Raw genomic sequence first — 56,584 nt, 5'->3', positions numbered from 1 at the left:
CACCGGCTTTTGTTGTATCCGGGCCGACCTGATTCATCCGCACTGGATCGAACAGCCTAAATATCGAACAGCCTAGATACGGACAAGCAGGGTACCGACAGCGCGGTCATGCAAGCCGCGCTGATCCTCGTCGAAGACCACCGCGGGGATGACCAGGCAAATGAGCAGGGCGCGCAAAATGGCGGCGCCGAGCCCGGCTGCCCTGCCCTCAACATGCTGGACCTGCATACCGAAAGCCCTGTGACCGGCGCTGTATCCCAGCGTTCCCACCAAAAGCATCTGCTCGAGGGCGAAGATGCCGAGAGTGGCCAGACCGTCATAGTTGAAGAACGCGGCAGAGATCAGGCTGCAGAGCGCCCAATCGATAACCAGAGCTCCTAGTCTGCGCCCCGGACGCGCCACCGAACCGACGCCGTCCCTTGGCCTGCCCAGCCGCTGACCGGGCCAATGACCGTCTCCGCGGGAAGGCGGCCCTTCCAGCCATGAACTGATGTCTCTGCGGTCTACCACGGTTCAACTCTAACGTGCAGCCGAGACCCTCCCCACAGGAAACCCAGCCGGTGCGCCTCGGGGAATGACCGCCTCCGAGAAGCGGAAGCATTCGAGAGACCGATAGGGTGGGGTGTGAGCACGTGTGCGTGGCAACCGGCTTAAGTTACACGCCGGAAACATTTGCGACACCAGTGGGTAACTGCGCATTCATAGTGTGGAGGCTGTTGCGACCGCAGCAGGTAAAGCCTTGCGGCGTTTCCCCCGCGCTACCGGCCCCGGTCGCTCTCCCCGAAATATGCGTTAGGAGCATAACCCGATGTTCAAAAATGCGGACGAAGTCCTCAAGTACATCGCCGACGAAGATGTGAAGTTTGTCGACATCCGTTTCACCGATCTTCCGGGCGTGCAGCAGCACTTCAACGTCCCCGCGAAGTCCGTTGACGCTGACTTCTTTGTTCACGGCCAGCTGTTCGACGGTTCATCGATCCGCGGCTTCCAGGGTATTGCGGAATCCGACATGCAGCTGATTCCGGACGTCACCACCGCATTCATCGACCCCTTCCGGATCGAGAAGACTCTCGCACTGAACTTCTCCATCGTGAACCCCCGCACCGGCGATCCCTACCACCGGGACCCGCGCGGAGTTGCAGAACGCGCCGAAGCCTACCTGGCATCAACCGGTATCGCGGACACCGCCTTCTTTGCTCCGGAAGCCGAGTTCTACATCTTCGAGAACATCCAGTATGAATCCAGCCCCCAGGGCTCCTTCTACAAGGTTGATTCCATCGAGGCCCCGTGGAACACCGGCCGCGAGGAAGTTGGTGGAAACCTCGGCAACAAGACCCCGTTCAAGGGCGGCTACTTCCCCGTTGCACCGGTAGACAAGCAGGCCGACCTTCGTGACGCAATGTGTGTCGAGCTGGACGCGGTCGGCCTTGAGGTTGAGCGTTCGCACCACGAGGTCGGCGGTGCCGGACAGGCAGAGATCAACTACAAGTTCACCACCATGGTGCACGCGGCTGACGATCTGCAGAAGTTCAAGTACATCATCAAGAACGTTGCCAACGCCTGGGGGAAGTCTGCGACTTTCATGCCCAAGCCCATCTTCGGCGACAACGGTTCCGGCATGCACTGCCACCAGTCGCTATGGAGCAACGGCGAGCCGCTGTTCTACGACGAGCGCGGCTACGCAGGGCTCTCGGATCTTGCCCGCTGGTACATTGGCGGACTTCTCAAGCACGCTTCGGCGGTGCTCGCGTTCACCAACCCCACGGTCAACTCCTACCGTCGCCTGGTGAAGGGTTTCGAGGCACCGGTGAACATGGTGTACTCACAGGGCAACCGCTCCGCAGGTATCCGCATCCCGATCACGGGCTCCAACCCCAAAGCCAAGCGCATCGAATTCCGCGCTCCGGACCCGTCGTCGAACCCCTACCTGGCATTCGCTGCCCAGCTGATGGCCGGCCTTGACGGAATCAAGAACCGGATCGAGCCCGCTGACCCGATCGACAAGGACCTTTACGAGCTTCCCGCTGAGGAAGCAAAGGACATCCAGAAGGCTCCGGGGTCCCTCGAAGAAGCACTCCTCGCCCTGGAAGCCGACAATGAGTTCCTTCAGGCCGGCGGTGTCTTCACGCAGGACCTGATCGATACCTGGATCGCTTTCAAGCGTGAGGTGGAGATCGCGCCCCTCGCCGCACGTCCGAACCCTTACGAGTTCGAGCTGTACTACGGCGTCTAGCTAGATCACGCGGAAAAAGCGGGTTTAGTCCGCGCATAGTCCGCAGAATCACCGGGACATCAGAACCAAGGGACCTCTCATATCACGAGAGGTCCCTTGGTTTTTCTCGGCAGGGGCGAGTTCCTCCTACGGTCGACAAAAAGGCAAAGTATGCTCGTTCCGTGACTTCCCGGGGACCCGTCCATCAACAACCTTCTGTCCAACCCATGCGAAAACTACGCTCCCTCTGGTGGGACTTTGCACGAACCTGCTCCCTCAACGGGCCCTGGGCGGCGGCGGCGCCTTGGGTGGGCACGCTCGCAGGGAGTCTTGTTATTTCGGGAGCCGCTGGCAACGTACTGCTAGTTCTCATCGGAGCAGCCGCAGCCGCCGCAGGGGTGCTGCCAGTGATCGCCGGCGGTGCGTGGACGACGCGAGACCAATCCCGTGAGGATTTGTACGAGGCTAGGGAACGCAAGGTGGTGCAATACGCTGCTTCACGCCTCCAGGACTTAGCCTCGCTGTCGCGCCAGCCCCGTGCAGAACGAGTCATAGGGATGGAAACCGCAATCTCAGAATCGGTGGGTCATCTTCTGGATGAGATATATGGTGCCGACGCGGAGTTGCGGGTTGTTGTGTACGGCCTCTCGGAGGACGGCAGTAGCCTCACGGTATTACATGAGGAAGGAAGGTCGGATCCAGCAAACGTGGTAGTTCGCAATTCCACTAGGGGTGAGAGCGTTTTCGCGCTAATTGAGGGCGCCGAAGAGTTCGAGTTGCAGCAGGAGATCCTTGATGACCGCGGCTATAGGTCCTTTGTCGCTGTACCGATTCGCTCAACAGACGAGGCATACGGCATGCTTTCGCTGGATCACACGTCACCCAGTGGGGTGGAACGACGCGACGGTGATCTCCTGACGGTACTGGCATCGATGTTGTCCGTATACTTCGCTGAGGCAAAACGGGGAAAGCACGGCAAATCCGATACAGTTAACGAAGACAAGGGAGGGATCTAAATGGGATCAATCAAGCTTGCTCCTCACGTTGTGAAGGCTCGCGAAGAGGCTCGGAAAGTTCGTGAGCGAAAGTCTATGGACGAAGTTGTCAAAGAGATCCGGCTAGAACGAAAGACGCGTGACAAGTCACTCATCGAGATGATGTCCCGCAAGAAGTGACTCAGATGCGAACCGCCCCGAACTGGGCGGTGCGCCATTTGGTACAGACATCACTTCGCATGAGTTACACCGGGGACCAGTTGACCTCGCAGGACAGCCGCGATCGCAGATCTCGACGACTCATCTTTGTCCGGCCAGAGGTGACCATAGGTATCAAGCGTCGTCTTCGCTGATGAATGCCGGAGCCGAGCTTGGACGACCTTCACGTCTAGGCCGGAGGCGATCAACAGCGAGGCAAAGTAGTGCCGCAGGTCGTGGAATCGGAACCCCTCCGGCAAGTCTTCAATCTCCAACCGTGCCCTACGGAAGTTGGTCTCGATCGTGTAGGGCGCTACGGGCCGGCCGTACTCTCCGGTCACGATGGTCGTCGATCCCCATTTCGTCGGGTTGTAGTTCAACTGCAGCGCCAACTCCCTTGGGATAGGGATGGGCGTCTTAGACATCTCCGTCTTCAACGGCTCGTTCGGGTACTGAATCTCGGGGCTGATGAAACCTCGCATGAAGTCGACGTCCTGGACCCGGAGCGCGGCGACCTCGGCCACCCGTAGACCCGCGAATGCGGCAAGCAAGACCGCCGGCCGCATACTCGCCGGCATCGCATCATGCAGAGCCCACACCTGATCAGTCGTCGCCACATACGGACGCGCCTTGCCAGCACCCGGGGAGGTTCGACGTCCCGCAGGCGACTTTGGGATCAGCCCGTCGTGCACCGCGTCGGAGAAGAGGTGCGACAGCCGAGCATGCAGCGCGTATACCGTAGAGTCCGCGTACCCTTCAGCTTTCAGCGCCGCGGTCCATGAACGGATCTCCGATGGACGGACAGCCGACAGGGCCTTCGTCCCGAAAGCGGCCTCAATGTGCTTCAGATGAGACTTCGCCTGGCGCACAGTCGCGGGTCGCTTGTTCTCGTAACCCTTCATCCAGACAGCACACCATTCCCCCACAGTTGTCTTCGCCGTCTTCGGATCCACGTACGTCCCGGTGACGACCGACGCCGTCACTTCATCGAGCCACCTCTGAGCATCCACTTTCCGCCCGAAGTGCCGCGCATGCTCCTTGCCCGCATGGTCCCGGTAGCGTGCCCGCCACCGGCCGTCAGGCCTCTTCTGGATGCTCGCCATCGCGCTCCCTGAGTCCCCTCTCATAGGTCGACCGAGGGTCGAGGTCGAATTCCTTCACATACTCGATTTCTGATTCAGTCATATCGCGGACATATTCGTCCCAATGGTCGTGAAGGTCGCTCAGTCGAATGAAGATGTCAGTGAGTTGGTTCTGGATGTCTTCTATCTGACCATCCAAGCTGTGTCGGGAAGTCTCCAGCCACGATAGGTGGGACAAAGTAGCCGAAAGTCGATCCAGGGGTAAAAAGGATTGGACCGGAGTGCCGAAATACGCAGCTATGACGGCCGCTTCAGCAATCGACGTCGGTCGGTCCCCCCGTTCAATCTTGGCAACCATCGTCTGAGTCGCACTGAAACCCCGATCACTGAGTCGTCTAGCCAACTCTTCCTGCGTCAGCCCACTGGCGAGCCTGAACTTACGCAACGCCTCACCAAAGCTTGCTTTCGCAATGTCTCCCACGCTCAAACTATTCTCCACGAGACTTAGCCTACATTCCCCAGAAGTTTGACACCAGCCCCATTCACCCCAACAATAGTTCATAGGGGACTGAGAGTTCATTCCCCACAACACTAGGAGGATGGAGTGGCGGTTTCGATGGTTATGAAACTACTAACGCTGGACGAGGTGGCAGAGATGCTGCGCAAGACACCTGCGCAACTTCGCTGGATGCGGCACAACGGGACGGGCCCGCGCTGCGCCAAGCTCGGTGGACGGGTGATGTACCGCGAACAGGACGTCATCGACTGGGTGAACGCCGCCTTTGGCACTGACGAGCCGGCATGACCGAGCAGAAGGTGTACGAGAACTGCAAGCATCTCTCGAACCAAGGCGGCTCCGCGTTCCGCTCTCAGTTGGCCGATCAAGCCCCTGATCACTATGGGAAGGGTCAATCAGTATGAGCAACACGTTCGGCATTGAGCACATCAATCAGATAGTCGAAATCACCTACACCGAATCACAGTCAGAACAACCACTGCGCATAGTTGGACGGCTGCAGGGGTTCTACGACAACGGCAAGGGCGTCCAATGGTGGATGGCTGGGCGGTCCACCAAGCGCTACGCAACTCACTACAGCCTCCGCGCCTTGCCCCACAAGGATCCCTCCACGCACAGCGAGCGAGAAGCAGGAGGACAAGATGTCGTAACGCCGACGGGACGACTCTGCATCAAACACCTGCGACGCCTCATCGAGATCAGCTACACCGTCCCTGGCTGTGACACCCTCTACCGCATCGCGGGACGACTACAAGGTTTCGATGAAAGCCCCGACGGGTTGGAGCTATGGATGGACGGCCGCTCTCTGAAGCGCAAAACTTCCTCATGCTCAATCGTCGTGCTTACGGAAGCCAATCAGTCCATTAGAAGCGAAAGACCGACACCTATCGAACTAGTGGGAGCGAAATGATCAGCGCCGAGCGACTACTTGTCGACCACATCCACCAACTCACCCGCGAACACAAGGCAAGCCACACCGACACCGATACTGGCATCGTGTCCTACCCCTCCGAGATGTCGCTCTTTGACCAATTGCGTCTCGAACAGGCTTCCGGGAGGCGAAACACGGGTGGCACAGGTTCTGGGTCGAGATCCCCAATCGCGGTCCAAGCAGTCATACTCTGGTCCGAGATTCGAGAAACCTTGAATACCAGGCACATTCAGATCACCGGCACTGACGTTCCCGGACTTCCTCCCGAGACCAAGTTGCAGAAATGGGGAATGCATGCGCTTGCGGATCCCGCGGGGAAGGAGCAGACGGACTGCCTTCGCTCGGTCGCGGGTTGGGTACAAGCCATCAGAAATCTCATCAACCCTGTTCACCGCATCGAAGTTGTTGGGACCTGCCCAGTTCCAGAATGCCTATCCACCCACGCCTGGACATGGGACGAGGACGAATGGGTTCGCAACACCGCCATAACCGCCGCCGGCCTTGAAGCACAATGCGGCGCATGCGGATCTGTGTGGGCCGGCCCCGACCTCCGAGAATTGCCAGCGCTAATGGAGGCTGCCGCACGCCACGTGGTGAAGATGTCGGAGGCACAAGGCATGGTCGACGCATGACCGTGCGCAAGCGACAAGGGATCTGCTTTCACAAGCCGCATGTGGCGCCCACGGCCCGCAAAACGCGATCAAGTGGCGGCCTGAGTCCGAATAAACGTCAGCGACACCAGCGCGACTATGCGTCTGTGGCGAATATCTCGAATGCGGCGGGAAATACATTAGCTGCCGCCAATAGAGCCATTCTCACACCATAAAACTGATTCATAATGCTCTATTGAAATTAACTTTCATGTCTGCAACGCCGCATTTTCAAGTAGGCGTAAGTAAGTTGACACCTATTGAAGGGTGTATCTAATCTCAAGGCGATAGTTATTCCATACGGCAAACAAAAAAATTCGAATCAACGTCAATCAAGAAGGGCCACATGGGGAAATCATCCGATGCCACTCAGACCGAGTGGCTAACGACAAATGAACTGGTCGAAGAGCTAGGGATCGCACTCCAGACGTATTACAACTGGCGACAGGAGGGCCGAGCACCTAAAGCGATCCAGTTGGGCAAGACGCTGAAGACGTCCAGGGCCGACCTGAATGAATGGCTCGAAGAACACAAGACAACCGGACGCACACCCCGCGTCGTACGCAAATGACACACGGACGGCCGGACCGAAATTCCGGCAGAAGAAAGCAGAAGGCCACGGATGCAGTCGCCAAACACGTCACCCGTAGCCTTCCAAACGGTCTCGTAGCAAGGAAACCATCCATGACGCATCATACCAATCAGGCACCGCCCGAATCTTTCAGCCAGGATCCGGAGAACCCAAACCTCTGGTGGGGAACCAGACGCGAGAGCGAAGCGCATTCGCTTTGTCCCATCTGGACCTCCGAAGAAGGACTTCGCATCGCTGTCGAACCGACATATGAGGTGACGGTGGCGGAGGCACTCACATTCGCGTCGGACCTCGCTGGTGCAGCTGTGGAGCAGGGTGCCATAGAACCAGTCGAAGCAAAGAACGTCGATCGCGAGAAGATGCTCGATTGGCTACGCGGAGTCCTCCTCATCAAAGGTCACCTGACACCTCAGGAGTGGAACGAAGCAGTTGAAGGCATGAACCTGCCCGCCCCTAGCACAGATTCACACTGAGGATGACCCGGTGGCACGAATTAGAAGTATCAAACCTGAGTTTTGGTCCTCGCCAAGCACTGCAACAGCTTCGGCAGTGGCCCGTCTCGCATTCATCGCTATGTGGAACTGGGCCGATGACCACGGCCGCGGCACCGCGAACCTCAAAGAGCTTGAAGGGTTCATTTTCCCGAATGACGACCTCGCGGAATTGAGCAGCGGAAATACCGTGCATTTCCGTGAAGTAGTAGCGGAAGTTTCAGAATGCTTCAACGTGACGTTCTACACCGTCTCAGGGAGGCCGTTCTACCAAATCCCCTCGTGGGATAGCCACCAGCGCAATGAGCGTCGCGCCGCCCAATCGAAGTACCCCGGACCTGACCAAGCAGATAGCACCGGATCCCCTCTGACTACCGGAAACGCTGGGGTTAGCGCGAATGCTGACAGTGAATCACGGAAACTCCGTGACGCTGTAGCGGAAATACCGCACACTTCCGACGCTGGAACAGGGGAACAGGGGAACAGGGGAACAGGGGAACAAAATACTTCCTCACCGGCTACGCCGTCGAGGGTGCGCGTCCCGTCCGGAGCTTTCGAAGTCTTCTGGCAGGAGTACCCGCGCAAGGTCGGCAAGGCCGCAGCGGAGAAGGTCTTCAAGCGGGAAGCACTGAAGCATGGTGCTGACTCCATCATTGAAGGCGCTCGCCGACTCGCACAGGATCCGAACCTCCCCGAAGCGCAGTTCATCCCCCACGCATCTACCTGGCTGGGCAGGGGCGGCTGGGAAGACGAACCGCTACCGAGTCGCAAGCCCACCGGGAAGCCCTCCACGAGGGAACGTCTCGAAGGGATTCAAGCACTGAAACGCAGCCCATCCCCCCTCAACATTCAGCGCGAACTACAGAGCTATGGAGAAATGCCATGACTAATAGCTATGACCCCGGCCGGAGCGTCAGAGCTCGGGCAACTGTAGAATCCAATGCTCCCCCGTCCTGCGTCCGAAGCAACGCCTCCACAGCACACCCGAAGGATTCCACCAGGTCAAGAGACCACAACTACCATGGAGAAAAGCATGAATGACTACCCTCTGTACCGCGAGATCCCCGATCCCTTCCAGGCTGTGCAGGTTACACGCGAGAACGGCGAAGAGCTTGCGGCATGGTGTGGAGGGGCATGGATCCAGGAAGACGAAGCAGTGGGCGCCCACATTTGGATCCCAACACTCGACACATCGATGCATGACTCACGAGCACTCGTCTGCGACTACATACTGAAGAACGAATTCAATGGGCGCTTCTCGCGGATGGACGAGAACGAATTCAACAACAACTTCGAGCTGTGGCCCAGCGAGGGACTCCCGCCCGGGCACTACAACCCCGAGACGGGTCTCTACAACCCGAACGAGTGACTGATCGGTCAGCGCCCTCAACGCCGAATGACAGGCTTGTAAGTAACGCGCATCTAGGTTAATCTGGAGGTACAGCGCACACGTGTACCTAGCGAAGGCCGCCGTCGATCCCCATACGATGGCGGCCTTCCGCTCGGATCATCCGATTAGGATCGCTCTGTGGTTTTTTTCGCCTTCATGGTCCACCCAGGTGAATGTAAGTATGCCGCGCTTGCCTCCCTTTGCGCGCACATTCAGGGAGGCCCGCTGACCGGTCTCAATGGCACTCAATCCGACAACCTCGGGAAACTGTACCTCGGCACTTGCATCGCGGTAGACGAACTCCTCAAGCACTAGGGTCACTGCGCGAGAACGATTGTAGACCTCCAGGGCAAAATGCAGCTCGTCCCCGAGCAGGCCGCCCTTGAAGGTTATTTGCAAGGCCTCCTCGCTGGGAGGAGTAACCTCGGATTGCAGCATCATTGACGCAACAGGAATGCCGCTGAGTGTGAAGTCTTCCAATCGATTCTCTTCATCGAAAATCAGGTTCCTCGCCTCGCTGCAGGGTCCGGTGGCTTCGCAGACTTCGAAGCCACCATTGATGTTCGCTACTGATCCTTCTTCGACATCCAGTGAGACCGACTGATTCGCCATGTGAATGTTCTGCCTGATGGTGGCGTATTGAGCGGCCGGCGATTCTGGAGAAGCGTACGCGAGAGCCATGGTGATACGCGGTGCAAACTTTGCGTCCGGCGCTTCGGAGCTGTTGGTAACTGCTTCAAAATATTGACGAGCAGAATTGCTTTTAGCTGATGCTTCGCCTGGTGTCGGTAGTCCAAAGAATGGCCAAGCCCATCCGATGATCGAGATCACCAATGCGAGCACCGCGATAATGGTGGCAGACCGGCCTGATGGCGCTGGCTCTGTCGCCGGTACGTCACTTCGTGCATCTCTCGGAGCAGGCGCCGATTCTACGTCGGAGGCTGGGGGAGACTTCTTCTTTCCCATGCCTCAGCATAAGGGCCTCATCTCGGTCTCCGCGAGAAACCCATTGTGTTTCCCGTCCTCGCCGGGGGATCTTTGCTTTGCGTAGAAGGATCACCCATGGACCAGGCAACGCCGCCGGTTGAAGCTCCGACCTACCCTTGCGGGCACCTTCGGGACTTCTGGAACACACGCATCATCAGGGGCATCTTCCACTGCCACGAGTGCACTAAGCGCAAGCGATGAACCCGCGCGGAGGAACACTAACGCTGGGACCATCTGCGATGAGCTTCCATACTGGAGCAGACGGCAGACTCGCTGTGTCCTACAGGGCGGCAACGCTCACGTATCAGGCGGAAGAAATCGAACATACTTCCGAACCAAACCCATAGGACGGACAGACCATGCTTGCACTTGGCATCATCCTCGCCCACCTTGTAGGCGATTACCTGATCCAGTCGCACTGGATGGCTACGGAGAAGACCAAGCGCTGGTGGCCCGCCATCGTGCACGGCGTCACCTACACGCTCCCGTACCTGTTCGTCACACAGTCGGTGCTGGCACTGCTGGTCATCGCGGGTACGCACATCGTCATCGACAGGCTGCGCCTCGCCAAGCACATCATCTGGCTGAAGAACCAGGTAGGACCAAAGGCTCACCGCCCCGTATGGGAAGACGCCAAGGCGACAGGCTACCCATCGAGCACACCGGCATGGATGTCCGTGTGGCTGATGATCGTTGCGGACAACACCCTGCACCTGCTCATCAACACGGCCGCCGTGGTCTGGCTGTAGCGGGTAGCACCGATGGCATGGGGTACCAGTACCCGCTCCCGCCGGCTCCCTGCTGACTGGCCTGCTATCAAGGCAGCGGTGAAGCGCAGGGCTGGTGGTAGATGCGAAGCGGGCAGGCATCACCCTGACTGCGACGGCATAGGGGCTGAAGCCGATCACATCCGGGCCGGCGACAACCATGCCCTGTCGAACCTGCAATGGCTCAGCACTCCCTGCCATTGGGAGAAGACCAAGCAGGAGAACGCGGCACGCAACCGGCAGGCCGCGAAGCTGAGACGCAAACCCACCGAACAACATCCAGGGAGACTGACATGAAACTCAAGATCATCAACACTGTTGGCGGCCACAAGGTAGGCGACGAGATCACTACCACTGAAGGCGCAGGCTCGTACCTCATCAACGCGGGATACGCGGAGCAGGTAGAGACCAAGGCCAAGGCGAAGGAAGACTCTGACGGCAAGCCAGCAGGCAACGCCAGCCTCGAAGAGTGGACCGCCTACGCGCTCGCCAACGGCAAAACCGAAGAGGACCTCAAGGATCTCAAGCGCGATGACGTCCGCGCACTCTTCACCGAGTAGACTCAAACCACTGGTCAGGGTCGAGTCGCTCCCCGCCAAACGGGTGGGGGGTGACTCCCCGACACAAAACCCCTCTACCGCCGGATAGCAATTCTCATCCTGCGTGCGCTTCTTCTGGCTTTTTCCCACCCTCTGGCACCGCTTGAGCGCTTCTCTGGCGGCCTTTTGCGGGGTTGGTGGATGGATTTGATCCCCTGATGCGGCGTATCGGCGCTGACGGTTTGCCCTTCTCTCCTCTCCTGCAAATTCCGCTAGATCATGCGGATTATCCGTAACAGGTGCGGTAGACTGTAGCTATGGCTGAGAGACGGTGCGGGTACTGCAACGCTGGGATTGGGTTGCTGCGTGAGGGTGCGAAGTTTTGCTCTCCGAAGTGCCGCGTTTATGCGTCCCGCAAGGCCACTATCCCCGCTGAAATGACAGCTAAGGCCCGCTGGGTTCGCCGGAATCGCCGCAAGATGCCGCTGACCGTTGTCGGCCGGAACGCTTCCTCCACGGACTCTTCAACGTGGTCCGAATACTCCGTGGCTCGCCGCTCCAACGTCGGGGCTGGCCTCGGTTTCGTCCTGGGTGATGGCATCGGCTGCATCGACTTGGACCACTGCATCAGTGACGGCGTGGTCGCTGACTGGGCGCGCGAGGTTCTCGACTCCTGCCCAGCTACTTACATTGAGGTTTCCCAGTCCGGTGAAGGCCTCCACATCTTCGGCCTGCTCCCTGAAGGCGGTGGCCGGAACATCCGTACCGGTGAGAAGGCCATCGAGTTCTACTCCGCCGGCCGGTACATCGCCGTCACTGGCAACAGGTTCGAGGGTTCGCCGTCGAGTCTCGCAGATTTGTCCGGGGTTGTTGCCTCGGTCGTTTAGTGCCCCTGGTGGGCGCGCATAGCGTCCCGGGAGGACATCATCATGGCTGTTTCAGCACCACGAGGACTCGAAGCTAAGGGCAAGCGTCTCTGGAAAGACATCACGTCGAACTACGAGCTCCGCGCTGATGAGTTGGACACTCTGGAGGACATCTGCCGGGAAGCGGATCTCATCGTCCTGCTTGAGAAGGAGCTTGACGGCGCTGACCTGATCGTCACCGGCTCGCAGGGGCAGGATGTCGCCAATCCGATGATCTCTGAGCTTCGCCAGCACCGTGCCACGAAGAAGGCACTCTGGGCGAGCCTGAAACTCCCGGATGAGGGTGGGGCTACCGCAGGCAACCAGCAGCGAGAGGCTGCGCAGTCCCGTTGGGCTCAGTCGCGTGGCAAGGTCTCGTAACACTGCCGCCCTCATCACTTCTGCCGAATCCGACTTCGCGGAGATCATCCGCTGGTACGAGAACCTCCTAGAGCAAGCGCGTCCGCCCTCTGGGCTGTTGTGGACTCCGGTGAAGATCGGCCCGACGTGGCAGTACGACAACGGCTGGCATCTCCCCCGCTACACGCTGGGCTGGAGGATCCTCGCCTGGTGCGGGTACTGGCTGAAGGACAAGCACGGGAAGCCGTGGGCGTTCACCGCGGAGCAGACCAGATTCATCCTCTGGTACTTCGCCGTCGAAGAGTCCGGTGACTTCCTCTACCACTCCGGTGTCCTGCAGCGGTTGAAGGGCTGGGGTAAGGATCCCATCGCGGCTTGTCTGTCGATGGCGGCCATGTTCGCGGAGGTCACTTTCGACCATTGGGACGGTGACCGGCCTGTCGGCCGGGATCAGTCGAACGCGTGGATCCAGATCGTCGCTGTGTCGCTCATTCAGACGCAGAACACCATGAAGCTGTTCCCGTCTCTGATTACTTCGGAGGCGCGGAAGCACTACGGCATTCAGGTGGGTAAGCGGAATGTGTGGGGCGCTGGCGATGAGCGGCAGATCGAAGCGGTCACATCTTCGGTGATGTCCATTGAGGGCGGCCGCCCAACGCTGGTAATCCGCAACGAGACGCAGAACTGGAACTCCTCGAACGCTGGGCACGAGATGGCCGGCGCGATTGAGGGTAACGCGGCGAAGTCTGACAAGGAATCGCCTGCCAGGATGCTCGACATCTGCAACGCGTACCGGCCGGGTGAAGATTCGGTGGGTCAGCGGATGCGCGAGGCGTATGAGTCGACGTTGGGCGATGATGCGGAGTTCGGTGAGTTCGGTGTCATGTACGACTCGCTGGAAGCTCCGCCTGAAGCGCCGTTGACGCTTGACGCTGCACCTGAAGTTGTCCGGTCCGTGCGTGGTGACGCGCAATGGCTTGACGCTGAGGGGCGCATCAAGAACTCCATCGCGAACCCTGCGAACTCCCCTAGTGAGTCTCGGCGCAAGTGGTACAACCAGATCACTGCGGCTGAGGATTCTTGGACGGAGCCGCTGGAGTTCGACCCGCTGAAGGATTCCGAGAAGGTGTTGGAGCAGGGCGAAGAGATCACACTGTTCCTTGACTGTTCGAAGTCCGACGACGCTACCGGCCTTGTGGCTTGCCGTATGTCCGATGGGCATGTGGTGACTCTGGGCATGTGGCAGCGGCCGCCGGGTAAGCGCGGTGATGGTTGGCTCGCTCCCCGCGAGAAGGTCGATGAGACTGTCACTCAGGCATTCGACAAGTACACGGTGGTCGGGTTCTTCGGTGACCCGTCGCATGTGCGCGACGACGAGACCATGGACCGCTACTGGGATCCGCTCTTTGACGAGTGGCACATGCGGTACCGGCACAAACTGCGGGTCTGGGCGTCGGGGTCGAAGAGCACCAAGAGTTCGAACGGTCACGCGGTCATGTTCGACATGTCCGCACGGGATAACACCCGCGCGTTCGCCTCATCGGTGGGATTCACCCTCGAAGAGATCAAGTCCAAGTCGTTCACATGGGATGGAGATGCTCGTTTGCGCCGTCATGTGTTGAATGCCCGCCGGTATCCGGTGGATGGGTATGTGTCCATCTCGAAAGACAAGCGCGAGTCGAAGAACAAGATCGATCTCGCGATCTGCATGGTCGGTGCCCGGATGGTGCGCCGTTTGATCCTGAATAGCGGCAAGAAGAAGGGCGGTGGGCAAGTATGGTGATGCGCCCTGCGGATGTACTCTCCCTCGCCAACGATGTCCTGATTCCGGGCTGGCAGCTTGAGCGCCAGAAGCTGGACAAGATCGACAACTGGTTGCGGTGGTCTCCGGAGAAGGTCCGGGTGCCGCAGTCCGCCGATCAGGAGGAGAAGTACCTTCGGGACCTCGCGGAAACTCCGTGGCTTGGCCTTGTGGTAACTACGGTTGCTCAGCAGCTTGTTGCCGAACTGGTCCGCTCGCAGAAGTCGAAGGACATCGAGAAGCTGTGGGCGCCGTGGATCCGCAACCGGATGCCTTCCCGGCAGCGCGCTATTCACCGTGCCGCTCTCGGTTACGGGTACGCCTACACGACGGTCCTGCCCGGTGATTCGGGAGCGGTCATCCGTGGGTACTCTCCGCGGGACATGTTCGCGGTCTACGCGGATGAGGTTGAGGACGAGTACCCAATGTACTACCTGCGGGTGCGCGGCGATCACCGTTACATCGTGGACGAAGACGCTGTGCACGTGCTCGGCATGGAGAACGGCAAGCTGGTGTTCATCGAACACCGCATCCACGGCGTTGGAGTCGCTCCCGCCATCCGGTACTCGAACCAGATCGACCTTGAAGGCCGCACGCCTGGTGAGGTTGAGCCGTTCATCCCTGCTGCGCAGCGCATCAACAAGACGACGTTCGACCGCCTGCTGGTGCAGCATCACTCATCGTGGAAGGTCCGCACGGCCACTGGCCTTGAGGACCCGAAGAGCGATGAGGAGAACGAGCGCCGGAAGATGCTCCTCCGTCAGAACGACATCCTGACCGGCGGTGAGGGTGTCACGTTCGGCACGCTGGATGAGACGAGCCCTGAAGGTCTCATCAAGGCGGAAGAGACGGACATCGAAACGTTAGCCGCTGTCTCCCAGACGCCGGCGCACGCGCTCACGGGCAAGATGATAAATCTGTCCGCCGACGCGATCACCGAAGCGCGCGCAATGCTCGACCTGAAGGCCGGGGAACGCAAGGTCGGCTTCGGGGACTCGCACTGCCAGACGCTCCGCCTCGCCTCCCACGTTGAAGGACGCAAGGAAGACGCGGAGGACTTCAGTCTGGTCATGGACTGGGCTGACCTTGAGTCCCGTTCCATGTCGCAGGCAGCAGACGCGTTGGGCAAGATGGCGACGATGCTCGGCATCCCTCCGGAGAAGCTGTGGGATCGCGTCCCCGGCATCACACCCGATGTGGCGAAGAACTGGCTGGACTACAAGAAGGCCAACCCGACCCCAGAACAGCAGTTGGCTGCGTCTCTGGACCGTCAGTCCAATGGCACAGACGGCTGAGGGTAAGGAACTCACTGAGGCCAACCGTGTCGCGCAACTCGCTATCTCCAGCCGTGCCATGGCGGCGTCGAAGATCCTTTGGGATGGTATCGACGTCGCCCGCATTGATCGGTCTGTAGAGCGCTGGTTGCCGGCGCAGTTGGCGCTTCTGCGGAAGTTCCACAACGACTCGAACCGCACGGCGGCCACGTACCTGAACGAGTACCGGCTTGCTGAAATCGGTCAACCTGCTGAGGTTGTTCCGGCCACGTTCGCCGCGGCGAAGATGCGTGATGCGATGCTCCTCGCGGGTCCGGTCCGGACGAAGCTCCTCATCGGGAAGGGCATGAACCCGGACGAGGCGAAGCTGAAGACGTTTCCGAAGCTGAGCGGCATTGTGCGTCGGCAGGTGTTGGATGGCGGGCGCGGGTCGGTGGTCAACACCGAGTCCGGGGACAGCAGGGCTATCGGTTGGCGCCGTGTGACTGACGGCAACCCTTGCACTTTCTGCGCGATGCTCGCAGCCCGCGGCCCCAAGTATTTCTCGGCCGAACGGACGCAGGGCAACGTCCTCCGCCCGTCAAGGCAGGGAGACATGCGCCTGCTCTACCACGGGCACTGCGGATGCACATCGGAAATCGTCTACGGCGAATGGACACCGACGAAGACCGAGCAGTCCTACATCAACGCGTACGACGCTGCAGCGAAGGAAGCCGACAAAGCCGGCGAATCACGGACTGCAGACACCATCCTGCACCGGATGAGAGCTAACGGAGCGTTCAACGACTCCCCCAAGATCCGCACCGCCGAATAGCGGTGTGCAAAGAGCCGCCCTGGTGGCGGCGCCGAACGAGAAGCCCCGGGAGGGCACATGTCAGAGCAAGCAGCCGAATCGACTGAGGAAGTCACTGAGGAGACCGAAGCCCAGGAGGCGGAGGGAACCGAAGAGGACGACACCGAGGAAGAGACCGTCGACGTTGAGAAGGTGCGCGACAAGCTCCGGAAGCTGAACAGCGAGGCTCGCAAGCTTCGCGAACGCACCAAGAGCGCCGAGGAGAAGGCGAAGGACGCCGAAGGCAAAGACACGAGGATCACGTCCCTGGAGGCCGAGAACCTGCGTCTACGCGTCGGAGTCAAGCACGGTCTGCCGGAGGCGCTCATCAAGCGCCTGTCTGGGACGACCGAGGAGGAAATTCTGAAAGACGCTGAGGATCTCATGGAGCTTTTCGGCTCGAAGAAGCCTCCGACGAACCGCCCGAAGGAGAAACTCCGTGGTGGCGGTGACCCAACTGGTGAGCCTGATGAGCAGGATCTCGACAAGTTGGCGCAAGGAATCTTCCGCTAGACAGCGCGTCTCCGACCACGGAGGTCGTGCCAGCAACTACCCAATAGGAGGCCCCCGTGGTCCACACCCTTTACACCCCGGAACAGGCGGCACGGGCAACGCTCGCGTCCCTGCGCTGGCTCAGCAACCTTCCCCGCACCGTCCGTCAGGACTTCTCCAACGAGTTCGTTGCTGGCCGCGGCCAGACCGTCAACGTACTCGGCCCGGTCAGCGCCGGCAAGGCCAAGGTTTACACCAAGGCCAACCGCACCGCGCGGGATGCCATCCAGTTCAATGAACTGGATCAGGCATGGTTCCCGGTAACCCTGGAAAACCAGGTCTACAACGCCCTGCGTCTCCCGGACGACTGGGCAACGTTCACCCTGACGAACCTCGCTCAGCAGGTCCTCAAGCCACAGGCTGAGTCCGTCGTTGACGAACTCGCTGCACCGCTGATCGCGCAGATGGTCGCTATCCCCACGGATGCGTCTATCCCGACCGTCGATCCGGACGGCTCGAACTTCCTGCAGACGCTCATCAAGTCCCGTCAGGTTCTCAATGAGCGCCACATCCCCACGGAGGGGCGGACGTTCGCTGTCGGCGCGGACCTCGAAGCTGCGGCGCTCTCCCTGCCCCAGCTACAGAAGGTCAACGAGGCTGGCACGTCGGAGACTCTCCGCAATGCCACCATCGGCCGCCTGTTCGGCTGGAACATCGTTGCTGATCCCACGCTCCCCGCGGACTTCGGCATCGGTTACCACCGGGACGCGTTCGCGCACGTCACCCGCCCGTCGCGCTCGCCTGAAGGTGCAGCGAAGTCGGCCACGGTGGCGCAGGACGGATTCGCGCTCCGCTGGATCCAGCACTACAACCCGCTGCAGCTTGAGGATCAGTCCATCGTGGATACGTTCTACGGTGCGTCTACCCTTGACGCTGACCGGGCTGTGTCGGTTTCCCTGACTCCGGCTACTCCGTAGTGGCGGCCCCGGCACCACTGGCCGGGGTCCAAGAGCTCGCTGACTGGATTGGCGAGCCGATCCCGGCCGATTCTGCTGAGGCGAAGCGTGCCGCTCTTGCTCTGAGGGCTGCGTCTGCCCTGGTTCGCGATGAATCAGGGCAGACGTGGCTGGGCGAGGACGGCGCACTGGTCGCGAACGTCCCGGATAACGCGGTCATGGTCACTCTGTACTGCGCTGGCCGGGTGTTTGACAACCGCGAAGCGCAGATCCGCGGAGGCATCGATGACGCTTCCGATGGCTGGCTTGTGCAGGAGTCCGGAGCGTACCTGACCGTATCCGAACGGCAGCAGTTGTCCGGGCTGAAGGGCTCAAGCAACCGTGGCATCGGCACGGTCGCAACAACCCGCTCCGCTTCTCCCGTTGTCGGCGCCGGTTGGGTGCCCACTGAGGGCGGTCCGCTGTTCCCCTGGTACTAGGAGGCACCGTGCGTAAAGAGGTGTATCTGAAGCGCCGGCGGAAAGCTGCGGAGCGTCTAATGGTCGACAAATGCACTATTTCCCGGGAGACCGGGGAGTCAGTGTTCAACCCGCAGACGGGCGGCTACGACACTGTGTCTGCGCCGGTCTACTCCGGGAAGTGCAAGGTTCAGTCCCAGCGCTCGACCGCGGCAACGCCGGAAGCTGGGGAAGCCCAGTTCACGGTTGTCCGCAGGGAAGTGCACGTCCCCGCCGGTACTGACGTTCAGGACGGTGACCTCATCGAGATCACCGAATCGGAACTGACGCCGGTTCTCGTGGACCGGGTGTTCCGTGTGGAGGGATTCGTTCCCGATTCCTTCGACACCGCATTCCGACTCCCAGTGGAGGTCTACACATGAGCACTGATGCGAGCGAGCTCCGCAAGCTGGGCATGGATCTTGGCGCTGTTGCGAGTAAGGCTGCACCGCAGATCGGTAAGTCTGTCTCGAAGGGCGCTCTGAACATCAAGAATCAGCTGCGCCGGGAGGCGAGCGGGTCTCAGCACTTCGGGCACCTTGAGCGCGTGATCGATTACGAGATGGTGTCCGTTCCCGGAGCGTCGGCGGCGGACATCGGACCGAACAAGGCTCTAGGCGGGTCGGCTTCGCTGGCCGGTATCGCCTACTTCGGGTCTTCGAGGCCCGGTGGAGGCACCCTTCCCGACCCGGTGAAGGCGCTTGATGCTGAGGCTCCCCGGTTGGAGTCTGCCATCGCGGACATTCTCGGAAAGTCGTTCTCGTGATCCGGGAGCACTATCTGGGCGTGAACGCGCTGATTCCGGCATCCCCTCTCTTCGCCAAGCACTTCGGGTCCGTGCAACCCAAGGTTCTGAATGGCGTAGAGCAACCACTGCAGTACCCGTACGTAGTCCTTTGGGGCGATCCGGGAACTGAGGGCACTGAAGCGCTGTCCGGAACCCCTGACACCTTGGATCTCCGCCTACGGGTGACATACGTTGCGGCGGGCTTCGAGCAACTGATGTGGCTGATCGATCAGGTGCGGCCAGCGCTGAGCCAAGCCATCCCATCGGTTCCCGGCTGGGTGCCAGGTCGGTTGTTCCAGCAGTCGTTGACGGATGCCCAGACCGACTTCGATGTGACCATTCCCGCAACCAAACGCAACCCCATGTTTGCCGTGGACGAGTTCCTGTTGTCCTCGCAGCGCCAATGACAAGGAGGCCCACTGTGGCAACCGGCAATGAAACAGCCAAAACCGAAACAGCGGCCGCTGCGCAGACATCGCAGCCGGATCCGCGGAAGCGCGTCTACGTGTACGACACCAACACGAAGCAGAAGCTCCCCAACCCCGTTCCTACCTCTTGGCTGGACGGGCGATTCCCCCACCTGAAAGAACAGCCCTCCAAGAAAGAAGGTAAGTAGCCATGGCCCGTCCCGGTCCCAAGATGCTGAATACCGCCAACCGCAAGCTGGCATTCGTTACGACCATCGCGAACATTTCCGCGCCGACCGTCACTGAGGCGAATGCCGGTGTCGAACTCACCTGCCTGGTGACGGCCGCCGACTTCGCTCTCGGCGTGACTGGCAATGAGTCGATCACCGACCCGGCGCTGTGCGACGACGTGGAGACCTCCGTGCCTGGTCGCGCCACGGTGGAGGCGGGGATGAACCTCTTCCGTTTCAAGGACGCCGCCGATGATCTCGGTTGGACCACGTTCGACGGTCGCGGGCTGAACGGATATCTGGTCCAGCGCATTGGTCAGATTGACGACAACCAGCGGCAGGAGGACGTCCCCTTCGCGGCTGCGGACAAGGTTCAGGTCTATGAGGTCACATCCCATGACCCGCAGATCCTCTCCCCTGCGACGGCTGGTTACGAGAAGTTCCGTCAGGTCTTCTCCGCTGGCCGCTTCGATGAGCGCGCAGTGATTGCTGCGGCCGCCGGAGCGTAACCCGCAAGACCAGCGGGCGCGTGTGATTCAGGCTCCACGCGCCCGCTGCACCACCCTTACTGAGCCTGTACCCACTTTCTTGGAGCCTGAAACACCATGACTGAAAACACCCACGAAGAGACCATTGAACTCGACTTTGACGAGTGGCTGGCCGGCGGAGAGCGCAAGGCCCACTTTGTCACCCTGTATGCCCGTGCTGACTTGTACGCGGACATTGAGGAGCTTCAGCGCCAACGCGTCGTCGTGCAGGAGATTCCTGAAGAGGATCGGAGCCTCAGCGACTCCGCAGACAATCCCAACGCCGAGATTGACGACAAGATCAACGCTCTGTGGGAGCAGTTGGGAGCTTCGAAGAAGGAGTTCCGGGTTAGCTCCCGCACGAGCGATGAGGTCAAGGAAATCCGGAGCGCGGTCGAGGCCGAACTGAAGACGGAAGCTGACGAGGCCGCAGCGAAGGCCCGAACGCGTGCGAAGGAGAATGCCAAGCGTCTCGGGATCACGGCGGTCAACGACATCAACGCGATGGTTCGGACGCAGGCCGCTGAAGCCTTCGCTGGTGTCATCGAGCCGGAAGTTACTATCCGTGTCCTGGCTGAGTCTGTCACGACTCGCAAGGGTGACCAGTGGGTCCCGGTCACGGTCGGGCAGATCCGCATGCTTCAGAAGAAGCTCGGCGGTTCGCAGATGGATGCCATCAATCAGGCGTACTCGCGCGCGGCTGGCGAGGCACCGGCGGTGACCGTCCCAAAATCGTAGAGGCTCTGTCCCGGCCGCGCTGGTCGAATCTCCTGCTGGAGGCTAAGACGGCGCGGTCGTGGAAGATCCCGCACACCGTGCTCAGGGGAAGACCTGACGACGGCCGGTGGAACGACAGGGATCGCATGATGGCGCTCGCCCTGACGGCTTACGAAGAGTCGCTCTGCCCTGGCTGCGGTATGCCCGCTCACACGGTGCGCGGCGATGAGAACGTTGGCCGGCATGAGGTTGCGGAGACCATCTGTCACGGCTGCGCGGATCTCGAATCGGCACGGGAAGACAAGAGCCGTCAAACGTACCCGGGCCAGAAGTTGTATCTGGTGGAGGCTTAGCGCTCTCGGCGTATCCCTGCACCGACAAGCAGTGTGACGAGCCCGCCGACTGCTACGAGGACACCGAACCCGGTGGTTCCTCCGCCGTTGCCTGCCATCGCTAGGACAAGCCCAAGTACCAGTACGGCGAGCCCTACAACCAATGCGTTGTGCCCGCGGCGCTGGGCAACCTTTTCCCCCTGTGTGTTCATCCGCACAGTCTATCCCGCACAACAATCCCTGCAAGGAGTGTGTCCCGTTGGCTTCTAACCGCAGTGTTGTTGTCCGGATCAAGGCTGAGTATGCGGCTTTCAAGCGCGACATGGACCAGGTGTCGAAGGCTGCAGAGGATGCCGCTAAGAAGACTGAGCAGTCTGGGGAGCGGGCATCTTCGGCGCTGGGGCGGCTGACGCAGGACGCTTCGAAGAACCGTGAGGCTTGGGACACTGCCGGTAACGCTGCGACTGGCTTCGGGTTGGCCGCGATTGGTGCGGTCACTCTGGCTATCTCGAAGTACGCGTCCTTCGAGAAGGCCATGTCGAATGTGCAGGCGGCGACTCACGAGTCTGCCGCGAACATGGAACTCCTCCGCGGGGCTGCCCTGACGGCCGGCGCCGATACTGCCTACTCGGCGGAGGAAGCCGCAGGGGCGATTGAGGAACTCGCCAAAGCTGGTGTCTCGACCTCAGACATCCTGAACGGCGGCCTGAACGGTGCTCTCGCGCTGGCGGCCGCCGGCGAAATGGATGTCGCTCAGGCTGCGGAGACTGCTGCTTCGGCAATGACCCAGTTCAAGCTCGCCGGTTCAGACATCCCCCACATCGCTGACCTCCTCGCAGCTGGCGCCGGCAAGGCGCAGGGTTCCGTTGAGGACATGGGTGCAGCGCTCAACCAGGCTGGTCTCGTCGCCGCTGGTACTGGTCTGAACATTGAGGAGACCACGGGCACCCTCGCGGCCTTCGCTTCCGCAGGTCTGATCGGGTCGGACGCTGGTACCGCGTTCAAGACGATGCTCCAGCGGCTCAACCCGCAGTCTGAAGCTGCTGCCTCGAAGATGGCTGAGCTCGGCATCTCGGCTTACGACGCGCAGGGCAACTTCATCGGCATGGAGGCCCTGGCTGGCAAGCTGCAGAAGGGCATGTCCGGCCTGTCTGAAGAGGCTCGCGCCACGGCGATGAATGTCATCTTCGGGTCTGATGCTGTGCGTGCCGCGAACGTCCTGTTTGAGCAGGGCGCTGACGGCATCGCCAAGTGGACTGACGCTGTTGACTCCTCTGGCTTCGCCGCTATGACCGCATCTATCAAGCAGGACAACCTGCTGGGCGATCTGGAGAAGCTTGGCGGTGCCTTCGATACCGTCTTCTTGAAGTCCGGCGGGTCAGCGAACGAGTCCCTGCGCGGCCTTGTGCAGACCGTCGAAGGATTCGTGGACGGTATCGGCAAACTGCCGGTCCCAGTCCTTGAGACAGGGCTGGCCCTTACCGGCATTGCTGGGTCGACGGCGCTCGCCATCGGCGGTGTCCTGAAGCTTACACCGGCCGTACTTGACGGGGTGTCAGCGTTCCGCAATCTGGGCACTGAGGGCGGCAAGGTACCGGGCACGCTCGGCAAGATTGCCAAGGGTGCCGGCATCGCCGCTATCGCCATCGGTGCCATCGCTACTGCTGGGCAGATATTCACGACGAAGAACACCAAGTCGGCGGAGGAGTTCGGCAACGCGATCCTCAAGGTTGCGGAGGCTGGAGCGCAAGCCAAGTCTGCGGATCTCGACTCCATTTTCTCCGGTGACTGGGACAGCTCGTTCGGGCAGAAGTCCGTTCAGGTCGACAACATGGCTGATGCCATTGCACGCCTCTCCAATACGGAGTTCGGTGACGGCATCAACCAGTGGGCTGACCAATTCTTCAGTTGGACGGGGCTGGCGCAGAGCGAGACCACACAGGTGAAGAACCGTCTGGCCGATCTTGGTGACGAGATGGGCAATCTGGTATCGAACGGTGGGGCTGAGGCTGCAGCGGACGCGTTCAACCTGCTCGCCAAGGAATTTGAGGCGAACGGCAAGTCAGCGCAGGACGCTCTCAACACCATGCCCGGGTACAAAGATGCTCTTGACGCTCTAGGGCAGTCGGCAGGCGTGGCACTCACCGATACGGAGCTTCTTCAGCTTGCCACGGGGAAGATCCCCGACGTGATGGTGGAAGCTCAGGAGAAGACCGCTCTCGCTGAAGCGCAGTTCGGCACCTATAAGGACGCTGTTGGTGACTCGGTTCCTGTAACTGAGGAGCAGGCCAAGGCTCTTGAGGACGTCGGGCTGGCGGCCGATGGCACCGTTGTGGCCCTGGACAAGTACGTCGAAGCACTCTTCGCCGCGGGCTTATCTGAGATGTCAGCACGTGAGGCAACGGCCGCGCATCAGGAAGCACTCCGCGAGAACGCTGGCGCGATCGATGCAGCACGTGAAGCTCTCGCCAAGCAGTATGAGATGGAGGGCATGAGCGCGGAGTCTGCGAAGGCTCTCGCTGATGCTCAGGACGTGCTCGGTATCGCTCTCAACGAGAACAAGACCGACTTCGACCTAACGAGTGCAGCTGGCGCGGCACTGAACGCTCAGTTCCAAAACGTCGCGACCACCGGCATGGCTGAGGTTGAGGCCAAAGCGAAAGCAGGCGTAGGCCAGCCGGAACTGCAAGCCAACCTCGCGACCACGTTCCAGTCCCTTTTGACAACGCTTGACGGCATGGGCATCACGGGCACGGCTGCGGATGATCTGGCCCGCAAGGTCATGGGCATCCCGCCGGAAGCGAACGTCGACACGTGGATGTCCGACCAAGCGAAGATCATGGCTGAAGCGACCATCGGCACGGTCAACGCGCTCGATGGTCGGGTTGCGAACGTCTACACCAACTACCACGAGACGACGTACCGGCAGATCGTTGACATGCGGGCACGGTCCATAGACACGTCAGCGTCGGATCGCGGGTACTCGCAGGGCGGCGGTGTCGGTGGTCTCGCTTCCGGTGGGCGCCTGCCCACTACGGGACCGGGCACTGACAGGACGGACGGCATCCTTGGTGTCGATCAGACGTCCGGTGCTCCGATCTCGTGGCTGGACGGCGGCGAGTGGGTCATCAATGAGCGGTCCTCCGATAAGTACGACCGCCTGCTGTACGCGATTAACCAGGACAATCTCAGCCTCGCTGGGCTTCCCGGTTTCGCTGGCGGCGGCAGGATGTCCGGGCGGATCGACGGGCTGGGCGCTCGGCCGGGTGAAGCTAACTCGGTGTGGCAGGCGCGTCAGCTTGAGGTCATCAAGGGCATGGAAAGCATCGTCGGGGAACTCGCTGATTGGGAGATCCACGAGGACGGCTCCGGCTGGGTGCGGACCATGGACAACACGATGGTCCATATCAGTGATGGTGTTTGGACTGCGACGAAGGGCATCAATCAGGCGGGTGTCTCGGCCAACGCTACGGCGGGTACCTTCCGCCTCGCAGGTCAGGTGACGAAGCAGGCGGCACGGGCGATCCTCGAAGCCACTGCAGCGGTCAACTCGGCAGGCAAACGGCAGGCTCCTGCGAAGGGTGGAGGCCTTACGGCTCAGGCCGGTGAGGCTAACGCTGTGTGGCGCGGACGGCAGGACCAGTTCGAGCAGGCCTTGTCCAAGCAGTTCGGTGGCATCAAGTACAGCGACATCCACGAGGACGGCTCCGGGCAGATTGTCCTGGACGACGGCCGGCTGGTCGAGCTCAACCAAGGCCGCTGGCGGTTTGTCTCGAAGTTCACCTACGGGGCACCTGCACGGGGTCGAACGCTCTCGAAGTATGCCGGCGGCGGGCGACTGCCGTCTTTCGGTCCGGGAACGGAACGCGAAGACGGCTTCCTTGGTTTGAGCAGTTCGACTGGGGCGCCGTCGTTCTACGCGGACGGCGGCGAGTGGATCGTCAATTCGAAGTCCTCCGAGAAGCATCACAGCCTCATCAGCATGGTCAACGATGATGACCCGCGCCTCGGTCACCTGTACGGGATGTCCAACCGGGGTATCGGTTCCCGCGGGCACGCTTCCACGGTCCGTGTTGATGCCTCCGGTATTGAAGCTGCTGTCGCGCGGGCGATGTCCGGCTGGCGGCCGGTTGTGGACATCAACGGGCAGAAGTTCCACGGCCTGATGAACCGCACCATTGCCGAGAACGGGCCGCTCCCCGCGGCACGGTAACAACCCATGAGAGGGAGACAGTTGAAAGCATATCTAGGCCCGGTCGGGAACCTGATCGGGTTCCGGTGCCCCTCTTCGGAGGAAATCACTCTGGCTGACAACTCCTCCCTCTCGTGGACTCTCGGCGGTAAGCAGAAAGCGCAGTACGGGCTGAACGCTCCCCGCGCTTGGCAGGTCGGTATTGGTTCGGCAACTGCGGATCAGATCGCCGGTCTGGCTGCCCTGATGCGCGGGCTGTACGGTCCCCCACCGTGGGTGTACGTCGGACCGTGGGCGAAGGTCACCAACCTGCTCACACCGGCCGCCTCTGTCCTGCAGGCAGGATCGTGGACGGGATCCGCGGTCCCCGGTGGTTCCGTCACACTCAATGACGGCACACGACCAGCACTCAGCCTTCTTTCAGATACCGGGGCAACCACCAACCTGCCGGAGGTTCCGGCAATCCCTGGCGAGACTGTCACGGGATCCGCATGGGGCGCAGGAGACAGCGGATTCACCGTGAGCCTGGTATTCAGGAGCGCGTCCGGGGCGGAACTCGCCATCACTTCCAGGACCACCGCAGCGTCCTTGGCTGCACCGTTGGTGCGCGGGTCAGTCACCGCCGTTGCTCCCGATGGGGCAACAGGGGTCATTCTTCGCCTCTCTGGGGCGAAACGAGCCGCCCAGCCAGCCGTCTCTTGGACTCCCGCAGTCGCCGCGTGGACGGTGGGTGAGGGTGCACCCAAGGTGATAGCCCAAGGTCTTTCCCATGCGGTCCGGATGGCCGTTCGAGACACACCGTCGCTACGGCGAACTGGTGCATCATTCACCTTGCAGGAGGTCGGTAATGCGTAGCGTCCCCAACTGGCCTGCTGAGAACGATGTAGTTGAGCCAGTTGCACGGGTGGTCCACGGCGGGAAGGATCGGGAGTTCAACTCTCTGTCTCTGTCGCGCGAGCTTCCTTCTTCGATGCACGCTCAGGTCGCACGGGTCGGCGGGCTGACTCAGGCTACCGGTTCTGTCGAATGGGCTGCCCTTGAGGACGTAGCGACGTCTCAGCCCACCGCATTCAACCGTAAGGGTGACTGGCCTCCACGCGTCCGCGACTCGGTTCAGGTCTACACCGGATGCCGGACCGCTACCGGCGAGGCTACTGCTCGGCAACTGAACGGGCACATCGCATCGTCTTCTGGTGACCCGATGCAGGACAGCCGGTCCGGCCTGATCGATCCTATTGCTCGGCTTTCCCAGAAGATCACGCTTCCTCCCCTGCAATCGGAGATGCCGCCCCTCTCAGTCGGTGGACTGTGGCGCGGGCTCGGCTTGTACCCGACGTTCTACACTGACTTGTTCGCTCGTGCTGGCCGCTTCTACTCGACTCCTGGCATGGCCGGCGGGTGTGTTTTCTCCGCGCCGCTCATGGGGTCTACGTGGCCCGAACGGGGAACCCTTGAAAGGAGCCTCCGCTACACGGACGCGAACTTAGCATCACAGGGGTGGAGGGAAACCCCGTGGGGCATGGGTGGTTCCGATCTCACCGCGAACTACTCTCTGTCCGGGGACAGCCGCCTGAACCGCGCCATGGAGATCACAGCACTATTCTCCGTCACCGGTACCGGCAACACGCGTGTCGGGATCGTGTGGGGCACGACTTCCCTGTACCTGGTGCGGTATGCCGACCGTGCAGAGGTTCAACGGTATGACGAGGCCGGCGGTGTAGCGACAGTCGTCTGCACCATGGCTGCTCCAGCGTCGGATGTCCTGACAGCGCGGTTCGTCCCATCTGGGTCGAATGCGGCCGTGACTCTCCGGGACGCTACCGGCCAGCAGGTCACCGGAACGGTTGCAGTCCCCGCGGGCTCGGCGACCACGAACGCGACCGCAGCGTATGTCCGGTCGACAGCAGTTGGGGCGATGGTCGGTGGAGTGCAGGTGTCCTTCCCCGGCGCAACATGGACGTCGGTTAACTACGTGCGCTCAGCGTTCATCACCCCGTCGGCCTACAACGCCACACTCGTCGCCAGCCCGCCTATCAAGCAGCGTCCTGCACGGGATCTGCTTGAGGAGCAGGCCACGGCTGAGCTAGCCGCGCTGTGGATCGACGGTGACGGTTACCTGCACTGGATGAACCGTGACCGCCTCATGGCTCAAGCTCCGGTCACGACTCTGACGACTCTCGACCATCTGAAGAACCTCCGCTGGAAAGAGGACTTCTCCGGAGTGGCATCGAAAGTTGAGGTGACCGGACGTAAGGTCGGTGCACGCCTGATGAGCAAGGACTACAGGCACGAAGTCTGGCGCAGCAACTACAGCCAGGTCGAGGCGGACGGCACCGAAGTGTTCGAGGAGCTCATCCACCCGGACGCCGACGAGGACTGGATCCAAGTCGACACCCTTTTCAACAACACCACGAACCAGGTGCGGGGCAGCGACGTTGCCCTCTATTTCGTCCTCGAACAGGGGACGGAGGGTCAGGCCGGCTACCTCGCTTCGGAGGGCTTCAACCGGGACTGGGTGGGAGCCTCCGTTACCCGGATCGATGACACCACCTACAAGGTCATAACAAACGTTTGGGGCGTATCAACGGCAGGCTGGGACAACCACGAGTTCAGCTTGAGGGTGCCCACCGAGCGGCAAACCGGAGTGGGTAAAACTCCGATGCACCTAGCGGGAATGAACTTCCCGGTTCTCCGCGCCATGGCTAAAACCATGTGGGAGGACGTCACCTACACAGCCAACGCTGGGGCTTGGGACGCACCCGTCCTAACCCACGACGTCGGCTGGTGGGTACAGAACCCGACAGCGGCACAAGCGATAGCGAACCTTATCGCGTCCAGCACCACACTTCCCCGCCCAATCCTGGAGGGTGTGGAAATCGTTCCGGATGCCCGCCTCGAACGCGGCGACGTCGTGACCATCAGTGACCCTGGCATCACGGGGGTTCACTTCACCGCGTTGGTGGTTGGCATCACCGATGAGTACAGCAGCAACCCAATCAGGTGGTCTCAGTCCTGTGACTTCCGGATCATCGACTACACCGTGATAAACCCGACCCTCGCTGAGCTCGACGCAGCGTGGGCCGGACAGTTGCTTTCCGCGCTGGACGCGGCACGTGCTGGGGAGACACTCACCCAGTTCGACACCACACCTCTGAAAGGGGCACCCGCATGAGCGAGCCGCTACCCGACATAACAGTCCCTGACGGCAACTCGCGTTTCAATACCCCAGCCGGTAACGGGTTCGGCCTCTGGTTCGCGCAGCTCCGCCAAAGCATCAACATTGCAATGGCGGAACTCCTCAACCGGGCGCTTGCTGCCATCCCCACGAAGAAGAACGGCAACCCCGATGTCACCTTCAGCGTCGTTGACGCTTCAGGAAAAAGGTCATGGCTAGAGATTGGGCCGGATGGCGGTCCGACCCCGCATGCTGCCGGTTCCATGGCAGAGGCACTAACCGCGAATATCGGTGTCGTCGTAGACGAGAAGGTCGCCGACCTGCCTGTGCCTTCAACCATCAGCGAAGGTCCGGGCCTCGCATTCGTGGCCGTCGATCAGGCTGGCCGCATGTCGGAACTTCAGTTGGATTTGTCAGGCAGGTTCACCGGCCCATTCCCGGATCGAGTTGTTGCCGCTGCAAGCAGTGCAGCGGTCGCCGCGGCGAATCCTGTTGCCGCAACCCCGATCGCGCTCTGGGGTGATTCCATGACCGCACCGGGTTCGGGCTATGGGGAACGACTGACCGCAGAAACTGGAGGTGTCCCGACCCGCAACTATGGCATCGGTGGTCAGTTCACTGAGGCCGTCAGTGCCCGACAAGGCGGGTACCCCGCCACAGTCACCTTCCCGGACAACACCCTGCCGGCGTCTGGAGCGGTGACGGTAACAACGTCGGTGATCATTTACTCCTCGCCCAGCGGCGCCGGCTTGTCCTCGGGTGGAGTGACGATAGCTGGGGTACACGGCACGCTGACCCGTGACAACGCGACGGGCACAGTCACTTTCACACGTGATACGCCTGGTTCCGCTGTATGGGTTCCACCTACCACGCCAATCATCACTGACGAAGCGACCTTGAACCGTGGACAGATGGCAGTCATCTGGTCCGGCCGAAACGGCTTCAAGATAACGCCACCCGAGGACATCGTTCTCCGCCTACAGAAGATGGTGGAGTACATGACCGCTGGGCGGAAGCGCTTCCTGATTCTGGAAGTAGCCCCGGACGCTTCCGAAGTGTCGGTTCCTTCCCCCACCGCTGACCGGGTCAAGCTCGATGCCCTCAACGCGCTGCTACTGAGGACCTTCCCGCATCAGTTTGTGCCCGTCGCCCAGTACTTGCGAGGTCCTGCGCTATCGGACCTCGGGCTTTCCCCCACGGCACAGGACAATACCGATATAGCGAACGGAGTCACGCCGACGTCGCTCCGCTCGGACGGACTGCACCTGAATGCGAACGGAAACACCGCAGCCGCTCGTCTAATCGCCAACACGCTCCGAGCAAAAGGATGGATCACCACATGAGCGGACTGAAACTCGTTCTGCCCACTACCTTCACTGACGTGAGCCTGCCAGTGCTCAGGGACGACCCCGTGCTTTCCAACGGCTCATTGCTTCTGCTAGACCCAAGCCACCCCGCAGCACCCTGGGCGGCAGGGGTGCCGGCTTCCGGATCACTTCTCAACAACGTCGCCTCGGCAGAAGCTGAAAGTCTGTTAAGTGGGGATTTGCGGCCGACCCTTTCCTACACCCCATCAATGAACGACGGCGTGAAGGGAAAGATGGAACGTACGGGCAAGGGTGGACTCCACACCATCATCTCCCGATCTACCCCTTTGGCCTCTGGCGACGGTGCGTCGATTCTTATGGCTCCTGCGGTGGAAAACTACCTAGCCGCCAACAAATCGCACGCTTTCTACCTTTCCTTCTGGGACAGGATGACGCGGGTGAATGGTGGGACGGTGGGCTCGAACGGCGTCATTCAGTACGGCGTAGTAGCGAACGACACTAACAACCTTCTGGCCGCTTTCCGGGCAGACGTGTGGTTCATCTTCGGTTCTACTGGCGGGAATCGCATGGCACCGAACGCTGTCGGCCCGCGGCTCGGCAACGCGCAGGTGGACGCTGGGAAAGCAACCATCAACGCAGCGAACATCAACTCCGCGGGACCGATTTGGGGGGCACCAGCTGCGAGCTATAACAACGCGGTGCTGTCGAGCCGTAACGGTCACTGGCCGTCCTTCGCGTTCTACCGGTTCTATCTGGAGGATCTCACCGTCTCGGGCCGCACCTACGGGGAGGTGGATGCCATCGACAACGCGGAGCACACCAAGCAGGTACTCACACCCGGTGGACGCTACTACGCGGACACCTTCACCGACCCCACGACGATCCCGTAAGGAGGGCCTAGCGCTCAGCCAAATCTTGATCGCGGTTGGTATGCCGGACGCGACTTCAACTGCTGACGCCTCGTGGTATTACCCGGCACATGATTCGCGGCTCAGTGCAGTACCCAGACAACTCAACAGAGGAGCACCATGCAACCCAACTGGAGGCTCAGATGACGCGGGCCGACCTCATCCGGGAACAACAGATGACGAAACGGGCGAAAGTCTATCTGCTGATAGCTACCGCCCGACACCTAGCCGTTGGACTGGCGTGCGTTCTAGCACCATCGTCCTTCAAGTCCGGTTCTTACCAAGGAATCATTGACGCTCTGGCTGGCATCCCGTTCCTGACCTCCATTGAGTTGTGGGGTTGGGCGTTCCTCGGAACTTCCCTCGCCTGCTTTATAGGAGCAGTGATTGGGAGGGAAACACCCGCCCGTGTAGGCCTAGTGTTCTCGGTCGTGACGACGGCTAGTTGGGCAGTAGGTTTCGCAGCATCAATGTTCATGGGCAGTAGCGCGGGATCCACCGGGTTCTTCATCTGGGCGGCCGTCGCCGCGAAGGATGCGACCATGCTCCGCCAACCACTCCGCAACCCATTCGAACCACTCGTACAGAAGCTGGTGGCTGATAAGGCTAGGCGCGACAAGCAGTAGGGGGACCAGTGCCACAGATAGAACTCGATCTACCGGCTCTCATGGTTGGCGTTGCCGCAATCGGAACCCTTGTCTGGAGTGTCCTCTGGGCGCTTCGCGGGCGGAAAGACACCAAGCAACAGCAGGAAGCAGCCAACGAGCTCGCCAACCGGGAGCAGCACTGGGAAGAACTGCAGGAGGACAACGCCACACTCCGCTCGGAGCTACGGCAGGAACGCGCTGACAACAACACACTCCGCACAGAGATCCGCGCCCGCGACGTGCTGGCCCGCCGGCATAGCTTCTGGGACTTCGAAGCGCTCCGCCGTCTGGGAGATAGCGACATCGGGGATCCGCCCGACCTTTACCCGAACTGACACCGCCGACAACGGCGGTTTTTTTATGCCCTGGGAAGGGGTAATCATGGAACCAACCGGCGGTACCGTCTCTCAGGAGTACGGCGTCAACAAGCATTTCTCGTGGCAGCCGTGGGGCCATCTCGGCCGCGACTATGCCGTGGTCATCGGCACCAGCTGCGTAGCCATCGCACCGGGCATCGTGATGTGGGCGGACTGGGGATACAAGATGCCCAAGGCCCTCGCGGACTGGTTCTCCCAGGTGTACGGGAGCACGGCCAGCGGCATCCCCGTCATCCTCGCCCACGCGGGCGCTGAGCGTGGCGCACCGGGCGGATGGTTCTCCATCTACGCGCATCTGTCCTCCACTCACCTGTACCACAAGAGCGCGTTCCACAAGGCTTCCGTGGTCAAGGACGGCGAAGTCATCGGCAAGTCCGGCAATACCGGCAACAGCACCGGACCGCACCTGCACTTCGAGGTCTTCACCACGGATGGACGGAACCCCGGGACGTTCGGCAGGTACGATCCGCGGAACCAGATCGCAGCGGAGAACGCACGTCGAATCGCTGAGCGCGCTCTGGCAGCCGCGAAGCCGAAGACCGGACCGATGCAGCGGTTAGTCTCCGCCGGCGGTGTGAATGAGCTCGACCGGCCGACGACTCACGGCGCGAAGGTACTGCGCACGTTCAAGGCTGGTTCGGTCCTGAACTTCAAGGGTTATGCCATCGGGCAGCGCCTCAAGGGCATGAACGGCTGGTTCGTCGGGATCTCCGGCGGATACTTCCACGTCTCGCACTTCACCCAGCGCGACGTAAAGGGACTGCCGAACCTCATCCGCACCACGGGCGGGGCGAAGGTCGCACGGCGTTCCTCCCCAAAGATCCTGCGCGGGAACGTGAAGAACTACCTCAAGGCGCATACGTCCTACGTCATCGAGGCGTACACCACGGGTGACACCTTCGCCGGCTCGAACATCTGGTTCAAGGTGCAGGGCAGCGACGGCTGGGCGCACTCCCGGCTATTCACCAGCCAATCCATCGTTGGCCTGAAGAAACTCTGAGAAGGAGAAGAAACAATGGCAGCAACAGCAGATCCCCGTCAGCTTTCCCCCAAGGTGAAGGCAATCCCCATCGTGGGCGCGCTCCTCTTCGCCCTTTGCTCCGGCCTCGCGGCCATCACCCCGGACATGCTCTCCGCACTCGGTCCGTGGGCTGTCCCGGTCGGCGTGGTCGCGACCACCTTCGCTGCGTGGGGTCTGGCCTATTGGCGGGCCGATCCCCTGCGTGTGGACTACTTCCAGCAGAAGGCCGCGCATGACGCAGCGGAAGCCGAACAGGCAGCCGTGGCCGCGAATGAATCCGCTGAGACCACGCTGACGGATGAGGATGATTACAAGGGCAAGCACGTGGCGGATCCGATCGAGTACGACGAACGAGGCTAACCACCTCGCAACGAGTAAAACCCACCGTCCCAAAGGGCGGTGGGTCTTACTTTCAGTTCGTGGTCACTATGTCGCCGAATCGGTTGCTACCTCGCCAGGCGCCGTCGGGTCGTCCACCTCGTCTGCGGAAAATACGAGATCACCTTGGCGGATTATCGGCATGAGCAGCCCTTCGCCAAAGACTTTTACGGTGTGAGTATGAATCGCTTCTCGGACATATGGGAGCAAAGCCATCAGAGCAACTCGGTTAGCGAAGTCGAGGCCAATCTCCTCTGAGACCTTCAACTCCTCACTCAGCTCGTACATCACTCCGGCGTCAACGACGACGTCACCCTGAGGTACGGACAGCGCCGTCCGGAGGCGGACCTGAAATGAACCAGCTCTTGCCTGAAGCTTTAGATCGAATTCGGGCGGCTCTGGCTCGTCCGTCCCTATGCTTTCACCGAAACCTGCACGCGACCTCGCACTAATTTCGAAGAATTCGATACCGCCAAGCGTTACGGCGGCGAGTAGCTCTTCGGTGGAACTGACCTCCGTCGTACTCATGGCAGTTTCCTTTGCCATCAAACCATTGCTGCTTTCTTCACAGGCCGCGTGTAGCCCTGCACATGGTTGACCCGAACAGCGGGAGTCGCCGTACGAGGAGTGAACTGGATAACGTTCGACTCACTACGGGCCGTGACTGTCCAAGCGGAGTCACCGTCCCTCGACCATTGCCGGCGTCGTGCTTGGAAACCGTTGCAAGCTTCGATGTATTCGATGCTCAAGGGCTCAGCAGAATACAGATCCTGAACGGGGACATTCTGTTGAATCAGCCATCGGAACACCTCGGACCATGCCCACAGTTTCATCGAGCCAGTAGTTGTGAACGAGGTGGGGAAAGCTGAGCGGCGCTTTCCCGTCGACCACAAACGAACCGTCTCACGCGATATGTCGCAGCGATCGGCTATCTCGGAAAGCGAAACTAGGTCAAGGTTTATTCGAAGGATGTGAACCTCGGGCAGGCGGTCTGCCAGGAAACGGTTGAATATGTGCCAGGCATGGCGCTCTGTGCTGGCGAGGATAGTGGCGTCTAGCTCTGTCTCTCCGTCGATCTCGGCTGCAACTATCGAGAACGGCGCGGAGTAGAGACGGTCGAGCTGGACGTCGTCGTCAGCATCGAACCCGTGCACGCGCACAGTGAAGTTAAATTCACGCAAGGCGGTTTCTCTCTGTCGGGGTAGGTATATGTAGTACAACACCTATGTTGGCACTTGGCAACGTGTGTTCGCTCACCACTGAACTCGGTCCGGAGCGCTACCATGCGGGCACTTGCGAGCGAGCCGCCAGAGTGCCCTTGCGGTGTTACTCGCCGTTCCGTTCACGTGCACCTTGCATCCGGAACCGCACCTTAATTCTCCTGCTCGGTGAGCGCTCTTCCCAACGTCGGTGTCATACTCCCATCCGAAATCTTTCTGAAGCGCACGGATACACTTTTTCGCGTCCGAGTCTTTGGGCCAACCGCCCACCTATCGATACCCCATCAATTTCAACAGTCTCCCAATCTCGTTATCAGACGAGTATATGGGCGCACAATCTCGAGACGCCCAGCCCGTGGATAACTATGCATCCAAAAAGTCCGGCGTGACCGCGTTGGTCCACACCCAGCCTTCGCGCTCGTTCTTGATGATTGGTTCGAGGAAGCGAACTTTGACGGCCCGTGTGTTCCAGGCGACTGCGTGGGCTTTGAGGCGGACAGCTTTGGTGGGGTATCGAATCCAGACGTGGACCCTGCGCGGTTCAGGGAACACCCGTTCGGGGTCGTTGGCGAGGTCGACTTCGATGGCGGTGAGGAGCATGGGTTCTTCGCGCATCGCCCAGTTGTCGAGCCACTTTGTCGACGTTGGCGGCACCGTACCGCTTGTTCTGACCCACACGATTAACGATAGAACACGTGTTCGACATTCGAACCGCTGGTACTGGTCGAATAAAGTGGGAGCCGTGCCCGAACCCCGCTTCCTCAAACTGACCGACGTCGCCGAAGAACTCAGCATCAGCATGTCGCAGACGTACGCACTGGTGAAAAGTGGTGACCTTCCCGCGATACAGGTCGGCGGACGTGGGCAATGGCGGGTAGAGCGGGTCAAGCTTGAGGAGTACATCGAGCGGAAGTATGCCCTGGCGGCAGGCAACCTGAAGGACCTTCCCGCCGACGATTGTCCGACCACCTAGGCGTCCATGGCGCCCTCAGCGACCCAACCGACGGCCATCTCGTCGAGGAAATACTTCGCCGCATCGACCGGGGTAAACCGGCCCCGGAACTCACAGGGGCCGATTGGAGATGGCCCGATGAACGATCGCTTGATTTCGCCTTTACCACCAGCCAGCTTGTTGGCCGAAAGCGACTACGACCGGTACTGCTGCGATGATGCCGCCTATCGCTGCAAGAAATGCGAGCGTGGCGGCCAACCAAAAGTGCCGGTTCTCCGTCTTGGAGCTCTCGTCCATCGCTAGCAGCATCTTCTTTAGGGTTAGCGCAGTCTCAACAGCGGCTTGCGCGGACTCCTCCTCCCGGGCTTGACGCTGTTTGGCCGCACTCCTCACCTTGGCGATAACGTCCTCGCCTGGGATGGGTGCCGAGTAGTGCTGGCGCGCCAGGTCGTTACCGGTGGGTGGTGGAACAACCTGTGTAGGAGTTGTGCTGCTGCCCGGGCCGTCAATTTTCACTGGAGATTGCAGTTTAGGCATTCGAATCGCTTCGCGGATCAAACCGTTGACCCGCTTGTTCAGGTCCTGGAAGGGTTTACTCACCGATGCGCGCAGTAGCGCCATGGTTTCGGCCATCTTCACCTTTGCTGCCTCGTACTCCACGCGCTCCTCGGCGCTGAGTTCGAAGTCGATGCCCCGGTCTTCGGCCTCAGCGATCTCTTCGAATCGCTCAAGCGTCATGCCGCCTTCTCCATCATCCTGAAAGTCTTCGATCCGGGCATGAAATTCTGATGAGTCAATACCGTCTGAATCGTCAGGGCTACTGTTCGTCGCTTCGGTCATGTACTAATCCTATGGAGCAAGCTGCGAGGCACTCCCTTAGATTGGCCTCTTGGGATGACATCGGCAGTTCGGACCGTTGAGGCACCCGCCCGAAGATCGGCCGGCAACACGACCAACGAATAATGAATCAGCGGGCGAAGCGGTCCAACACGCCTGTAGCGTCCGGCGCAAGCCCGTTTCACTGAATTCAGGATGCCAGCTTCCGCCAGCACAGCCTCACCACCACCCCGGCGAGTGGCTAGTCGTCGCGCATTACGATCATCTCGTACCAACGATCTAACATCATCTGAGTGAGCACGCTCTCGGATCTTCTCAACGACTCGAACGTCGAGCAGCTATCTGCCCGCCGCATCACGGCGATCACTGCGGCGAAAGGAACGGTCGTCTCGAACACATCTGTTTCGAAGTACCTGCGAGCTGAACCGGAAGAACCGAGCGAAAAAGTGCTGCGGGCTTTCTCCCTAGCCCTGGCCATCCCAATGACTAAGTTACGGGATGCCGCCGGTCTGCCCACTGGGGAAATTGAACCGTTCGTGCTGCCTGAGTCAGCCAACCGGCTGACTCAGCCGCCAGCGAGAACTCGTGCTTCACACCATCAGGGTGCTCCTCAACGAGGATTAGCGAACATACTTTGTGATCCAGTAGCAGGAACGTCGCTAACAGGGGCAGTCGCCCTTGCAGTCCAGACCATTCGCTGCACAGCCGGCTGCACACACGTGAGCACCGATCGGGCCCAACGCGCTACACGCTGCGATGCAGCCGGCGGCTATGGCGGAGCACTTCGCTATGCACGGCCAACAGCCCTTTTTCTTCCCGGCAACGGCTCCACGAGTCTCGTCGTCTTGCGAAGCCACTGCCTCCAGCTTCGAAACTAGAACCTGAACAGCTGGGATCTGTTTATTGCTCGGTTCCCCCAGCGCCAACCTTGGCTTGCCGGGTGGAATCTCCTCACGACCATTCACCAGCAGTCGTTCCGAGCCATGGTCACGTATCGCTTCCACTGTTCTTGTCTCGTCCCCGGGAACGAACGAAGTGACGATCGTATGGCCTCGTCCCTCGCCATGAGTGATCATGAACGAGTACAACGGAACGCCGTCTCGGAAGAGCGTGGATGTGACCGTAGGTGTCTCTTCCCCGGATGCTTGGACAAGGAGCCGGAAGCTCTGCCCGTCCTCAGTGTTTGTCTCATCGAAGGTAAACATGGCTCATGGTATTGCCGATCCCTTATCTGATCTAGAGGGGAAAGATCGATGCGCGGTCACCAAACGTGCTCCAGCCCGTAAGGACTTAGTCCTTTCATGAATGGCTTCAAGTCCTCGGGTTCCGGCTGCGGAATTTCCGGCATCCTGATCAACCGCAAGGGGTCAATGGACGACCGATAGTCCTGCACCCAGGAAGCCCATTCTTGTGCTCGGGCAACATCCTCCGGATCGGTGAGAAACTGAATGCGGGACTCAACCGCAGAAAGATACTGATCGAAGTTTTACGGTCAATTCCCATTCCTGAAGTTGTGCTCCCCGCGCTCGAAGGCGTACCTCGTTGGCGTATTCGACCTCCGCTCTCAACCGGGCGGCATCCCACTCCATCGCCCGCTCCTCCTGCCGTCGCAGATTCCTTTCGGCTGCTACGACTGCGTCCTCAGACGGTTCCCAGCAGCGACGTATCCAATACCGAACGAGCGGTTGCATGTCACCCATTGAGGGCCGTCTAGACAAAATCGCCGGCGCGATTCGAAAGGAACATAGCCCGAAATCTGTACCCCTTTACGCGCCGCCACGGTGAACCCCTGATCTTCCGCGATTGTGGACAGATCCTGCAGTAGTGCCAACGCCCGCTGCTGCTGATCCTTCGAGATGTGCGCCAGAACCCTAGATTCAACTAGCGGCCGCACCGCCGGGTGCCATTTACTCATTCCTCATTGAACGTCATGAGCGGTTCCATGTGACACCGGCAACGGGGATGGGAGAAAGTGTGTCCTGCAGCAACTCAAAGTCAGCACTGAGCAGGTGTGAATCGTTCTTTGCTCGTACCGCTTCGCTGAGTGACTGGCAAGGTCGCTGCGACAAATGCATGAGTGGATCGGGAAGCTCGCTTTAGACCCTTGGTTCCTGTTGGAGAGAACGGCGTCCCGACACCTAAAGCGTTGTTAGGCTCTGCGCATGAATGACTTCGATCTGTCTGATAGTCCACGGGTTGAGGGTGGAGTGGACGAGCTGCGATGGCAGCAATGCAAAACCTTCGAGGGCGCTTGTGAACTCACGGCCTTATGGCTTGAAGGGCGCAGCCACTACTTGCCGGGTTACATGGCTGCCGGCCCCGCCACCGAGACTGGGCCAATAAGTGAATCTCTTGCAGCCATCAACCGGCTCGGGTTTCTGACTGAGGATTCCCAGCCGGGACTGCGGGACCAGCGGGCGTACGTCACTGGCTATGTACAGGAATACACGATGGGAATGCTGTCCCGCATCCTTTCGAATTCGGAGCTCGTGATGATCTGTTTTCCTCCCGGCACGACTGGCGAGAGCCAGATATGTGTTTCGCTGGACGGGAAGACAGAATTCACCTGGCTTGGAAGGTTCGGAGGTGCTTCAGACCTGAAAGACACCTATGGCTCTTTGAACGATGCGCTCTGGCTCGATCTGTCCCGGTGCTGGGGGCTTCAGATATTCGACCCTGTATGGGGAAGAAATGCGAGGCTACTCCCAGCCTTGACGATCGCCCTCGAAGCAGCCGCGGGCTGAGCGGGCCGAACGACGCTTGCTTCCAGCCCCTGCCAAAAAATGCGCGGTGCTTTCACTTCTGTCAGTGGCAGAAAGTAGCGTTGGGCCTTCGAGCCGGGCGATCGCGGCTGGGCGCGATCGCCGGGCTTCTAGAGAGACAGAATGAGCTTCTCTACAACATTGGGCTGAACACCGTCGAGAACAAGGATTATTGGCGCCAGCAGAACGAGCAGTAGCTTCCCACAGGTGGCGGGCCAGAAGTCCAGTTCAAATTGTTCGTCGCGTGCGGCCTTCTGTGCCCATGGCCAAGCATGCTAGTCCGCAGAAAGTCCGCAAGAAAGTCCGCAACAGGCCACTTTCCCACCATCCCAGCCAACACACGAAAGCGCGGAAACAAGCAGAACGCAGCACTTCCCAAAACCCGGCAATCACCCTTGTCGAGTTCGAGCTGTACTACGGCGTCTAGCCGATGAAGGAAGGGCCGCACTTCGGTGCGGCCCTTCCTTCATTTAAGGCCGCACCATCCGGGAAGCAAGCGCCGAACGTTCGAGGGACGCTAGTCCCCGTAGCCGTAGAAGTACCGTTCGAAAATCGCTCGGCTTCGGCGGGTCAGGCGAAGGTAATCCTCTTCCAGCTGCGTGCCCTGGCCCGCGCCGTAGCCGCACCAGCGCGCCACCGCTTCAAGGTCGCGGCGCGACGACGGCACGACGTCCGACTGCTTGCCACCCCACACTGTGTTCGCCGCCCGGATTCGCGAGACAAGCCGCCAGCTCGCTCGCAGCGTGGCGACGTCGTCGGCTGGCAGGAGACCGTGCTCCTCCACCGCGTCCATTGCTTCGAGTGTCGACGTGGTCCGCAGGGCGGGTATCTCGCGCGCATGCTGCAACTGCAGGAGTTGAACAAGCCACTCGACGTCGCTCAGGCCTCCGCGTCCCAGTTTGAGGTGACGGGACGGGTCAGCACCGCGGGGCAGCCGTTCTGACTCCATACGCGCCTTGAGGCGCCTGATCTCGCGCAGGTCAGTTTCCGTGACGTTGCGTTCATATCGCAGCGGATCGATCAGCTGTAGAAATTCCCCAGCGAGCTTGTCATTCCCTGCCATCGGAAGTGCCCGCAGCAGAGCCTGTGATTCCCAGACGAGTGACCAGCGCCGGTAGTACTCGCGGAACGACTCCAGTGAGCGCACCATCGGCCCCTGCTTGCCTTCAGGCCGGAGATCAGCGTCGACCTCAAGGACACGTTCCGCCAGAATAGGCGGCGTACACGGCTGTTGCAGGAGTTGCCGCAGCTGACCGACAATCCGCTCAGCCTGGGTCTGAGCAGCCGCCGGATCGGCTCCTTCGCGGGGACGGTGCACATACATGACATCGGCGTCGGACCCGTAGGTGATCTCCCGCCCGCCCTGGCGCCCCATGGCAATAACGACGACGTCGGTCAGCGCCTGCTCGCCAGCGTAGACTTCCGCTTCCGCAACGTTGAGCGCGCCGAGCACGGCCGCTCGATCCGCGTCGGCGAGTGCCGGCCCGACGTCCTCCTGCCTGAGCAGCCCGGAACTGTCGGCGATAGCAATACGAAGGATCTCACGACGCCGGATGAGGCGGATAAGGCGTATCGCCTCCTTCGGTGCGGGATGCCGGGACATCTTCGACTGGATTTCCTGCCACTGGACTTCGAAGGGCAGCGGCAGCAACTCCTTGTCGGAACCCAGCCATTTCGTCGACTCAGGAGAGACCTCCAGCAGGTCGGTGATGAACCGGCTGGAGGATAGGACGTGGCATAAGCGCTCGGCCGCTGCCTTGGAGTCCCGGAGCATCCCCAGGTACCAGTGGGTCTCCCCCAGCGACTCGCTGAGGCGCCGGAAGCCTAGGAGCCCGGCGTCGGGGTCAACGCCGTCAGCCAGCCAGTCCAGCAGGACCGGCAGAAGCTGCCGCTGCAGCGCGGACCGACGGCTGATCCCGGTGGTGAGTGCCTCGATATGCCGCAGGGCTCCGCGCGGGTCAACGTAACCCAGGGCGGCAAGCCGGGCCCGTGCTGCCTCGGGAGTGAGGCGAACCTCGTCCGCGCTGAGGTTGGCCGCGGCGTTGAGCAGCGGCCGGTAGAAGATCGATTCGTGCAGTCGCCGCACCTGGCGCTTGGTCTGCTGCCACTGCTCGGTGAGGGAAGCCGCCGTCGGGCGCGTGACCAGCAGCGAGCTCCCGGAGGATTTGGCGAGTGCCTTCAGGCTCGCTTCGTCTTCAGGCATGAGGTGGGTCCGTCGCATTTGAACAAGCTGGATGCGGTGCTCCAGCACGCGCAGGAACCGGTAGGACCGATCAAACTCCTCAGCATCACGGCGACCGATATAGCCGGCTGTGCTCAGCGCTGCGATGGCCGAGGTGGTGGCTCGGGTTCGCAGGGTGTCATCGACTTTCCCATGGACAAGCTGCAGCAGCTGCACAGTGAATTCAACGTCGCGGAGGCCGCCGGCGCCCAGCTTGAGCTGCCGGTTGACTTCATGGGACGGGATGTTCTCCGTGACCCGTCGTCTCATCGCCTGGACCGACTCAACGAACCCCTCTCGCTCCGAGGAAGTCCAGACCAGGGCGGAGACTGCCCCTGCATACCGGGCTCCGAGGTCGGCATCTCCGGCGATCGGCCGGGCCTTCAGGAGGGCCTGAAATTCCCAGGTCTGTGCCCAGCGGGCGTAGTAGGACAGATGCGAATCCAGCGTGCGTACGAGCGGCCCGTCCTTGCCCTCGGGACGCAGGTTGGCGTCAACCTCCCACAAGCCCGGCTCTCGGCCCGATGACATGACGGCCCGGGAAATCCCGGCTGCGAGGGCCGTGCCAATCCGGACCGCCGTATCTTCACCGAGTCCCTCTGCCTCGATGACGTAGATGACATCCACATCCGAAATGTAGTTCAGTTCACCGGCTCCGCACTTGCCCATCCCGATCACCGCCAATCGCACGGCGGCGATCTCATCGGCAGGAAAGGTGCCCTCGAGCTCCTTCCGGGCGACGGCAAGAGCCGCTTCCAGCGCCGCAGCGGCAAGGTCGGCAAGCTCCTGCCCGACGGAGGGAAGGAAGTCGGTCGGCGAAGCGGCACTGAGATCACGGATCGCCAGTTCGGTAAGGTGCCGACGGTAGCGCGTGCGCAGCGCGCGGTACGCTTCCTCTCCGGTTACCGCGGCAACCGGGTTCGGCTGTCCGGCATCCGCGCCAACGGATTGCAGGAGGGACGTCCGCAGCAGCCCCGCGTCCACTCTTTCGGGCTCAGCGGTAGTCCGAACCTTCACGACGTCGGAATGCTCCGGGTGACGCATGAGAAACTCCGCCAGGGCTTCCGAGGCTCCAAGCAGGCGGAACAGCGCTTCAGGGTCACCGTCGTCGTCCTGTACCAGAGAACCGATCTCCGGCTGCACCGCGAGCAGCCGAACCAGCGACTGAAGGGCAAGGTCTGGGTTCGCCGCGTGGCTGAGCCCGGCGAACAGTCTGTCCTCGGGGATGTCACGAAGCTCGGCGGCAGCAAGAAACCGGCTGCTCTTGTCGAGATCCGTGAATCCCCTGCTGATCAGTTCCCTATTGAGGCTCATGTGCCGGCTCCTGCGGGACTAGAGGATCCCGAGATTGCGCCTGAGCTCGTAGGGGGTCACCTGGATCCGGTAATCATGCCACTCGGCACGCTTGTTACGAAGGAAGTTCTCATAGACCTGCTCCCCCAGGATCTCAGCAACCAGTTCCGAATCCTCCATTGCGCGGACAGCGTCGTGCAGGCTGGCCGGCAGCGGATCGTGGCCCATCGCGCGTCGCTCTGCCGCCGTCAGGCTCCAGACGTCGTCCTCGGCTCCCGGTGGCAGGTCGTAGCCTTCCTCGATGCCCTTCAAGCCGGCACCGAGCAGTACCGAGTAGGCAAGGTAGGGGTTGGTGGCTGAGTCGATACCGCGGTACTCGATGCGTGCGGACTGGCCCTTGTTCGGCTTGTACAGCGGAACCCGCACCAGCGCGGACCGGTTGTTGTGGCCCCAGGACAAATAGCTGGGAGCTTCCCCGCCGCCCCACAGCCGTTTGTAGGAATTCACGAACTGGTTGGTAACCGCCGTGAACTCCGGTGCGTGTCGCAGGATGCCCGCGATGAACTGTCGTGCGGTCTTCGAAAGCTGGAATTCTGCCCCTGCTTCGAAGAACGCATTGGTATCTCCCTCGAACAGGGAGAAGTGCGTGTGCATTCCGGAGCCGGGGTGGTCCGAGAACGGCTTGGGCATGAAGGTGGCGTAACTGTTCTGCGTCAGCGCTACCTCCTTGATCACGGTGCGGAACGTCATGATGTTGTCGGCGGTCTGCAGCGCATCGGCGTATCGCAGGTCAATTTCGTTCTGTCCCGGACCGGCTTCGTGATGGCTGAACTCCACCGAGATGCCCACCGATTCAAGCATCGCGACGGCCGTACGCCGGAAGTCCTGTGCAACTCCGCCAGGAACGTGGTCGAAGTAGCCGGCCTGGTCCACGGGAACGGGCTGTCCGTCCGGACCGAGTTCGTCTGACTTGAGCAGGTAGAACTCGATCTCGGGATGTGTGTAGCAGGTGAAACCCATGTCCGCTGCCTTGGCCAGCGTCCTCTTGAGCACTCCGCGCGGATCGGCCGACGACGGTTGTCCATCGGGCGTCAGGATGTCGCAGAACATGCGCGACGTCTGCTCCTTGTCTCCTCTCCACGGCAGGATCTGGAACGTGGATGGATCGGGCTGCGCAAGCATGTCCGATTCGAAGACCCTGGCCAGGCCTTCAATCGAGGACCCGTCGAAGCCCAGGCCTTCCTCGAACGCACCTTCCACCTCCGCCGGCGCCAGTGCCACCGACTTCAGCGAACCGACGACATCGGTGAACCACAGCCGAACGAACCGGACGTCACGTTCCTCAATGGTGCGTAGGACGAACTCCTGCTGACGATCCATTCCAACCTCTTTCCCACTACACAGAGTTATCCACTCGTCCGTCGGCTACGATCTTGCGCATCACAACCGGAGCACCTGCTCCCGAGTCCGCTGTTCACTTTACTGACAATCGGGCTGGGCGCGCCGAATTCCGGTGTCCATCCGCACCGCACACCAGTATGTAAGGCCTGTGTTACGCCGGGGTTACCCGTGAAGTAGGCTCGTGGTCATGAATTCCGCGGAAACTCCACCCCCCTACGGAACCGGAGCGCAGCCCGGCGGCACACCGGCGGCCACGCCGATCGCGCGGATTCGGACGCATCATCTGCAGTCCGCGAAGAACGAGGGGCGAAAATTCGCCATGCTCACAGCCTACGACCAGTACGCTGCCGAAATCTTCGACACAGCCGGCATTGAGGTGCTGCTGATCGGGGACTCAGCCGCGAATAACGTTCTCGGGCACGCCACGACGCTGCCCATCACCCTTGATGAGATGATCCTGTTTTCCCGAGCGGTCACGCGGGGCGCCAAGCGCGCGCTCGTCGTCGCAGACCTGCCTTTCGGCAGCTATGAAGTCTCCCCAGCCCAGGGGGTCGAGTCCTCTGTCCGCCTGATGAAGGAAGGACTTGTGCATGCCGTGAAGATGGAGGGCGGTGCCCATCACGCGGAGACGGTTCGCGCCATCGTTCGTGCGGGCATTCCTGTCATGGCACACGTCGGCTTCACGCCCCAGAGCGAGCACGCCCTCGGCGGCTACCGCGTACAGGGCAAGGCCGACGCCGGCCGTCAGGTCATCGACGACGCCGTAGCCCTCGCAGAGGCGGGTGCCTTCTGTGTCCTGATGGAAATGGTGCCGGCCGATGTAGCGGCTGAAGTGGATCGAACGGTCAGCGTGCCGACCATCGGCATCGGCGCGGGTTCTGCAACCACCGGGCAGGTGCTGGTGTGGCAGGACATGGCGGGTCTGCGCTCGGGCAGGCAGGCGAAGTTCGTCAAGCAGTTTGCAGATGTCCGCTCAGTACTGGCGGACGCAGCTCGTGCATACGGGGACCAGGTCCGGGACGGGAGCTTCCCCGGCCCGGAGCACAGCTTCTAGGAACGGTCACAGGGTGAACACTCCCGGCTCCCGACATCGCAGGGCTACTCCTCGTCCTGCGCCTCCCACGCACGGTTGCGCTCCTGAACCTTTTCCAGTGCTCGTTCCGCTTCTGCCCGGGTGTTGTACGGACCAATGAGTTGGCTCCAGTCAGACTGGGCATCCTCTTCAACCTCATGGGTCCGGACGTTGTACCAGTACTGCACCATTGCGATTTCCTTAGTCTCATCAGTCTTACTTTGACTTTCGGTTCCGGTGGTTCCACACCGATAGGATCAAGGGTATGCCCCACCATTCCTCCACCGCACCCGTCGGCACGCTCACGCAGGGCACCCTCAGCCCGCCCCGGAATGTACCGGCATCCATACCTCGTCCGGAGTATGTGGGCCGTCCGGGCCCGGCCAAGTTCGAAGGATCCGAGGTCAAGTCGGCTGAAACGATCGAGCGGATCCGACGAGCCGGCATGATCGCTGCGCAGGCCATCCAGGAAGTGGGTCGCCACATCACGCCCGGGGTCACCACTGACGAGCTCGACGCCGTCGGGCACGAGTTCCTGGTCAAGCACAACGCCTATCCGTCGACGCTCGGTTACCGCGGCTTCCCGAAGTCACTGTGCTCCTCGCTGAATGAGGTCATTTGTCACGGTATCCCCGACTCGACCGTGCTGCGTGACGGTGACATCATCAACATCGATATCACCGCCTACATTGACGGTGTACACGGCGACACCAACTACACCTTCCTCGTCGGAGACGTCGACGAGGAATCCCGACTCCTCGTTGAGCGGACCCAGGAAGCACTGAACCGCGCCATCAAGGTGGTTGCACCCGGGCGCGAAATAAACGTCATCGGCCGTGCCATTGAGTCATACGCCAAAAGGTTCGGCTACGGTGTTGTGAGGGACTTCACAGGTCACGGGGTCGGCGAGGCCTTCCACACCGGGCTCATCATTCCCCACTACGATGCCGCTCCTGCCTACAACCGGGTCATCGAGCCGGGAATGGTGTTCACGATCGAACCCATGCTTACCCTCGGAACCATCGAGTGGGACATGTGGTCTGATGACTGGACGGTTGTCACCAAGGACCGGAAACGCACGGCCCAGTTCGAGCACACGCTCGTGGTGACCCAGACCGGCGCCGAGGTGCTGACGGTCCCCTAGCAAGACCCAGTTCCACACCCAGCGCTCCTCAGAAGGGGCGCCGGCCGATCATACCCGAACGAATCCCTGGAGAATTATGGGCAAGAACAGCATCAAGTTGAAGGACGGCAGGAAGCTGCCCTCGACCGTCATCGGTATTGATATCGGTGGAACCGGAATCAAGGGCGGCATCGTGGATCTCGCCGCCGGAGCTATCGTGGGCGATCGGTTCCGCGTGGAGACACCGCAGCCGGCGACTCCGGAGGCAGTCGCCGTCGTCGTAGCCGACATCGTCGCTGAGCTGTCCACCCGCGAGGGCGCGCCCTCGGAGAAGCTGCCCATCGGCGTCACGTTCCCTGCCATCATTCAGCACGGTGTTGCGCGCTCAGCAGCAAACGTCGATGAGAGCTGGATCGACACCGACGTAGACGCACTTTTCACCAAAGTGCTGGGCCGGGACGTCCATGTCATCAACGACGCTGATGCCGCCGGTCTAGCAGAGGTGCAATACGGAGCGGGCAAGGGCGTATCAGGAACGGTCCTCGTGGTGACTCTCGGCACCGGCATCGGGTCAGCCTTCATTTTTGACGGAAAGCTCGTACCGAATGCCGAGCTGGGGCACCTCGAAATTGACGGGCACGACGCTGAAACCCAGGCCTCAGCCGTAGCCCGCGAACGCCTTGGGCTGAGTTGGGACGAATACTCAGTCAAGCTGCAGCGCTACTTCTCCCACGTCGAGTTCCTTTTCTCGCCTGAACTTTTCATTGTCGGCGGCGGCATCTCAAAGCGAAGCAAGGATTTTCTTCCCAACCTGTCGCTGCGGACGCCGATCATCCCTGCGGAACTACGCAACCACGCCGGAATCGTAGGTGCAGCCCTGCAGGCGGCACTCCACTTCAAAAGCGAGCCAGTCGAGGCGAGATGACGCCGGTGGCGGCCGCCACGGGAGCAGCCGACGCATTGGCGCAGCCATAGCGCAGCGCTGTTCCCGTGACGGCTACGCCGTTAAGAGGCGGACGATGAATAACGAGCCAGGTTCCGGAAATCCGGACCTGACGTTTGGTGCCGGTGGTGGCGTCGGCTTCCCCTCCGCAGCCACCACCGGAGATTAGGTGGCCGTGAGCGGCCGCTGGGTGCCCGCGGGAACTTTCATTTTGGTGGCCGCAGCTTCGACCCGGAGTTTCTCGATTGCTTTCTCGAAATCCTCGAGCGATTCGAAGCCCTGATAAACGCTCGCGAAGCGAAGGTAGGCTACCTGGTCCAGCTTCTGTAAAGGACCGAGAATTGCGAGGCCAATCTCGTGGGCATCGATCTCAGCGACGCCGCTTGCGCGGATTGACTCTTCGACCTCCTGAGCGAGAAGCGCGAGGTCATCGTCTGTGACAGGACGGCCTTGACACGCCTTGCGTACGCCGCTGATCACTTTGCTGCGACTGAACGGTTCGGCCACTCCCGAACGCTTGATGACGGAAAGGCTGGTGGTCTCGACCGTGGTGAAGCGCTTGCCACACTGCGGACATTGCCGGCGACGGCGAATTGCCGACCCGTCATCTGCGAGCCGACTGTCCACTACACGGGAATCGGAACTGCGGCAGAACGGACAGTACATGCCACCCCTCCGTTTCAGCGTCGCATCTACAGCATTGCCACGGAACTGCGCCTAGGACGCAGTGCCTCCGTGACATCCATTCTAGGACTAGATGTAGTAAAACTACAACAGTGTTATTACTACATGTGGTGGTTTGGCCGTGTCAGGCGGCGACGGCCCATGCCCAACACGCTAGGGGAAACGCACTCTCACGGCATCGCCGTGGCCCGGCAGATCTTCAGCCTGTGCCAACTGGATGACGTGCTCGCTTACCTCCCGCAGCGCATCAGCACTGTAGTCGATCACCTGCATCGCGCGGAGGAACGTAAACACGCTCAATCCCGATGCAAACGCTGCGGTGCCCGCCGTTGGAAGGACGTGGTTGGAGCCGGCGCAATAGTCACCCAGGCTCACGGGGCTGTAGTCCCCCACGAACACTGCACCCGCGTTCCGGATCCGGGCAGCAACTGCCGGCGCCTGAGCGGTCTGGATCTCAAGGTGCTCCGCAGCGTAGGCATCGCACACAGCAATGCCGTGTTCGACGTCGTCAACAAGTATTGTTCCGGACTGCGGCCCTGCCAGCGCCGTTTCCACCCGCTCGCGGTGCCGCGTGGCCTGAACCTGCACCGAAAGTTCGGTGCGAACGGCGTCGGCAAGCCCCACGGAGGGGGTGATGAGCACCGATGCAGCATTCGGGTCGTGCTCTGCCTGGCTGATGAGATCAGCGGCGACGAGTCGCGGCTGTGCCGTGTCGTCCGCCAGTACAGCGATCTCCGTGGTTCCCGCTTCAGCGTCGATCCCCACGACGCCCTTGACCAGGCGCTTGGCCGTGGCGACGTAGATGTTACCCGGACCGGTGACGACATCCACGGGCTCGATCGCAGCCCTGCTGCCATCCCCCGGCACCCCGTACGCAAACGCCGCGATGGCCTGCGCGCCCCCGATGCCGTACACCTCGTGGATGCCGAGCAGTTCGGCAGCCGCCAGGATCACCGGGTGCGGCATCCCCCCGAAGTCGTTGTGCGGCGGTGATGCCAGCGCGATGGACTGCACACCGGCCGCCTGCGCGGGCACCACGTTCATGACGACGGACGAGGCGAGGACCGCGAGTCCGCCGGGGACGTAGAGCCCCACACGATCCACCGGCACCCAGCGCTGGGTGAGCGCCGCCCCGGGGCGAATGTCGACGACGACGTCCTGGGGCTTCTGCGCCTGGGCGAAGGTTCGGGCGCGGTCAATTGATTCTTCCAGGGCAGCGCGCACATCAGGGGCGAGTGATCGAAGGGCTTCAGTGAGGGCTTCGGCAGGCACCCGCGGATGCAACTGGTCAACGCCGTCGAAGCGCTGCGCCAATTCCGAAAGCGCATCGAAGCCATGCGTCCGCACACTGGTGATGATGTCCTCGACGCGCGACGCGACCGAGTCGAACGACGCCGTGGTGCTGCGGGGCATTGCCGCCCTAAGCTCGGCCGCGGAGAGATGCGTTCCGCGCAGGTCGATCGTGCGGAAGGCGTCAAAGGAAACAGGGGCGGTCTGGGCAGTCACAGCCGCAATTCTACCGGCGGCGGTCCCGCTGTCCGCGCAGTAGACCCCGGTGCCGCACTTACTGTTTCGGCTTCATGAGCAGCAGACCCAGCAATGAGGCCAGAAAGACAACCAGCGCGGTGGCTGCCGGCCAGATCGCGGCAACCCCCAGGGAGCGCAGGACGAAGGGAAATTCGGATTCACCGCCGGAAAACAAGACCCCGAGTCCCTGGCCGACCGCTACCGCCAGGACCGAACCAAGCATGCTTCCCGCGACAGCCGTGACCACCCGCTGCCACGCACCCGGTCGATCCAGCCTGTTGGTGAGCAACCAGCCGACAACAATGCCGGCCACCAGTTCCAGACCGCCGAGCACAAGGTCGCGGTTCAGCCAGGTCTCGGCCTCCGAACGGTCGCCATAGAGGCCGCCGCCGGGCGAGGCAAACCACCACAGGACGCCCAGCACCGGGCCGAGCAAAGTCATGGCGGCAGCCCACCAGAGCAACGACGACGGCGGTACCGGCGTCGACGCGGCAGGACCGGCATAAACCGGCGGTGGATAGGTACCGCGCTCGGCGGCTGATTCGTGCATCTGATTACCCTAACCGGCGCGCGGGGGCGTCTTATGCATCAAGACACGTCGGTCCGAGCAGAACCTTGAGGTCACCGAAAAGCGCGGGAGTCGGGTTCACGCGCAGATCGACCGGCAGGGAGAGAACAGAGAGCTGCCGCTCCTTGCGCACGTGAAGGCGCACTTCGGAGTTACCGCGGTGCTGCCTGAGAACCGAGCCGAGTTCGTGGATCACCGGCTCGGTGGCGCGGTGATGAAGCATCGAGATGACCACGGGGCCGGAATGTCCCTCCGTCAGGTCCGGAACGGAAAGTTCCTGCGCGTTGAGGGTGACGGTGCCGTCATCGCGACGCTGGAGGCGCCCGCGCACCACCACGATGAGGTCCTCCTCAAGGACCGACGCTATGGGCCCATACACCTGGCCGAAGAACATGACCTCCATGGACCCGCCGAGGTCCTCAATCTCCGCACGGGCATAGGCGTTCCCGCTGTTCTTTGCGATCCGGCGCTGCAGGGAGGTGATCATGCCGGCGATGGTGACCATGGCGCCGTCGGCCGGGCCGTCCTCACCGATGATTGAGGTGATCGCAGAGTCCGCATGCTGGCTCAGCAACGCGTCCAGACCCTTCAGCGGGTGATCGGAAACATAAAGACCAAGCATGTCCCGCTCGAACGCGAGCTTGTCCTTCTTGGCCCACTCCGGAAGGTCCGGAACCTCGACCGACAAGCCGGTGCCGGCGTCGGGGTCGTCGAAGGCGCTGAAGAGGTCGAACTGGTTGGCAGCCTCGTTCCGTTTGAGTACGACGACGGAATCCACCGCTTCCTCGTGGATCATCGCCAACGCGCGGCGAGGGTGGCCCAGCGAGTCGAAGGCACCGGCCTTGATCAGTGATTCGATGGTTCGCTTGTTGCAGACCACTGCGGGAACCTTCTGCAGGAAGTCGGCGAAGGAATCGAACGCGCCCTTCTCTTCACGGGCACCAACCATGGCCCCCACCACATTGGCGCCCACGTTACGGATGGCTCCCATGCCGAAGCGGATGTCCGTACCGACCGGCGTGAAGTTCACGCTGGATTCGTTGACGTCGGGTGGCAGCACCGTGATGCCCATGCGCCGGCACTCATTGAGGTACAGCGCGAGCTTGTCCTTGTCGTCGCCCACGCTGGTGAGCAGCGCGGCCATGTACTCGGAGGGGTAGTGGGCCTTCAGGTACGCGGTCCAGTATGCGACCACACCGTACGCAGCGGAGTGCGCCTTGTTGAATGCGTAGTCCGAGAACGGCAGGAGGATGTCCCACAGGGTCTTGACGGCGGCGTCGGAATAGCCGTTGTCCTTCATGCCCTGGGAGAAGCCGGCGAACTGCTTGTCCAGCTCTTCCTTCTTCTTCTTGCCCATGGCGCGTCGGAGGATGTCCGCCTGGCCCAGCGAGTATCCGGCGACCTTCTGGGCGATGGCCATCACCTGCTCCTGATACACGATCAGGCCATAGGTGGTATTCAGAATCTCCGCAAGAGACTCCTCCAGCTCCGGGTGAATAGGAGTGATTTCCTGAACGCCGGTCTTTCGGAGTGCGTAATTGGTGTGCGAGTTGGCACCCATGGGTCCAGGGCGGTAGAGCGCGATGACAGCAGAGATGTCTTCGAAGTTGTCCGGGCGCATCAGTTTCAGGAGGGAGCGCATGGGACCGCCGTCGAGCTGGAAGACGCCCAACGTATCGCCGCGGGCAAGGAGCTCGTAGGACTCCTTGTCCTCGAGCGGGAGGGTTTCAAGATCGAGCTCGAAGTCCCGGTTGAGCTTGATGTTCTCCAGCGCGTCGGTCATGATCGTCAGGTTTCGCAGACCGAGGAAGTCCATCTTGATCAGGCCGAGGCCCTCACAGGTCGGATAGTCGAACTGCGTGATGATCTGGCCGTCCTGGTCACGGCGCATGATCGGGATGATGTCGATCAGCGGTTCGGAGGACATAATGACGCCGGCCGCGTGCACGCCCCACTGCCGCTTCAGGCCCTCAAGGCCCAACGCGGTCTCGAAGACCTTCTGCGCGTCTGCATCGGCCTTCAGCAGTTCGCGGAGTTCCTCTGCTTCGGAGTAGCGCTTGGCGTCCTTGTTGTGGACGTCCGCCAGTGCGATGCCCTTACCCATGACGTCCGGCGGCATTGCTTTGGTGAGCCGCTCCCCCATGGAGAACGGGTAGCCCATGACGCGCGAGGAATCCTTCAGTGCCTGCTTGGCCTTGATCGTTCCGTAGGTCACAATCATTGCCACGCGTTCGTCGCCGTACTTCTCGGTGACGTACCGGATCACTTCCGCCCGGCGTCGATCATCGAAGTCGACGTCGAAGTCAGGCATCGACACGCGGTCCGGGTTGAGGAAGCGTTCGAAGATCAGGCCGTGACGCAACGGGTCAAGGTCGGTGATCCGCATCGCGTACGCCGCCATCGAACCCGCACCGGACCCACGGCCGGGGCCCACCCGAATGCCGTTGTTCTTGGCCCAGTTGATGAAGTCGGCGACCACGAGGAAGTAGCCGGGGAAACCCATCTGGGAGATGACGCCGACCTCATAGTCCGCCTGCTTGCGGACGTCGTCGGGGATGCCCTCCGGGTAACGATAGTGAAGCCCCTTCTCCACTTCCTTGACGAACCAGGACTGCTCGTTTTCCCCTTCCGGGACCGGGAAGCGAGGCATGTAGTTGGCGCTGGTGTTGAACTCGACGTCGCACCGCTCCGCGATGAGCAGCGTGTTGTCGCAGGCCTCCGGATAGTCGCGGAATATTGCGCGCATCTCGGCCGGCGACTTGAGGTAGAACTCGTCGGCGTCGAACTTGAACCGCTTCGGGTCCGCCATGGTGGAGCCCGACTGCACGCAGAGCAGCGCTGCGTGGGCCTTCGCGTCTTCTGCGTGGGTGTAGTGCAGGTCGTTGGTGGCCAGGAGGGGAAGGCCCAGTTCACGGGCCAGCTTGATGAGGTCCGCCTGGACGTTCCGCTCGATATCTAGCCCGTGGTCCATCAACTCACAGAAGAAGTTGTCCGGGCCGAAGATGTCGCGGAAGTCTGATGCTGCCTGCACAGCCTCGCGGTAGAGACCCAGCCGAAGCTTCGTCTGCACCTCCCCGGAGGGGCAGCCGGTGGTGGCGATCAGCCCCTTGCCGTAGGTCTGCAGCAGGTCCCGGTCCATGCGCGGCTTGTAGAGGTATCCCTCAAGCGAAGCCAGAGACGACATGCGGAAGAGGTTGTGCATCCCCTCCGTGGTCTCCGACCAGAGGGTCATGTGCGTATACGCGCCGGCGCCGGAGACGTCGTCGCGCCCGCCGCCGCCCCACTGGACGCGGGTCTTGTCAGCTCGGGCGGTTCCCGGCGTGAGATATGCCTCGACGCCGACGATCGGCTTGACGCCGGCGTTCCGTGCCTTGTTCCAGAAGTCGAATGCGCCGAATACGAAGCCATGGTCCGTAGTGGCAAGCGCGTTCATGCCGAGTTCGGTGGTGTGGCTGAACAGATCGTTCAGACGGGCGGCGCCATCGAGCATCGAATACTCGGTGTGGTTGTGAAGGTGGACGAAGGAGGAGGACGGAGCTGAAGAAACCACCAGCTCATTCTACCGAGCGCCGAACATCGGGGCGGCTCTGCGCTGGGGGTGTCGGATCTCAAACAGTCCCGTTGCCGAGGGCGTCAAGAGCATACTGCAGGTCCATCGGGAATGCGCTTTCGACAACCACCCGCTCACCACTCCGGGGATGCTCGAAGGACAGCATGCTCGCGTGCAGCCACTGGCGCGTGAGTCCCAGCTCCGCCGCCAGCCGCGGATCGGCACCGTAGGTGAGATCACCGGCACACGGGTGCCGAAGTGCCGAGAAGTGGACGCGAATCTGGTGCGTACGCCCAGTTTCGAGGCGAACTTTGACCAGGCTCGCCTTTCCAAAGGCTTCTTTCACCGAGTAGTGGGTGATCGACGGACGGCCGTCTTCCATCACGGCGAACTTCCAGTCGTGTGCCGGATGGCGCCCGATGGGCGCGTCGATCGTTCCCTCGAGCGGGTCCGGCAGGCCCTGGACGAGGGCGTGATACTGCTTGTCGACAGTGCGGTCGCGGAAAGCCTGCTTCAGAACGGTGTAGGCGTGCTCGCTCTTGGCGACGACCATTGCGCCTGAGGTTCCGACGTCAAGCCGGTGAACAATCCCTACCCGCTCGGGCGCCCCGGAGGTGGAGATCCGGTAACCGGCACCCGCGAGGGCTCCGACGACGGTTGGTCCGACCCATCCGGGCGAGGGATGGGCAGCGACACCTACCGGCTTGTCGATGACCACGAAATCTTCGTCATCAAGCAGGATGTCCATTCCCTCAACGGGCTCGGCCACTATCTGCAGTGGGTCCGGTTCGTCAGGCACGACGACGGTGATGCGGCTTCCAGCCACGGCGCGGGCAGACTTCTGGACGGGGGCACCGTCCATCGTGACGTAACCACTCGTGCACCACGCCGCAGCGGTGGACCGTGAGGCCCCCGTCAGGCCGGCGACGACTGCGTCCAACCGCTGCCCGGCCGAAGACTCGGGGACGTCGTAGGTGCTAGGGGCGCTCGTCATCGACGACCTCGGCATCGCTTACCTCTTTGTGTTCTTCGTTGCTGCGCCGACCGTCCAGCCCGATGCCCCGAAGTGTGAGCAGGCAGATGAGGATCACACCGCTCACGACGGCGGTATCGGCGATATTGAAGATGGCGAAGTTCGGCAAAGCAATGAAATCAACGACATGTCCCTGCCCGAAAGCCGGTTCGCGGAACAGGCGGTCCGTGAGGTTGCCGAGCGCACCTCCGAGAACCAGGCCGAGCGCTACAGCCCAGCCTTTCGAAGCGACCTTGCGAATCTGCGTGATGATGGCGATGGAGACCAGGGCCTGGATGATCGTGAAGACCCAGGTGATTCCCGTTCCGATCGAGAATGCCGCGCCGGAGTTGCGTATGAAGTGCCAGCTCAGGACAGGTGGCAGAACTTCGGTAACCTGCCCTTCAACCATGGTGGACACGACCCACATCTTGGTCAGCTGATCGATGATGTAAGCGACAAGCGCGAAGGCAATCAACAGCAGCGCGTAGCGTGCTCCGATCCTTTTGCCGTGCTTGCGGTGCGTACGGCCTGATTCGTGGCCTGAGGCTTGGGGATGCTCGGTCATGGTGCTTTCAGTTGTACGCGCCGGGGGCGGCGATGGACGCGGGGCTCACATCCAGAGTACGTCAGAGGCCAGTCGCCGGATAAACCGGCAACTGGCCTCTGAAGCGTGCGGTGACTTAGACGTCAGCGGTTTCCGATGCAACGGAACCGCGGGAGTCGAGGTCGCGAAGCTGGCCTTCGATGTATGCCTTGAGGCGGGAACGGTAATCCCGCTCGAAGCTGCGAAGCTGCTCGACCTTGCGCTCCAGCACAGCCTTCTGCTGCTCGAGGGCGCCGAGAATCTTACGGCTCTTGTCCTGAGCATCGTTGACCAGGCCGCTGGCCTCGATCTGGGCTTCGGCGATGATCTTGTCGCGCTGCTCAACGCCGGCGTTGACGTATTCGTCATGAAGCTTCTGTGCCATTGCGAGGACACCGGCTGCGGACTCCGCGGTGTTGCCGTGCTGAACCGGGGCGGCAGCGGCGACGGGCTGAGGAGCGGGACGCTCTTCTACCTTCGGCGCTTCGACCTTGGGCTCCTCGGGCTTTTCCTCCTCGCGGACCTCTTCGGTCTTGGTGCTGGCGGCCACGGGAGCAGGGACCGCAGCGTTCTGCGACGTGCCCGTGGACACTTCCGAAAGCTGGCGGCGAAGGTCGTCGTTCTCCTGGTTCAACCGGCGCAGTTCGACGACGATCTCATCGAGGAAGTCGTCTACCTCGTCCTGGTCGTAGCCCTCGCGGAACTTGGTGGGCTGGAACCGCTTGTTGACAACATCTTCTGGCGTCAGGGCCATCTGGTCACCTCATAGTGGATTTAGTCGAAGCCGCCTGTCGAGCAGACCTGACAACGGTACTGAATTGTGGACGTGCTTGTGGAGGTTGATCCTCCTGCTTCACACCAATATGTGAGTCAGCGTATATCTTTTAGGTCTCGAAAACGAACCGGATTAAGCCAGTGCAAGCGAACCTGCAACGGCTTTGAGAATAGTCGCTCCCAGAAACACCACGATGAAAGCCAGATCCAACGACACGCCGCCCAACCGCAGTGGAGGAATGAGCCGGCGGAAGAGGCGGATAGGCGGGTCTGTAACCGCATACACCATCGAGGCGAGAACCAGCGCGAGCCGGCGGGGGCGCCAGCTGCGTGCGAACATCTGAACGGCGTCGTACACGATACGGATGATAAGCGCGAGCTGGAACAGCATCAGCACCAGGTAAAGCAGGGCGAAGACCAAGCTCACGTGTCAGTCACAGTCCTCTGGCATGAACGGAATAGTTATGAATACCAGTAAACCCCGTCAGCTTTGATTGAAGAAACTCGCCTGGCCGTCACTGGCCTTCTGGTCTTCGCCTAGGACCTCAATGTAGGAGGGTGACAA

The 56,584-nt window shown here is 61.2% G+C and carries 61 protein-coding genes (1 of these 61 cut by a window edge); 40 read left to right on the top strand and 21 right to left on the bottom strand.

Annotated elements, in window-relative coordinates; translation table 11 throughout:
* Positions 1–72 precede the first annotated feature (72 nt).
* A complete protein-coding gene (locus M1D74_RS07245; protein ID WP_458116995.1) occupies positions 73–510 on the bottom strand; it encodes an RDD family protein in 438 nt (145 codons plus the stop codon).
* Positions 511–808: 298 nt separating this feature from the next.
* Between M1D74_RS07245 and glnA the strand changes: the two genes are divergently transcribed.
* Positions 809–2,233 (top strand): type I glutamate--ammonia ligase, encoded by a 1,425-nt coding sequence (gene glnA / locus M1D74_RS07240; protein ID WP_309071263.1) that lies wholly within the window; start codon positions 809–811, stop codon positions 2,231–2,233.
* A 287-nt stretch (positions 2,234–2,520) separates the two neighbouring features.
* Positions 2,521–3,228, top strand: a complete 708-nt coding sequence (locus tag M1D74_RS07235; protein ID WP_458116994.1) for a GAF domain-containing protein — start codon at positions 2,521–2,523, stop codon at positions 3,226–3,228.
* Between the two features lie 209 nt (positions 3,229–3,437).
* Here M1D74_RS07235 and M1D74_RS07230 read toward each other — a convergent pair whose 3' ends face one another.
* Complete coding sequence (locus M1D74_RS07230; protein WP_458116993.1) at positions 3,438–4,508, bottom strand: tyrosine-type recombinase/integrase; 1,071 nt, start codon at positions 4,506–4,508, stop codon at positions 3,438–3,440.
* Positions 4,483–4,968 carry a helix-turn-helix transcriptional regulator gene (locus tag M1D74_RS07225; protein WP_458116992.1) on the bottom strand — a complete coding sequence of 162 codons (486 nt, stop codon included), beginning with the start codon at positions 4,966–4,968 and terminating at the stop codon, positions 4,483–4,485. Before M1D74_RS07225 ends, M1D74_RS07230 begins: the two co-directional genes overlap by 26 nt.
* Positions 4,969–5,091: 123 nt before the next feature.
* Between M1D74_RS07225 and M1D74_RS07220 the strand changes: the two genes are divergently transcribed.
* The 7 genes from M1D74_RS07220 to M1D74_RS07190 all read left to right on the top strand — a co-directional run bounded on the left by M1D74_RS07220 (position 5,092) and on the right by M1D74_RS07190 (position 9,037).
* The gene (locus tag M1D74_RS07220) at positions 5,092–5,292 is read left to right on the top strand and encodes a helix-turn-helix transcriptional regulator (protein WP_458116991.1); all 201 of its coding nucleotides are present in this window, start codon (positions 5,092–5,094) and stop codon (positions 5,290–5,292) included.
* A gap of 112 nt (positions 5,293–5,404) precedes the next feature.
* Positions 5,405–5,914: a hypothetical protein gene (locus M1D74_RS07215; RefSeq protein ID WP_458116990.1), complete on the top strand. Its 510-nt coding sequence runs from the start codon at positions 5,405–5,407 to the stop codon at positions 5,912–5,914.
* A complete protein-coding gene (locus M1D74_RS07210) occupies positions 5,911–6,567 on the top strand; it encodes a DUF7341 domain-containing protein (protein ID WP_458116989.1) in 657 nt (218 codons plus the stop codon). The genes M1D74_RS07215 and M1D74_RS07210 overlap by 4 nt, the downstream gene beginning before the upstream one ends.
* A 364-nt stretch (positions 6,568–6,931) precedes the next feature.
* A complete protein-coding gene (locus M1D74_RS07205; protein WP_458116988.1) occupies positions 6,932–7,156 on the top strand; it encodes a helix-turn-helix transcriptional regulator in 225 nt (74 codons plus the stop codon).
* A gap of 113 nt (positions 7,157–7,269) precedes the next feature.
* Positions 7,270–7,650 (top strand): hypothetical protein, encoded by a 381-nt coding sequence (locus M1D74_RS07200; RefSeq protein WP_458116987.1) that lies wholly within the window; start codon positions 7,270–7,272, stop codon positions 7,648–7,650.
* A 76-nt stretch (positions 7,651–7,726) separates the two neighbouring features.
* Entirely contained in the window at positions 7,727–8,554 is an 828-nt protein-coding gene (locus tag M1D74_RS07195; protein WP_458116986.1) for a hypothetical protein, read from the top strand.
* A 147-nt stretch (positions 8,555–8,701) separates the two neighbouring features.
* On the top strand, positions 8,702–9,037 hold the full coding sequence (locus M1D74_RS07190; protein WP_458116985.1) for a hypothetical protein: 336 nt from the start codon (positions 8,702–8,704) through the stop codon (positions 9,035–9,037).
* Positions 9,038–9,175: 138 nt separating this feature from the next.
* On the opposite strand, the gene M1D74_RS07185 is transcribed toward M1D74_RS07190, so the two are convergent.
* Positions 9,176–9,901, bottom strand: coding sequence for a hypothetical protein (locus M1D74_RS07185; protein WP_458116984.1), 726 nt, complete (start codon positions 9,899–9,901; stop codon positions 9,176–9,178).
* Positions 9,902–10,404: 503 nt separating this feature from the next.
* Here M1D74_RS07185 and M1D74_RS07180 point away from each other — a divergent pair.
* The 17 genes from M1D74_RS07180 to M1D74_RS07100 all read left to right on the top strand — a co-directional run bounded on the left by M1D74_RS07180 (position 10,405) and on the right by M1D74_RS07100 (position 21,489).
* A complete protein-coding gene (locus M1D74_RS07180; protein WP_458116983.1) occupies positions 10,405–10,794 on the top strand; it encodes a DUF3307 domain-containing protein in 390 nt (129 codons plus the stop codon).
* Between the two features lie 311 nt (positions 10,795–11,105).
* On the top strand, positions 11,106–11,372 hold the full coding sequence (locus M1D74_RS07175; protein WP_458116982.1) for a hypothetical protein: 267 nt from the start codon (positions 11,106–11,108) through the stop codon (positions 11,370–11,372).
* Positions 11,373–11,668: 296 nt separating this feature from the next.
* On the top strand, positions 11,669–12,238 hold the full coding sequence (locus M1D74_RS07170; protein ID WP_458116981.1) for a hypothetical protein: 570 nt from the start codon (positions 11,669–11,671) through the stop codon (positions 12,236–12,238).
* Positions 12,239–12,280: 42 nt separating this feature from the next.
* Positions 12,281–12,637, top strand: coding sequence for a hypothetical protein (locus M1D74_RS07165; RefSeq protein ID WP_458116980.1), 357 nt, complete (start codon positions 12,281–12,283; stop codon positions 12,635–12,637).
* Positions 12,621–14,399, top strand: coding sequence for a terminase (locus tag M1D74_RS07160; RefSeq protein WP_458116979.1), 1,779 nt, complete (start codon positions 12,621–12,623; stop codon positions 14,397–14,399). The genes M1D74_RS07165 and M1D74_RS07160 overlap by 17 nt, the downstream gene beginning before the upstream one ends.
* Positions 14,399–15,712: a phage portal protein gene (locus M1D74_RS07155; RefSeq protein WP_458116978.1), complete on the top strand. Its 1,314-nt coding sequence runs from the start codon at positions 14,399–14,401 to the stop codon at positions 15,710–15,712. The genes M1D74_RS07160 and M1D74_RS07155 overlap by 1 nt, the downstream gene beginning before the upstream one ends.
* Complete coding sequence (locus M1D74_RS07150) at positions 15,696–16,505, top strand: VG15 protein (RefSeq protein WP_458116977.1); 810 nt, start codon at positions 15,696–15,698, stop codon at positions 16,503–16,505. The genes M1D74_RS07155 and M1D74_RS07150 overlap by 17 nt, the downstream gene beginning before the upstream one ends.
* 57 nt (positions 16,506–16,562) lie before the next feature.
* A complete protein-coding gene (locus tag M1D74_RS07145) occupies positions 16,563–17,036 on the top strand; it encodes a hypothetical protein (protein WP_458116976.1) in 474 nt (157 codons plus the stop codon).
* 56 nt (positions 17,037–17,092) lie between these two features.
* Complete coding sequence (locus tag M1D74_RS07140; protein ID WP_458116975.1) at positions 17,093–17,992, top strand: hypothetical protein; 900 nt, start codon at positions 17,093–17,095, stop codon at positions 17,990–17,992.
* The gene (locus M1D74_RS07135; protein ID WP_458116974.1) at positions 17,992–18,450 is read left to right on the top strand and encodes a hypothetical protein; all 459 of its coding nucleotides are present in this window, start codon (positions 17,992–17,994) and stop codon (positions 18,448–18,450) included. The genes M1D74_RS07140 and M1D74_RS07135 overlap by 1 nt, the downstream gene beginning before the upstream one ends.
* 8 nt (positions 18,451–18,458) lie before the next feature.
* Positions 18,459–18,851 (top strand): DUF6093 family protein, encoded by a 393-nt coding sequence (locus tag M1D74_RS07130; protein ID WP_458116973.1) that lies wholly within the window; start codon positions 18,459–18,461, stop codon positions 18,849–18,851.
* Positions 18,848–19,234 (top strand): hypothetical protein, encoded by a 387-nt coding sequence (locus tag M1D74_RS07125; protein WP_458116972.1) that lies wholly within the window; start codon positions 18,848–18,850, stop codon positions 19,232–19,234. Before M1D74_RS07130 ends, M1D74_RS07125 begins: the two co-directional genes overlap by 4 nt.
* Positions 19,231–19,662: a hypothetical protein gene (locus M1D74_RS07120; protein WP_458116971.1), complete on the top strand. Its 432-nt coding sequence runs from the start codon at positions 19,231–19,233 to the stop codon at positions 19,660–19,662. The genes M1D74_RS07125 and M1D74_RS07120 overlap by 4 nt, the downstream gene beginning before the upstream one ends.
* Positions 19,663–19,676: 14 nt before the next feature.
* Positions 19,677–19,871, top strand: a complete 195-nt coding sequence (locus M1D74_RS07115) for a hypothetical protein (protein WP_458116970.1) — start codon at positions 19,677–19,679, stop codon at positions 19,869–19,871.
* 2 nt (positions 19,872–19,873) lie between these two features.
* The gene (locus M1D74_RS07110; protein WP_458116969.1) at positions 19,874–20,401 is read left to right on the top strand and encodes a phage tail tube protein; all 528 of its coding nucleotides are present in this window, start codon (positions 19,874–19,876) and stop codon (positions 20,399–20,401) included.
* A 96-nt stretch (positions 20,402–20,497) separates the two neighbouring features.
* Entirely contained in the window at positions 20,498–21,157 is a 660-nt protein-coding gene (locus M1D74_RS07105; RefSeq protein ID WP_458116968.1) for a hypothetical protein, read from the top strand.
* A 125-nt stretch (positions 21,158–21,282) separates the two neighbouring features.
* Entirely contained in the window at positions 21,283–21,489 is a 207-nt protein-coding gene (locus M1D74_RS07100; protein WP_458116967.1) for a hypothetical protein, read from the top strand.
* Here M1D74_RS07100 and M1D74_RS07095 read toward each other — a convergent pair.
* The gene (locus M1D74_RS07095; protein WP_458116966.1) at positions 21,486–21,680 is read right to left on the bottom strand and encodes a hypothetical protein; all 195 of its coding nucleotides are present in this window, start codon (positions 21,678–21,680) and stop codon (positions 21,486–21,488) included. The two genes, M1D74_RS07100 and M1D74_RS07095, sit on opposite strands and share 4 nt — an antisense overlap.
* 47 nt (positions 21,681–21,727) lie before the next feature.
* On the opposite strand from M1D74_RS07095, the gene M1D74_RS07090 reads away from it, so the two are divergent.
* The 9 genes from M1D74_RS07090 to M1D74_RS07050 all read left to right on the top strand — a co-directional run bounded on the left by M1D74_RS07090 (position 21,728) and on the right by M1D74_RS07050 (position 33,476).
* Positions 21,728–25,681, top strand: a complete 3,954-nt coding sequence (locus tag M1D74_RS07090) for a phage tail tape measure protein (protein ID WP_458116965.1) — start codon at positions 21,728–21,730, stop codon at positions 25,679–25,681.
* 21 nt (positions 25,682–25,702) lie between these two features.
* Entirely contained in the window at positions 25,703–26,515 is an 813-nt protein-coding gene (locus M1D74_RS07085) for a hypothetical protein (protein ID WP_458116964.1), read from the top strand.
* Positions 26,508–28,832 carry a hypothetical protein gene (locus M1D74_RS07080; RefSeq protein WP_458116963.1) on the top strand — a complete coding sequence of 775 codons (2,325 nt, stop codon included), beginning with the start codon at positions 26,508–26,510 and terminating at the stop codon, positions 28,830–28,832. The genes M1D74_RS07085 and M1D74_RS07080 overlap by 8 nt, the downstream gene beginning before the upstream one ends.
* Positions 28,829–30,178: a hypothetical protein gene (locus M1D74_RS07075; RefSeq protein ID WP_458116962.1), complete on the top strand. Its 1,350-nt coding sequence runs from the start codon at positions 28,829–28,831 to the stop codon at positions 30,176–30,178. Before M1D74_RS07080 ends, M1D74_RS07075 begins: the two co-directional genes overlap by 4 nt.
* On the top strand, positions 30,175–31,053 hold the full coding sequence (locus M1D74_RS07070; protein WP_458116961.1) for a hypothetical protein: 879 nt from the start codon (positions 30,175–30,177) through the stop codon (positions 31,051–31,053). Before M1D74_RS07075 ends, M1D74_RS07070 begins: the two co-directional genes overlap by 4 nt.
* 161 nt (positions 31,054–31,214) lie before the next feature.
* Positions 31,215–31,697: a hypothetical protein gene (locus tag M1D74_RS07065; protein ID WP_458116960.1), complete on the top strand. Its 483-nt coding sequence runs from the start codon at positions 31,215–31,217 to the stop codon at positions 31,695–31,697.
* 8 nt (positions 31,698–31,705) lie between these two features.
* Positions 31,706–32,053 carry a hypothetical protein gene (locus M1D74_RS07060; protein ID WP_458116959.1) on the top strand — a complete coding sequence of 116 codons (348 nt, stop codon included), beginning with the start codon at positions 31,706–31,708 and terminating at the stop codon, positions 32,051–32,053.
* A 46-nt stretch (positions 32,054–32,099) separates the two neighbouring features.
* Positions 32,100–33,095, top strand: coding sequence for a M23 family metallopeptidase (locus M1D74_RS07055; protein ID WP_458116958.1), 996 nt, complete (start codon positions 32,100–32,102; stop codon positions 33,093–33,095).
* 15 nt (positions 33,096–33,110) lie between these two features.
* Positions 33,111–33,476, top strand: a complete 366-nt coding sequence (locus tag M1D74_RS07050; protein ID WP_458116957.1) for a hypothetical protein — start codon at positions 33,111–33,113, stop codon at positions 33,474–33,476.
* Positions 33,477–33,542: 66 nt separating this feature from the next.
* On the opposite strand, the gene M1D74_RS07045 is transcribed toward M1D74_RS07050, so the two are convergent.
* The 3 genes from M1D74_RS07045 to M1D74_RS07035 all read right to left on the bottom strand — a co-directional run bounded on the left by M1D74_RS07045 (position 33,543) and on the right by M1D74_RS07035 (position 35,329).
* Complete coding sequence (locus M1D74_RS07045; RefSeq protein ID WP_458116956.1) at positions 33,543–34,022, bottom strand: hypothetical protein; 480 nt, start codon at positions 34,020–34,022, stop codon at positions 33,543–33,545.
* A gap of 17 nt (positions 34,023–34,039) precedes the next feature.
* Entirely contained in the window at positions 34,040–34,675 is a 636-nt protein-coding gene (locus tag M1D74_RS07040) for a hypothetical protein (protein WP_458116955.1), read from the bottom strand.
* 402 nt (positions 34,676–35,077) lie between these two features.
* Positions 35,078–35,329 carry a hypothetical protein gene (locus M1D74_RS07035; RefSeq protein ID WP_458116954.1) on the bottom strand — a complete coding sequence of 84 codons (252 nt, stop codon included), beginning with the start codon at positions 35,327–35,329 and terminating at the stop codon, positions 35,078–35,080.
* 127 nt (positions 35,330–35,456) lie between these two features.
* Here M1D74_RS07035 and M1D74_RS07030 point away from each other — a divergent pair, with 127 nt between their 5' ends.
* A complete protein-coding gene (locus tag M1D74_RS07030) occupies positions 35,457–35,687 on the top strand; it encodes a helix-turn-helix transcriptional regulator (protein WP_458116953.1) in 231 nt (76 codons plus the stop codon).
* Between the two features lie 141 nt (positions 35,688–35,828).
* Here M1D74_RS07030 and M1D74_RS07025 read toward each other — a convergent pair whose 3' ends face one another.
* Entirely contained in the window at positions 35,829–36,506 is a 678-nt protein-coding gene (locus M1D74_RS07025) for a hypothetical protein (protein ID WP_458116952.1), read from the bottom strand.
* Between the two features lie 2,159 nt (positions 36,507–38,665).
* Here M1D74_RS07025 and M1D74_RS07020 point away from each other — a divergent pair.
* Positions 38,666–39,247 (top strand): DUF6919 domain-containing protein, encoded by a 582-nt coding sequence (locus M1D74_RS07020; protein ID WP_458116951.1) that lies wholly within the window; start codon positions 38,666–38,668, stop codon positions 39,245–39,247.
* Positions 39,248–39,782: 535 nt separating this feature from the next.
* On the opposite strand, the gene M1D74_RS07015 is transcribed toward M1D74_RS07020, so the two are convergent.
* Together M1D74_RS07015 and M1D74_RS07010 are read right to left on the bottom strand one after the other, a co-directional pair.
* On the bottom strand, positions 39,783–42,800 hold the full coding sequence (locus M1D74_RS07015; protein ID WP_458116950.1) for a bifunctional [glutamine synthetase] adenylyltransferase/[glutamine synthetase]-adenylyl-L-tyrosine phosphorylase: 3,018 nt from the start codon (positions 42,798–42,800) through the stop codon (positions 39,783–39,785).
* 18 nt (positions 42,801–42,818) lie between these two features.
* Positions 42,819–44,159, bottom strand: a complete 1,341-nt coding sequence (locus M1D74_RS07010; protein WP_309071261.1) for a glutamine synthetase family protein — start codon at positions 44,157–44,159, stop codon at positions 42,819–42,821.
* A 208-nt stretch (positions 44,160–44,367) separates the two neighbouring features.
* On the opposite strand from M1D74_RS07010, the gene panB reads away from it, so the two are divergent.
* On the top strand, positions 44,368–45,234 hold the full coding sequence (gene panB, locus M1D74_RS07005; protein WP_309071260.1) for a 3-methyl-2-oxobutanoate hydroxymethyltransferase: 867 nt from the start codon (positions 44,368–44,370) through the stop codon (positions 45,232–45,234).
* 44 nt (positions 45,235–45,278) lie between these two features.
* Here the strand turns inward: panB and M1D74_RS07000 are convergent, their stop codons facing one another.
* The gene (locus M1D74_RS07000) at positions 45,279–45,443 is read right to left on the bottom strand and encodes an SPOR domain-containing protein (RefSeq protein WP_309071259.1); all 165 of its coding nucleotides are present in this window, start codon (positions 45,441–45,443) and stop codon (positions 45,279–45,281) included.
* A gap of 74 nt (positions 45,444–45,517) precedes the next feature.
* On the opposite strand from M1D74_RS07000, the gene map reads away from it, so the two are divergent.
* Entirely contained in the window at positions 45,518–46,396 is an 879-nt protein-coding gene (map, locus tag M1D74_RS06995) for a type I methionyl aminopeptidase (protein ID WP_458116949.1), read from the top strand.
* A gap of 76 nt (positions 46,397–46,472) precedes the next feature.
* Complete coding sequence (gene ppgK / locus M1D74_RS06990) at positions 46,473–47,300, top strand: polyphosphate--glucose phosphotransferase (protein WP_309123773.1); 828 nt, start codon at positions 46,473–46,475, stop codon at positions 47,298–47,300.
* A 183-nt stretch (positions 47,301–47,483) separates the two neighbouring features.
* Here the strand turns inward: ppgK and nrdR are convergent, their stop codons facing one another.
* The 9 genes from nrdR to M1D74_RS06945 form a co-directional block, all read right to left on the bottom strand.
* Positions 47,484–47,984, bottom strand: coding sequence for a transcriptional regulator NrdR (gene nrdR, locus M1D74_RS06985; protein ID WP_309072172.1), 501 nt, complete (start codon positions 47,982–47,984; stop codon positions 47,484–47,486).
* Positions 47,985–48,155: 171 nt separating this feature from the next.
* Positions 48,156–49,508, bottom strand: a complete 1,353-nt coding sequence (gene hisD, locus M1D74_RS06980; protein ID WP_458116948.1) for a histidinol dehydrogenase — start codon at positions 49,506–49,508, stop codon at positions 48,156–48,158.
* Between the two features lie 58 nt (positions 49,509–49,566).
* Complete coding sequence (locus tag M1D74_RS06975) at positions 49,567–50,079, bottom strand: hypothetical protein (RefSeq protein WP_458116947.1); 513 nt, start codon at positions 50,077–50,079, stop codon at positions 49,567–49,569.
* A gap of 31 nt (positions 50,080–50,110) precedes the next feature.
* On the bottom strand, positions 50,111–53,587 hold the full coding sequence (dnaE, locus tag M1D74_RS06970) for a DNA polymerase III subunit alpha (RefSeq protein ID WP_458117155.1): 3,477 nt from the start codon (positions 53,585–53,587) through the stop codon (positions 50,111–50,113).
* Between the two features lie 118 nt (positions 53,588–53,705).
* Complete coding sequence (locus M1D74_RS06965; RefSeq protein ID WP_458116946.1) at positions 53,706–54,641, bottom strand: RluA family pseudouridine synthase; 936 nt, start codon at positions 54,639–54,641, stop codon at positions 53,706–53,708.
* Positions 54,625–55,227, bottom strand: a complete 603-nt coding sequence (lspA, locus tag M1D74_RS06960) for a signal peptidase II (protein ID WP_309072167.1) — start codon at positions 55,225–55,227, stop codon at positions 54,625–54,627. The genes M1D74_RS06965 and lspA overlap by 17 nt, the downstream gene beginning before the upstream one ends.
* A 115-nt stretch (positions 55,228–55,342) precedes the next feature.
* Positions 55,343–55,999 (bottom strand): DivIVA domain-containing protein, encoded by a 657-nt coding sequence (locus tag M1D74_RS06955; protein WP_309072166.1) that lies wholly within the window; start codon positions 55,997–55,999, stop codon positions 55,343–55,345.
* 153 nt (positions 56,000–56,152) lie between these two features.
* Complete coding sequence (locus M1D74_RS06950) at positions 56,153–56,446, bottom strand: YggT family protein (protein ID WP_309072165.1); 294 nt, start codon at positions 56,444–56,446, stop codon at positions 56,153–56,155.
* A gap of 57 nt (positions 56,447–56,503) precedes the next feature.
* Positions 56,504–56,584 carry the final stretch of a cell division protein SepF gene (locus M1D74_RS06945; protein ID WP_309072164.1) on the bottom strand. The gene runs 432 nt beyond the window's last position, so 81 of the gene's 513 nt are visible here — the last part of the coding sequence; its start codon lies beyond the right edge, outside the window — the gene reads right to left on this strand; its stop codon occupies positions 56,504–56,506.

The organism is Arthrobacter sp. D2-10 (assembly GCF_054161285.1).
This window is presented reverse-complemented; position numbering and strand designations above follow the sequence as displayed.

Excerpts from the sequence above, each read along its gene's own strand:
- dnaE (WP_458117155.1), bottom strand. The coding sequence starts at position 53,587 with ATGCTCGATGGCGCCGCCCGTCTGAACGATCTGTTCAGCCACACCACC.
- M1D74_RS07105 (WP_458116968.1), top strand. The coding sequence starts at position 20,498 with ATGACTGAAAACACCCACGAAGAGACCATTGAACTCGACTTTGACGAG.
- M1D74_RS07150 (WP_458116977.1), top strand. The coding sequence starts at position 15,696 with ATGGCACAGACGGCTGAGGGTAAGGAACTCACTGAGGCCAACCGTGTC.
- lspA (WP_309072167.1), bottom strand. The coding sequence starts at position 55,227 with ATGACCGAGCATCCCCAAGCCTCAGGCCACGAATCAGGCCGTACGCAC.
- M1D74_RS07200 (WP_458116987.1), top strand. The coding sequence starts at position 7,270 with ATGACGCATCATACCAATCAGGCACCGCCCGAATCTTTCAGCCAGGAT.
- M1D74_RS07010 (WP_309071261.1), bottom strand. The coding sequence starts at position 44,159 with ATGGATCGTCAGCAGGAGTTCGTCCTACGCACCATTGAGGAACGTGAC.
- M1D74_RS07045 (WP_458116956.1), bottom strand. The coding sequence starts at position 34,022 with ATGAGTACGACGGAGGTCAGTTCCACCGAAGAGCTACTCGCCGCCGTA.
- M1D74_RS07205 (WP_458116988.1), top strand. The coding sequence starts at position 6,932 with ATGGGGAAATCATCCGATGCCACTCAGACCGAGTGGCTAACGACAAAT.
- M1D74_RS07000 (WP_309071259.1), bottom strand. The coding sequence starts at position 45,443 with ATGGTGCAGTACTGGTACAACGTCCGGACCCATGAGGTTGAAGAGGAT.
- M1D74_RS06955 (WP_309072166.1), bottom strand. The coding sequence starts at position 55,999 with ATGGCCCTGACGCCAGAAGATGTTGTCAACAAGCGGTTCCAGCCCACC.
- nrdR (WP_309072172.1), bottom strand. The coding sequence starts at position 47,984 with ATGTACTGTCCGTTCTGCCGCAGTTCCGATTCCCGTGTAGTGGACAGT.
- M1D74_RS07025 (WP_458116952.1), bottom strand. The coding sequence starts at position 36,506 with ATGACCGAAGCGACGAACAGTAGCCCTGACGATTCAGACGGTATTGAC.
- M1D74_RS07230 (WP_458116993.1), bottom strand. The coding sequence starts at position 4,508 with ATGGCGAGCATCCAGAAGAGGCCTGACGGCCGGTGGCGGGCACGCTAC.
- M1D74_RS07100 (WP_458116967.1), top strand. The coding sequence starts at position 21,283 with ATGATGGCGCTCGCCCTGACGGCTTACGAAGAGTCGCTCTGCCCTGGC.
- M1D74_RS07075 (WP_458116962.1), top strand. The coding sequence starts at position 28,829 with ATGAGCGAGCCGCTACCCGACATAACAGTCCCTGACGGCAACTCGCGT.
- ppgK (WP_309123773.1), top strand. The coding sequence starts at position 46,473 with ATGGGCAAGAACAGCATCAAGTTGAAGGACGGCAGGAAGCTGCCCTCG.
- panB (WP_309071260.1), top strand. The coding sequence starts at position 44,368 with ATGAATTCCGCGGAAACTCCACCCCCCTACGGAACCGGAGCGCAGCCC.
- M1D74_RS07020 (WP_458116951.1), top strand. The coding sequence starts at position 38,666 with ATGAATGACTTCGATCTGTCTGATAGTCCACGGGTTGAGGGTGGAGTG.
- M1D74_RS07015 (WP_458116950.1), bottom strand. The coding sequence starts at position 42,800 with ATGAGCCTCAATAGGGAACTGATCAGCAGGGGATTCACGGATCTCGAC.
- M1D74_RS07145 (WP_458116976.1), top strand. The coding sequence starts at position 16,563 with ATGTCAGAGCAAGCAGCCGAATCGACTGAGGAAGTCACTGAGGAGACC.
- M1D74_RS06965 (WP_458116946.1), bottom strand. The coding sequence starts at position 54,641 with ATGACGAGCGCCCCTAGCACCTACGACGTCCCCGAGTCTTCGGCCGGG.
- M1D74_RS07055 (WP_458116958.1), top strand. The coding sequence starts at position 32,100 with ATGGAACCAACCGGCGGTACCGTCTCTCAGGAGTACGGCGTCAACAAG.
- M1D74_RS07210 (WP_458116989.1), top strand. The coding sequence starts at position 5,911 with ATGATCAGCGCCGAGCGACTACTTGTCGACCACATCCACCAACTCACC.
- M1D74_RS07070 (WP_458116961.1), top strand. The coding sequence starts at position 30,175 with ATGAGCGGACTGAAACTCGTTCTGCCCACTACCTTCACTGACGTGAGC.
- M1D74_RS07035 (WP_458116954.1), bottom strand. The coding sequence starts at position 35,329 with ATGCGCGAAGAACCCATGCTCCTCACCGCCATCGAAGTCGACCTCGCC.
- glnA (WP_309071263.1), top strand. The coding sequence starts at position 809 with ATGTTCAAAAATGCGGACGAAGTCCTCAAGTACATCGCCGACGAAGAT.
- M1D74_RS07065 (WP_458116960.1), top strand. The coding sequence starts at position 31,215 with ATGACGCGGGCCGACCTCATCCGGGAACAACAGATGACGAAACGGGCG.
- M1D74_RS07110 (WP_458116969.1), top strand. The coding sequence starts at position 19,874 with ATGGCCCGTCCCGGTCCCAAGATGCTGAATACCGCCAACCGCAAGCTG.
- M1D74_RS06975 (WP_458116947.1), bottom strand. The coding sequence starts at position 50,079 with ATGCACGAATCAGCCGCCGAGCGCGGTACCTATCCACCGCCGGTTTAT.
- M1D74_RS07170 (WP_458116981.1), top strand. The coding sequence starts at position 11,669 with ATGGCTGAGAGACGGTGCGGGTACTGCAACGCTGGGATTGGGTTGCTG.
- M1D74_RS07155 (WP_458116978.1), top strand. The coding sequence starts at position 14,399 with ATGCGCCCTGCGGATGTACTCTCCCTCGCCAACGATGTCCTGATTCCG.
- M1D74_RS07180 (WP_458116983.1), top strand. The coding sequence starts at position 10,405 with ATGCTTGCACTTGGCATCATCCTCGCCCACCTTGTAGGCGATTACCTG.
- M1D74_RS07165 (WP_458116980.1), top strand. The coding sequence starts at position 12,281 with ATGGCTGTTTCAGCACCACGAGGACTCGAAGCTAAGGGCAAGCGTCTC.
- M1D74_RS07095 (WP_458116966.1), bottom strand. The coding sequence starts at position 21,680 with ATGAACACACAGGGGGAAAAGGTTGCCCAGCGCCGCGGGCACAACGCA.
- M1D74_RS07175 (WP_458116982.1), top strand. The coding sequence starts at position 11,106 with ATGAAACTCAAGATCATCAACACTGTTGGCGGCCACAAGGTAGGCGAC.
- map (WP_458116949.1), top strand. The coding sequence starts at position 45,518 with ATGCCCCACCATTCCTCCACCGCACCCGTCGGCACGCTCACGCAGGGC.
- M1D74_RS07190 (WP_458116985.1), top strand. The coding sequence starts at position 8,702 with ATGAATGACTACCCTCTGTACCGCGAGATCCCCGATCCCTTCCAGGCT.
- M1D74_RS07080 (WP_458116963.1), top strand. The coding sequence starts at position 26,508 with ATGCGTAGCGTCCCCAACTGGCCTGCTGAGAACGATGTAGTTGAGCCA.
- M1D74_RS07125 (WP_458116972.1), top strand. The coding sequence starts at position 18,848 with ATGAGCACTGATGCGAGCGAGCTCCGCAAGCTGGGCATGGATCTTGGC.
- M1D74_RS07215 (WP_458116990.1), top strand. The coding sequence starts at position 5,405 with ATGAGCAACACGTTCGGCATTGAGCACATCAATCAGATAGTCGAAATC.
- M1D74_RS07050 (WP_458116957.1), top strand. The coding sequence starts at position 33,111 with ATGGCAGCAACAGCAGATCCCCGTCAGCTTTCCCCCAAGGTGAAGGCA.